This window comes from Citrobacter freundii complex sp. 2025EL-00176 (genome assembly GCF_053309355.1).
The window spans coordinates 173,015-230,685 of the sequence record NZ_JBRYHT010000004.1 but is presented as its reverse complement, the minus strand read 5'-3'; the positions used below and the strand labels follow the sequence as shown (position 1 = coordinate 230,685).

At 52.5% G+C, this 57,671-nt stretch carries 47 protein-coding genes (2 of these 47 running past the window's edge); 17 read left to right on the top strand and 30 right to left on the bottom strand.

Annotated elements, in window-relative coordinates:
• The 5 genes in view from ACVXHP_RS11675 to lapD are tightly spaced (at most 16 nt apart) and all read left to right on the top strand, a layout consistent with a single transcriptional unit that may run on beyond the window.
• Positions 1–835 carry the 3' portion of a putative bifunctional diguanylate cyclase/phosphodiesterase gene (locus ACVXHP_RS11675; protein WP_316128733.1) on the top strand. It extends 1,358 nt beyond the left edge of the window, so only the last 835 of its 2,193 coding nucleotides appear in the window; its start codon lies off the left edge, out of view; it ends in the stop codon at positions 833–835.
• Entirely contained in the window at positions 828–1,751 is a 924-nt protein-coding gene (locus ACVXHP_RS11670) for an amino acid ABC transporter substrate-binding protein (protein WP_447571503.1), read from the top strand. Before ACVXHP_RS11675 ends, ACVXHP_RS11670 begins: the two co-directional genes overlap by 8 nt.
• A 16-nt stretch (positions 1,752–1,767) precedes the next feature.
• Positions 1,768–2,628: a transporter substrate-binding domain-containing protein gene (locus tag ACVXHP_RS11665; protein WP_316128731.1), complete on the top strand. Its 861-nt coding sequence runs from the start codon at positions 1,768–1,770 to the stop codon at positions 2,626–2,628.
• 5 nt (positions 2,629–2,633) lie between these two features.
• On the top strand, positions 2,634–3,323 hold the full coding sequence (gene lapG / locus ACVXHP_RS11660) for a cysteine protease LapG (protein ID WP_447571524.1): 690 nt from the start codon (positions 2,634–2,636) through the stop codon (positions 3,321–3,323).
• Between the two features lie 9 nt (positions 3,324–3,332).
• Entirely contained in the window at positions 3,333–5,267 is a 1,935-nt protein-coding gene (gene lapD / locus ACVXHP_RS11655) for a cyclic di-GMP receptor LapD (protein ID WP_447571502.1), read from the top strand.
• A gap of 72 nt (positions 5,268–5,339) precedes the next feature.
• Here lapD and ACVXHP_RS11650 read toward each other — a convergent pair whose 3' ends face one another.
• Positions 5,340–5,621, bottom strand: coding sequence for a hypothetical protein (locus ACVXHP_RS11650; RefSeq protein WP_407056933.1), 282 nt, complete (start codon positions 5,619–5,621; stop codon positions 5,340–5,342).
• A 51-nt stretch (positions 5,622–5,672) separates the two neighbouring features.
• Entirely contained in the window at positions 5,673–14,816 is a 9,144-nt protein-coding gene (locus tag ACVXHP_RS11645; RefSeq protein WP_447571501.1) for a retention module-containing protein, read from the bottom strand.
• A gap of 332 nt (positions 14,817–15,148) precedes the next feature.
• On the opposite strand from ACVXHP_RS11645, the gene ACVXHP_RS11640 reads away from it, so the two are divergent.
• From ACVXHP_RS11640 to ACVXHP_RS11630, 3 genes are all read left to right on the top strand, one after another.
• A complete protein-coding gene (locus tag ACVXHP_RS11640; RefSeq protein WP_447571500.1) occupies positions 15,149–16,492 on the top strand; it encodes a TolC family outer membrane protein in 1,344 nt (447 codons plus the stop codon).
• 90 nt (positions 16,493–16,582) lie between these two features.
• Positions 16,583–18,775 (top strand): type I secretion system permease/ATPase, encoded by a 2,193-nt coding sequence (locus ACVXHP_RS11635; RefSeq protein ID WP_447571499.1) that lies wholly within the window; start codon positions 16,583–16,585, stop codon positions 18,773–18,775.
• The gene (locus ACVXHP_RS11630; RefSeq protein WP_316128726.1) at positions 18,762–20,135 is read left to right on the top strand and encodes an HlyD family type I secretion periplasmic adaptor subunit; all 1,374 of its coding nucleotides are present in this window, start codon (positions 18,762–18,764) and stop codon (positions 20,133–20,135) included. The genes ACVXHP_RS11635 and ACVXHP_RS11630 overlap by 14 nt, the downstream gene beginning before the upstream one ends.
• Positions 20,136–20,176: 41 nt before the next feature.
• Here ACVXHP_RS11630 and ACVXHP_RS11625 read toward each other — a convergent pair whose 3' ends face one another.
• Entirely contained in the window at positions 20,177–20,782 is a 606-nt protein-coding gene (locus ACVXHP_RS11625; RefSeq protein ID WP_200009274.1) for a helix-turn-helix domain-containing protein, read from the bottom strand.
• Between the two features lie 445 nt (positions 20,783–21,227).
• On the opposite strand from ACVXHP_RS11625, the gene ACVXHP_RS11620 reads away from it, so the two are divergent.
• The 3 genes from ACVXHP_RS11620 to ACVXHP_RS11610 all read left to right on the top strand — a co-directional run bounded on the left by ACVXHP_RS11620 (position 21,228) and on the right by ACVXHP_RS11610 (position 23,263).
• Complete coding sequence (locus tag ACVXHP_RS11620; protein WP_447571498.1) at positions 21,228–22,013, top strand: winged helix-turn-helix domain-containing protein; 786 nt, start codon at positions 21,228–21,230, stop codon at positions 22,011–22,013.
• A complete protein-coding gene (locus ACVXHP_RS11615; protein ID WP_200009276.1) occupies positions 22,013–22,525 on the top strand; it encodes a hypothetical protein in 513 nt (170 codons plus the stop codon). Before ACVXHP_RS11620 ends, ACVXHP_RS11615 begins: the two co-directional genes overlap by 1 nt.
• A 120-nt stretch (positions 22,526–22,645) precedes the next feature.
• Entirely contained in the window at positions 22,646–23,263 is a 618-nt protein-coding gene (locus tag ACVXHP_RS11610) for a Fic/DOC family protein (RefSeq protein ID WP_447571497.1), read from the top strand.
• On the opposite strand, the gene ACVXHP_RS11605 is transcribed toward ACVXHP_RS11610, so the two are convergent.
• Complete coding sequence (locus ACVXHP_RS11605; protein ID WP_004900141.1) at positions 23,260–23,430, bottom strand: hypothetical protein; 171 nt, start codon at positions 23,428–23,430, stop codon at positions 23,260–23,262. The genes ACVXHP_RS11610 and ACVXHP_RS11605 overlap by 4 nt on opposite strands.
• A gap of 295 nt (positions 23,431–23,725) precedes the next feature.
• On the opposite strand from ACVXHP_RS11605, the gene mutS reads away from it, so the two are divergent.
• The gene (gene mutS / locus ACVXHP_RS11600) at positions 23,726–26,287 is read left to right on the top strand and encodes a DNA mismatch repair protein MutS (RefSeq protein ID WP_447571496.1); all 2,562 of its coding nucleotides are present in this window, start codon (positions 23,726–23,728) and stop codon (positions 26,285–26,287) included.
• A 97-nt stretch (positions 26,288–26,384) separates the two neighbouring features.
• Here mutS and ACVXHP_RS11595 read toward each other — a convergent pair whose 3' ends face one another.
• Genes ACVXHP_RS11595 through ACVXHP_RS11585 form a run of 3 tightly spaced genes read right to left on the bottom strand, consistent with a single transcriptional unit; the run spans position 26,385 to position 28,652 of the window.
• On the bottom strand, positions 26,385–26,621 hold the full coding sequence (locus tag ACVXHP_RS11595) for a non-oxidative hydroxyarylic acid decarboxylases subunit D (protein WP_038633131.1): 237 nt from the start codon (positions 26,619–26,621) through the stop codon (positions 26,385–26,387).
• 10 nt (positions 26,622–26,631) lie between these two features.
• Positions 26,632–28,059, bottom strand: coding sequence for a non-oxidative hydroxyarylic acid decarboxylases subunit C (locus ACVXHP_RS11590; protein WP_447571495.1), 1,428 nt, complete (start codon positions 28,057–28,059; stop codon positions 26,632–26,634).
• The gene (locus ACVXHP_RS11585) at positions 28,059–28,652 is read right to left on the bottom strand and encodes a non-oxidative hydroxyarylic acid decarboxylases subunit B (protein ID WP_200009281.1); all 594 of its coding nucleotides are present in this window, start codon (positions 28,650–28,652) and stop codon (positions 28,059–28,061) included. Before ACVXHP_RS11585 ends, ACVXHP_RS11590 begins: the two co-directional genes overlap by 1 nt.
• 159 nt (positions 28,653–28,811) lie before the next feature.
• On the opposite strand from ACVXHP_RS11585, the gene ACVXHP_RS11580 reads away from it, so the two are divergent.
• Positions 28,812–29,216: a MarR family winged helix-turn-helix transcriptional regulator gene (locus ACVXHP_RS11580; RefSeq protein ID WP_447571494.1), complete on the top strand. Its 405-nt coding sequence runs from the start codon at positions 28,812–28,814 to the stop codon at positions 29,214–29,216.
• A gap of 136 nt (positions 29,217–29,352) precedes the next feature.
• On the opposite strand, the gene rpoS is transcribed toward ACVXHP_RS11580, so the two are convergent.
• The 12 genes from rpoS to cysD all read right to left on the bottom strand — a co-directional run bounded on the left by rpoS (position 29,353) and on the right by cysD (position 39,118).
• Positions 29,353–30,345, bottom strand: coding sequence for an RNA polymerase sigma factor RpoS (gene rpoS, locus ACVXHP_RS11575; RefSeq protein ID WP_000081498.1), 993 nt, complete (start codon positions 30,343–30,345; stop codon positions 29,353–29,355).
• A 62-nt stretch (positions 30,346–30,407) separates the two neighbouring features.
• Entirely contained in the window at positions 30,408–31,490 is a 1,083-nt protein-coding gene (gene nlpD, locus ACVXHP_RS11570; protein ID WP_233612780.1) for a murein hydrolase activator NlpD, read from the bottom strand.
• Between the two features lie 163 nt (positions 31,491–31,653).
• Entirely contained in the window at positions 31,654–32,280 is a 627-nt protein-coding gene (gene pcm / locus ACVXHP_RS11565; RefSeq protein ID WP_137349475.1) for a protein-L-isoaspartate O-methyltransferase, read from the bottom strand.
• A complete protein-coding gene (surE, locus tag ACVXHP_RS11560; RefSeq protein ID WP_061382353.1) occupies positions 32,274–33,035 on the bottom strand; it encodes a 5'/3'-nucleotidase SurE in 762 nt (253 codons plus the stop codon). Before surE ends, pcm begins: the two co-directional genes overlap by 7 nt.
• Positions 33,016–34,065: a tRNA pseudouridine(13) synthase TruD gene (gene truD, locus ACVXHP_RS11555; protein ID WP_200009284.1), complete on the bottom strand. Its 1,050-nt coding sequence runs from the start codon at positions 34,063–34,065 to the stop codon at positions 33,016–33,018. The genes surE and truD overlap by 20 nt, the downstream gene beginning before the upstream one ends.
• The gene (gene ispF, locus ACVXHP_RS11550; RefSeq protein ID WP_003034167.1) at positions 34,062–34,541 is read right to left on the bottom strand and encodes a 2-C-methyl-D-erythritol 2,4-cyclodiphosphate synthase; all 480 of its coding nucleotides are present in this window, start codon (positions 34,539–34,541) and stop codon (positions 34,062–34,064) included. The genes truD and ispF overlap by 4 nt, the downstream gene beginning before the upstream one ends.
• Entirely contained in the window at positions 34,541–35,251 is a 711-nt protein-coding gene (ispD, locus tag ACVXHP_RS11545) for a 2-C-methyl-D-erythritol 4-phosphate cytidylyltransferase (RefSeq protein WP_304701908.1), read from the bottom strand. Before ispD ends, ispF begins: the two co-directional genes overlap by 1 nt.
• An 18-nt stretch (positions 35,252–35,269) precedes the next feature.
• A complete protein-coding gene (gene ftsB / locus ACVXHP_RS11540) occupies positions 35,270–35,581 on the bottom strand; it encodes a cell division protein FtsB (protein WP_003034163.1) in 312 nt (103 codons plus the stop codon).
• A 215-nt stretch (positions 35,582–35,796) separates the two neighbouring features.
• The gene (locus ACVXHP_RS11535; protein WP_137361243.1) at positions 35,797–36,120 is read right to left on the bottom strand and encodes a DUF3561 family protein; all 324 of its coding nucleotides are present in this window, start codon (positions 36,118–36,120) and stop codon (positions 35,797–35,799) included.
• Between the two features lie 47 nt (positions 36,121–36,167).
• Positions 36,168–36,773 (bottom strand): adenylyl-sulfate kinase, encoded by a 606-nt coding sequence (cysC, locus tag ACVXHP_RS11530; RefSeq protein WP_447571493.1) that lies wholly within the window; start codon positions 36,771–36,773, stop codon positions 36,168–36,170.
• Positions 36,773–38,200 carry a sulfate adenylyltransferase subunit CysN gene (cysN, locus tag ACVXHP_RS11525; protein ID WP_447571492.1) on the bottom strand — a complete coding sequence of 476 codons (1,428 nt, stop codon included), beginning with the start codon at positions 38,198–38,200 and terminating at the stop codon, positions 36,773–36,775. The genes cysC and cysN overlap by 1 nt, the downstream gene beginning before the upstream one ends.
• Positions 38,201–38,209: 9 nt before the next feature.
• A complete protein-coding gene (cysD, locus tag ACVXHP_RS11520) occupies positions 38,210–39,118 on the bottom strand; it encodes a sulfate adenylyltransferase subunit CysD (RefSeq protein WP_003034152.1) in 909 nt (302 codons plus the stop codon).
• 254 nt (positions 39,119–39,372) lie between these two features.
• On the opposite strand from cysD, the gene ACVXHP_RS11515 reads away from it, so the two are divergent.
• The gene (locus tag ACVXHP_RS11515; protein WP_304701917.1) at positions 39,373–40,410 is read left to right on the top strand and encodes an aminopeptidase; all 1,038 of its coding nucleotides are present in this window, start codon (positions 39,373–39,375) and stop codon (positions 40,408–40,410) included.
• A gap of 50 nt (positions 40,411–40,460) precedes the next feature.
• Here ACVXHP_RS11515 and cysH read toward each other — a convergent pair whose 3' ends face one another.
• The 3 genes from cysH to cysJ form a co-directional block, all read right to left on the bottom strand.
• Positions 40,461–41,195, bottom strand: a complete 735-nt coding sequence (gene cysH / locus ACVXHP_RS11510; protein WP_220393543.1) for a phosphoadenosine phosphosulfate reductase — start codon at positions 41,193–41,195, stop codon at positions 40,461–40,463.
• Between the two features lie 76 nt (positions 41,196–41,271).
• Complete coding sequence (cysI, locus tag ACVXHP_RS11505) at positions 41,272–42,984, bottom strand: assimilatory sulfite reductase (NADPH) hemoprotein subunit (protein ID WP_316128712.1); 1,713 nt, start codon at positions 42,982–42,984, stop codon at positions 41,272–41,274.
• A complete protein-coding gene (gene cysJ / locus ACVXHP_RS11500; RefSeq protein WP_447571491.1) occupies positions 42,984–44,783 on the bottom strand; it encodes an NADPH-dependent assimilatory sulfite reductase flavoprotein subunit in 1,800 nt (599 codons plus the stop codon). Before cysJ ends, cysI begins: the two co-directional genes overlap by 1 nt.
• 305 nt (positions 44,784–45,088) lie before the next feature.
• Here cysJ and queD point away from each other — a divergent pair, with 305 nt between their 5' ends.
• The gene (queD, locus tag ACVXHP_RS11495; RefSeq protein WP_447571490.1) at positions 45,089–45,451 is read left to right on the top strand and encodes a 6-carboxytetrahydropterin synthase QueD; all 363 of its coding nucleotides are present in this window, start codon (positions 45,089–45,091) and stop codon (positions 45,449–45,451) included.
• 47 nt (positions 45,452–45,498) lie between these two features.
• Here queD and queE read toward each other — a convergent pair whose 3' ends face one another.
• From queE to ACVXHP_RS11480, 3 genes are all read right to left on the bottom strand, one after another.
• Entirely contained in the window at positions 45,499–46,170 is a 672-nt protein-coding gene (queE, locus tag ACVXHP_RS11490) for a 7-carboxy-7-deazaguanine synthase QueE (protein WP_040232204.1), read from the bottom strand.
• A 71-nt stretch (positions 46,171–46,241) separates the two neighbouring features.
• Positions 46,242–46,931, bottom strand: coding sequence for an N-acetylmannosamine-6-phosphate 2-epimerase (locus ACVXHP_RS11485; RefSeq protein WP_447571523.1), 690 nt, complete (start codon positions 46,929–46,931; stop codon positions 46,242–46,244).
• Positions 46,931–48,487, bottom strand: coding sequence for a maltose/glucose-specific PTS transporter subunit IIC (locus ACVXHP_RS11480; protein WP_200009311.1), 1,557 nt, complete (start codon positions 48,485–48,487; stop codon positions 46,931–46,933). Before ACVXHP_RS11480 ends, ACVXHP_RS11485 begins: the two co-directional genes overlap by 1 nt.
• Before the next feature lie 165 nt (positions 48,488–48,652).
• On the opposite strand from ACVXHP_RS11480, the gene ACVXHP_RS11475 reads away from it, so the two are divergent.
• On the top strand, positions 48,653–49,477 hold the full coding sequence (locus ACVXHP_RS11475) for a MurR/RpiR family transcriptional regulator (RefSeq protein WP_200009312.1): 825 nt from the start codon (positions 48,653–48,655) through the stop codon (positions 49,475–49,477).
• Positions 49,478–49,532: 55 nt separating this feature from the next.
• Here the strand turns inward: ACVXHP_RS11475 and eno are convergent, their stop codons facing one another.
• The 5 genes from eno to rlmD all read right to left on the bottom strand — a co-directional run bounded on the left by eno (position 49,533) and on the right by rlmD (position 57,347).
• Positions 49,533–50,831, bottom strand: coding sequence for a phosphopyruvate hydratase (gene eno, locus ACVXHP_RS11470; RefSeq protein ID WP_200009316.1), 1,299 nt, complete (start codon positions 50,829–50,831; stop codon positions 49,533–49,535).
• A gap of 86 nt (positions 50,832–50,917) precedes the next feature.
• Entirely contained in the window at positions 50,918–52,555 is a 1,638-nt protein-coding gene (gene pyrG, locus ACVXHP_RS11465; RefSeq protein WP_200009317.1) for a glutamine hydrolyzing CTP synthase, read from the bottom strand.
• Between the two features lie 224 nt (positions 52,556–52,779).
• Positions 52,780–53,571, bottom strand: a complete 792-nt coding sequence (gene mazG, locus ACVXHP_RS11460) for a nucleoside triphosphate pyrophosphohydrolase (protein WP_316129603.1) — start codon at positions 53,569–53,571, stop codon at positions 52,780–52,782.
• Between the two features lie 146 nt (positions 53,572–53,717).
• Positions 53,718–55,949, bottom strand: coding sequence for a GTP diphosphokinase (gene relA / locus ACVXHP_RS11455; RefSeq protein WP_038633199.1), 2,232 nt, complete (start codon positions 55,947–55,949; stop codon positions 53,718–53,720).
• Between the two features lie 99 nt (positions 55,950–56,048).
• A complete protein-coding gene (gene rlmD / locus ACVXHP_RS11450) occupies positions 56,049–57,347 on the bottom strand; it encodes a 23S rRNA (uracil(1939)-C(5))-methyltransferase RlmD (RefSeq protein WP_304701964.1) in 1,299 nt (432 codons plus the stop codon).
• 57 nt (positions 57,348–57,404) lie between these two features.
• Between rlmD and barA the strand changes: the two genes are divergently transcribed.
• Positions 57,405–57,671 carry the 5' portion of a two-component sensor histidine kinase BarA gene (barA, locus tag ACVXHP_RS11445; RefSeq protein WP_447571489.1) on the top strand. Its footprint extends 2,490 nt past the window's final position, so only the first 267 of its 2,757 coding nucleotides appear in the window; its start codon is at positions 57,405–57,407; its stop codon lies off the right edge, out of view.

Genomic DNA, 57,671 nt, shown 5'->3' with positions numbered 1-57,671 from the left:
TCATGGCCGCGGTTGCTTCCATTTCTTTGAAGACGGCATGGTGATGAAGCAAACCCACAGCCTGTTTATTAATCAGGAAATCATTGATGGTATTGATAACAAGGAGTTCGAGCTTCACTACCAGCCAATCATAAACCTGGCAGATGAAAGCGTGTATGGCTATGAATCGTTAATCCGCTGGAATCATCCTACCAAGGGACTGATTTACCCGGATTATTTTATAAACATAGCCGAAAGTTCCGGCCTGATTGTGCGTTTAGGCGAATGGATAATTCGTCAGTCCTGTGAGGCCGCGGCTAAATGGCCGGAGCGCACCAGAATTGCCGTCAATATATCGGCCTACCAGTTGCACAGTCCGGGGCTGGTTGATGTGATCAAAGACGCCTTACGCATCAGCCAACTCTCGGCAGAACGCCTTGAAATAGAAATCACCGAATCCGAGAAACTGGACAGATCAATCGCCTTACCCGTACTGCAAGAGATCCGCGCTATGGGCATCGAAATCGCCATGGACGATCTGGGTACCGGGTATGCGGCGCTGGATTACCTGCTGATCTATCCTTTCACCCGCATCAAGATCGCCCGCACATTGGTCGATAAGCTGCAGCAGGATAATGCCAGCCAGTATTTGATTGTGATGCTGATTCAGTTTGCCCATAAGTACAATATGTCGGTCACCGCTGAAGGCGTGGAGACCGCGCAACAGCGCGACATCCTGCGCGACATAGAGTGCCAGAATGTTCAGGGCTATTTCTTTAGCTATCCGCTTCGTGAGCGCGAGGTACTTGCCGCGTTTGCTGAAGAAGTTATTGCAGAAGGTCTGAGCAATGGCTGACCTCTTTCGCCTGGCAAAACGCCTGCTCATGATGGTTGTGCTGCTGACATTGGCTACGCCATGCATGGCAGATATGCAACTGCATACGCTGGAACAGATAGCCAGTAAGAAAACCATTACCCTTGGCTATCAGGATGATGCGTTTCCCTTCTCCTGGCAAAATGGAAATACCCCTGCGGGCTACTCCATTGATATCTGCAACAGTATCGTCAGCGCGCTCAAGACGAAGCTCCAGCTAAAAAACCTGAAAATAGAGTGGGTAAAAGCCAATTCAGCATCGCAGTTTGTGCTGATTAAAAACCACATGGCAGACATCATGTGCATACCTGCCTTTTATTCACAAAGCCGCCACAGCATTAGCGAGTTCTCTCTGCCTTTTTATTTTTCGAGCACCCGCTTTGTGATGCGTAAAACTGAAAACAACGACAACCTGGCTAAGCTTTCTGGGCATAGCGTACTGGTTAAAAGCGGTACAATTTACGTTGAGCAGTTACAAAAAGTGAATGCCGCTAATGATTTGAATATCAATATTCAACTCAACACCAATAATATTACAGCCTTCAATGAACTCAAGAATGGCGAGTATTCCGCACTGATCTCCAGCACGGTATTACTCAAAGGGATGATTGCACAAACGCCAAACCCTGAGGATTATGCGTTGTCCGATATTGCACTCAGCGCCCCGCTACCGGCAGGACTGTTGCTCCCGTTACATGATAAAGAATTTAAAGAGTTTGTTGATGGCACGTTGTCGTCTCTGATGACCAGCAACGAATTTACTGCGCTGTACAATAAATGGTTTCAGTCACCGATTCCGCCGAAATCCATTAATTTAAACATTCCCATGTCAGAAAACCTGAAAGCACTAACGGCTGCTAAAAAGAAGATCAGTTTTGATTATGAAAAATATAATTAATCGTGAGGTGACAGGGGTGAAACGTACGGTGCAATGGCTGATCCTACTGGCAGGTATCGTCATCTCCCCTGCGCTGATGGCGCAGCAAAACGCCGCAACGCTCGACCATATTCAGAACAGCAGCGTGCTAAACGTGGGCTATCGCCAGTTGCCGCCATTTTCATTTACCGACAACAATGGCAAGGTCACAGGTTATACCATTGCGGTATGTAACATGATTGCCGATAAGTTGCGCCAGTATCTTAAGCTCAACAGCTTAACTATTCATTATATTCCCGTAAACTTTGGGGAACGTTTTACCGCATTAAACACGCGTAAAATTGATATGGACTGTAGCGTAAATACCAATGCGCCGGAGCGGATGTCCAGCGTCTCATTTTCTATCGACTATTACATCGCAAAAATGCGCATCATTTCGTTGCGTAAAAATAATATCCATTCGATTGTCGATCTTAAAGGCCGCACGGTGAGCCTGCCAGGAAGTTCAAAAGATTTACTGGAGTTTAATAAAGCCAATAGAGAGCAGCATCTTAATATTTCAACAATTACTACCACCACGATAAACGGGGCGTTCTATAAGATGGCGCATAATGAAGCCGCCGCCTTATTCCTTGATGATGTTCTGGCCTGGCCGTTGATTAATCATAGCGAGCAACCGGAACTGTTCAGCGTGTCGGCACAGAGTATCGGCAATGATATGCACTATGCCATTATGATGAGGAAAAACGATCCGCAGTTCGTGACGTTTGTTAACAGCACGCTGAAAGATTTCTTCGCCTCACCGATCAACGCGCAGTTACGCAAAAAGTGGCTGTCTCCCTGGTCCTGCGAAAAGATGAAAATCCCGTCGCCAGGCAGCTGTCAGCATAATAATTGAACACTATCAGCCGCGCTTTACACCATCGCCTGCTGCGCCTGTGGAAAATCCCCGGGGTGCTGCTGTTGCTATTGACGGTCCATTCGCTGCGCGCCGCCTGGGATTTTGCCAGCATCCAGCAGAAATCCGATGCGCTTTACGGCCCCGCAAGCCCGCAAGCGCAACGGCGGATCAACGCCTGGCAGCAGTTATTTCTCCAGTTGCGTAATGCCGACGAACAAACACAATTACACGCCGTAAACCAATTTTTTAACGATAAGCTCCGTTATACCGAAGATATTGACGCCTGGCATGACGTCGATTACTGGGCAACCCCCATTGAGTCACTGCGCAAAGGCGAAGCGGATTGTGAAGACTACGCGATCGCTAAATATTTCACCCTCCGCCAGTTGGGCATCTCCGAAGACAAGCTACGCATCACTTATGTTAAGGCCCTGCGTTATAACCGGGCGCATATGGTACTAACCTGGTACCTCACGCCTGAAGCGATTCCTCTGGTACTCGACAGCCTGACCAATACAATTTCACCCGCCACGCAGCGTATGGATTTATTACCCGTCTACTCATTTAACAACCATGGCCTTTGGCTTCCGGGCAATCAGAACAATAAGCGAGTTGGGGACAGCAAGAGACTTTCTCGCTGGCAGCAAGTTTTCATCAAAATGCGGGAAGAGGGCTTCCCGATGGATAAATAGGAATCACCTGTGTCTCTTTTTAAACAGTTACTCCTGACAATCTCTCTCTTTATGATGGTTGTGTTTAGCGGCAATTTTATCGTGACGTTAGAGAGCTCTCGCGATCAGTCCAATAACCAACTCCTTTCACATGCCCAGGATGCAGCAACCGCGCTGGGCGTTTCGCTGACGCCCAACGTCAACGATCCGGCGATGATCGAGCTAATGGTTAGCTCCATTTTCGATAGCGGTTACTACAAAAAAATCCGCATTGTCGATCTGCAAAACGGCAAAACGATGTTTGAGCGCCGCGCGGCGGCGTCGATTCCCAATGTTCCCGGCTGGTTTGTTGATCTGGTGGATGTGACTCCGCAAACCGGCGAAGCGACCATTATGCGCGGCTGGCAGCAGGCCGCTCGCGTGGAAGTCACCAGCGATCCCATCTTTGCCGTACAGCGTCTGTGGGACAATACCCTGGGCAATCTGCTGTGGATGCTGTCCTGTAGTCTCGTCTGTTTAATCGCTGGCATTCTGCTGCTGCGCAAACTGCTGCGCCCGCTCAATTATCTGGCAAAACAATCAGAAGCCATTGCCCGCCGCGAGTTTCTGACGCTACAGGAACTGCCAAAAACGCCGGAATTACGCCGGGTCGTTAGCGCCATGAATTTGATGGCAGCGAAGCTTAAATCGTTATTTGAAGAGCAAGCCGTCTACAGTGAACGCCTCCACAATGAAGCCTATCTCGACAGCCAGACCGGCATTGCCAACCGCCGCGCATTCGATATGCAGTTTCAGGCGCGGCTAAGTGATGCTGATACGGCACCAGGCTACCTGATGCTGGTTCGCGTTCAGGATCTGGGCGGCCTGAATCAGCGTTTTGGCGGGCCGCATACCGATAAGCTGTTGCTCAATATCGCTAACCTGCTGAACTCGCATAAAGAAAAATATGCCTCTCTCGACAGCACCCTCGCCCGCATTCGCGGCGGCGAGTTCGCCCTGCTCTGTCCGGGCGTTACGCACGGTGAAATGCTGGACATGGGCAATTCACTGTGTCAGAAACTAACGGCCTTTTATGCCACCGGCATGTCAGACCAACAGCCGGTCGCCTATACCAGCATGGTGCCATTCAGCGCCGGGGATAACGCGCAGTCATTGCTGATCCAGGCCGATCGCCTGCTGGTGGAAGCAGAAACACATACCGACCATCAGGTGGTTCCCACCACCGAGGTGCCAGCGGCTTCCGAAGATCAGCATTTGTGGTTTGTTCGTCTCGAGCATGCGCTGGAAAACCAGCAATTCCAGCTGGTTTATCAACCCGTTGTGGATTGCCGCCAGCCCGACAAAATCCTGCATTACAAAGTGCTGTCGCGCATTATTGACGAACAGGGCAACACCATTACCGCCGGTCGTTTCCTGCCATGGATCCACCGCTTTGGCTGGAGCCATCGTCTCGATAAAGTGATGCTGAAACTGACGTTGAACCAACTGAAAACCGCACCAGGGAAATTAGCGCTGAGTATTTCAGGCAGTTCTGTCGCCAGTGCAAACGCCATTGCTGACCTGCTCAATCCGTTGCGCTACTCACCGAAATTAGCCAAACATCTGATTCTGGAGCTGGATGAAAATCAGTTACCAGGACCGCATCAGATGGCGGCATTTGTCAAAGCTGTAGGCCAGCATCGCTGCGCGCTCGGTCTGCAACACTTCGGCAGTCGCTTCAACATGATCGGTCATCTGTCGCAGTGGGGGCTTGCTTATCTGAAAATCGACAGCAGCTATATCCGTAATATTGATGAAGAGAACGATAAACGTTTGTTTATTGAAGTGTTGTACAGCGCTACGCGCAGTATTGATTTACCGCTCATTGCCGAACGTGTTGAAACGGAAGGTGAGCTTAAGGTACTGCAGGAATTAGGCATTGATGGCGCGATGGGACAATTATTAGGTGAACCCGCACCGCTTTGAAAAAGCAGACAGTCTGTATGTCGCCGGATTGCGCCTCGCTTATCCGGCTGACAAACTGACTGCCAGTTTCAGTTAAAAAATGCGGTCATCACTCCCAAGCAGTTGTTCCAGCCCTCCGAGCCCCTGACGCGCGTTCGCACGATTCATTAATTTAACCTGCGCCATCGGCGGAAGGTCGGTAATGGCAATCACGCCTTTACGGATCAGCAGGTAAATCAGATCGTCGAGTACGCGGACCATCTCCAGGTCGCTTTTTTGCAGCATCTCTAACGTCTGTTGGGTGTCATTTTCAGCGTTATTGCCAGCGCCTGCTGCCTGCGCGTGTGGTCCAGAATTCATATCAGTGTCTTTCATTTCGTATACCCTGATGCCGCCGCCCTGTTCGCACAGGGCAGCAAGCAACGGTTAGTGAGTGGAGTTGTGATCGGGCCTGGCGATCAGGTGATCCAACGAGTAGGTCGCAGAATGCAGATCGCCGCTTGCATGAGTAGACAGCGCAGTATCAATGCCATGTGCCACCTTCGCCGGACTGGCGATCTGATGATGATCGCCACCGCTTTGAATATACTTCGCAATATCCACGCCTTCGTGCAGTTCACGCGCCAGATCGCTAAGATCGACTTTATCGAGCACTGCCTTCGCCTTCTCGCCAGCGCTTAAGACGGCAGCCCCATGCCCGTGGCCGGTTGCCGCAGGGGCGTAAGAAAGTGACAACGCGCTATCGTCGAACAGGTTGTGCAACGCATGTTGCATCGCGGCATGTTGCGCAGTTGCAAGCTGATGTTTATCTGCCGAATGCCCCCCTTTGGCCGCTGCTGAATCGTCCATGGTCACATTCAGAGTTTGCGTATACGGCGTAATATTGCCGTGGTCATCATGCGCCTCGACCAATACGCTCACACGGTTATGACCTGCCCGGAAAGCTGAGGTATCAGCCTCAATGTCATAGGTCAGCCCATTACTGCCTTGATGAAGAATCGCATCGTAATGATGGCCATTTACCAGCGCTTTAATATGCTCCCCATCATGCACATCACCGGTCACGCTACCGGTAATGTGCGTGATAGCTCCCTGTGCTTCCGTACGTGAAATATGATTATCCCCGGCGACCTTATCCACGCTAAACGTGGCATCCGCATGATCGTCAACGGAATAATTGTGTGAGAGCGTCTTCGAAAACGGGTTACCCGGGGCATCATGTCCTTTGACCTCAACCGAGAACGTGGTGTTCGCTTTCATGACGTCACTGTCGACATCAACATGGTAAACCCGCTCACCATGACTTAACGTATCTACCGAACCGGTAAATTCCTTACCACCAATTTTTAATTTAATCGAATCCCATACATCCACATCGCCGCCAAGATGCCCGGTTACCCTCACGGTCGCGCCCTGGAGTTCTTGATAGTTCAGGACGTTATCCTGGGTGACGTTATCAATATCCATAGTTCCCACGGCAGTCCTGTCGATAGTGATGGTCTTATCGGTATGGATTTCGCCACGGTTGCCGGCATCGTCATGGGCGGTGACGCGAGCGGTAATCTGTTGGTCATGAATCAGGTCTATGGTGCTGGCTTCAACGCTGAATACTTTATGACCGCCGCTGTTTTTCACCTCAGCGACCAGATCTTTACCGTTCACCGTGATGGTCACTTGATCGCCAACATCCACATCCCCGGTCACATAACCGCTGATGGTGGTTTTCGCATGCTGAGTTTCCTCATTATTCAGCACATCATCGACGGACACCTTATCCAACACGATGCTGGCATCGACCTGCGTATCGATAGTGATCGTTTTGTCGTTCACAGCATGCATTGGGTTTCCTGCTGCGTCATGACCCTGCACGCTGACGTGGATAGTCGGATCGTTTTGCAGCCCGACCGTACTCACCATCGCTTTGTAGCCCAGTTGTCCGTTCATATGTGGCAGCTCAATGACTCGCGTATGTACCGTGACACCATCGACAAGAATGGTGACTTTATCACCGAGATGTACGTCGCCATCCACCGTACCACTCACCTCAACGCTACCGGCTTTCACTTCATCAGCATTGATAATATCGTCGCCGCCGACGGTGTTGATGGTCACACTGCCGCTAGCCGATGTATCAATCGAATAGCCCTGCGTGAAACTGGCTGGCTGCACGTTGCCGTGATCGTCATACCCTAAGACCGTCGCGACAATCGCGCGATCGGCCAGCAGGTCTTTGGTGTAGATATCAACGGAGTAGCAATGGTTTTTATCGACAGTCGCCGCATAAGGGTTTCCGTTAACCGTCAGCGTCACCTTATCGCCCGGGTGCACATCTCCGGACACCGACCCCGTTACTGTCATCTTAGGTTGCAGCGATTCCTGCGCATTCAGCACGTTGTCCTGCGCAATCTTATCGATAGTGACGCCAGCGTCAGCACTCAGATCGACCACGACATGACTTTTCGCAGACTCTTTCCCCACGTTTCCATGATCATCCGTCGCCGCGACCGTCGCCTCAATATCCGGGTTATTGTGCAGGTCATTGACGCTGACATCCTTCGACCAGACCCATTGACCATGTTGTAGATGAACAACGGTGGTCAACGTATTACCGTTAACCAGCAGGTTCACCACGCTACCGTCATGGATACCTTCACCGCTGACCGTGCCGCTGACGGTTACTTTGCCAGCCTGGGCTTCTTTGCCATTAATCACATCATCCCCGGCAATCTTATGCATCGTTACCTGCAGCGGATTTTCCGTGTCTACGGTGATGTTTTTCTGCGCCGAGTCTGTTGCTGTCCCCGCTGTGTTTTTCACTGTGACGGAGACATCAAACGACGGATGCGCCTGAAGCGCTGTGGTCGGCACATCAACCTCATATGCCAGTTGCCCCGGCATAGTCGGGATAGCCTTAACGTGCCCGGTGTATGGAACGTTGTTAATAGTAACAATGACGTCATCACCGACCTGAACATCGCCAGTGACCAGACCACGGATCACCGTCGTCGCCTTTTGCGCTTCATCGTGGTTGAGAACGTCATCGCCCGCCACCTTATCAACGGTAAGATGCACGGTCGGCTGATGCGGCTGCGCGGTTCCTGCACCGGTTGTCGGTGGTGTGACCACAGGCGGCGTAGTGAATCCGTAAGGGGTATTACCGATCACCGCCGTATGGTGCAACCAGGGCAAATCGATAAATTTATGCTCCGTCGCCGTGGCAGTATTGCCATGATTATCATGCGTGGTGATGGCAACCAGAATATTGCCATCATCGTCAAGATCACCTGTACCAATGTTGGCCTGGTAACCGAGCGTGCCATCAGCCAGGGTCCTAACATGTGTGGTATAGACAACTCCTTGACCGACCGTAATGGTTATCGTATCTCCCTCAATGGCATCGGGATCAACATGTCCGGATACTGAGATAAAGTCAGGTCTGTGGCCAGGAAGCAGATCATTCGCGACCGTCTGACCCGGCGGCAGACCATTAGAGGCAGTATCAATGGTGATCCCTGCATCAGCAACGGTATCAACCTGCACCGGCATATCATCGTACCCACGCGCGATGTTGCCGGCGTCATCTTTCGCCGTTACTTCAGCATGAATATTCGGATCCATAAGCAGATCTAAGGTCGAAACCCTGGTGCTGAATACATGCTGACCGTTGTGATCTTCAACCTGCGCATAGTAAATCTGATGATTAATAGTCAGTTCAACCGTATCACCAATTTTGACATCCCCTCCCACTGTTCCCGTAACGGTCGTTTGTGGATTCAGGGCCTCGTCATGGTTAATTACCGCATCGCCATCATCGGTGACGATGGGATCAATATTAACAATCGCGTCAATCTTATCGTCAATAACCACGGTACTGTGCGCATTGGCCAAGGCATAATTTCCTGCCGTGTCAGTGGTAGTGATGGTTGCGGTGATATGCGGATCGTTTTGCAGCCACTGCGTATCGACATTGATGGCGTAGCCGAGAGTTCCCAGATTCGGTAAATTCGTCACCGTCGCATCAATCAGATGACCACCGATATTCAGGTGCACCACATCATTAATCCGCGCATCCCCGCCGACCGTACCGCTGACTGTCGTCGTCGCCTGACCCAGCTCAGACTTGTTCAAAACATCGTCGCCCGTTACGGGATCGATAGTGATTGATGCCAGGGCTTGCGCATCCAGATTAACGCTATGGTTCGCCACGATATGGGCATGGTTCTGCGCGGTGTCAGTGACGTTCATGGAGACTTCAATATGCGGGCTGGCAACCAGATCGGTCGTCGCGACAGGGATATGGAAGCCCATTTTATGACCACCAAGATCTTCCACCGTGCCGGAATACGTTTGTCCGTTGATGGTCATCACCAACGGATCGCCTGGATGAACCTCACCGTTGACCGTCCCGCTCACCAACGTATAGCCATGCATCTGCTCGGCGAGATTCAGCGTGTTATCCGGCGTCACGGCATCAATGGTTATCTGCGCATCGACACGCGTATCGATAATCACCGTGGTTTGCGCATTGGCCGTCGCCGGGTTCCCTGCCCCATCGGTCGTGCTGACGGTCGCGGTCAGATGCGGATCGGCAATAAGATCGGCAGTGCTGACTTTAATGCTATAACCGAGAACCCCACCTCCGATGTCACCCACTTTCCCCGTCAGAACGTGACCATTAACGGTAAGATAAACCACATCATTAATATGTACATCGCCGCCCACTCTTCCGGTTATATCGGTAAAAGGTTTGTGGGACTCATCGCCGTTGATCATGTTGTCATTGGTGACAGGGTCAATCGTCAATATTGCTTTGGCATGTAAATCCACGACCAGGTCGTGCGTCACCTCAGCTTTGTACACATTATGGACATTATCCTCACCCACAACACGAGCAACGATATGAGGGTCTTTGACCAGATCGCGGCTCAGGACATCCAGTTTATAACCCAACGCACCGTTGTGTTCCGCAAGGTTTTGCGCGGTGGTTTCGTAGGTATGACCGTTGACGATGACCTGAACTTTAGCGCCCGCGTGTACATCACCTGAAACCGTGCCCATCACCTCAGTGAGATGTTTTGCTGCTTCTGCACCGTTCAGCTTGTCATCACCGGCCACCGTATCCACGGTGATACTTGCTCTGGCATGGTTATCAATGTGCACGTCATGCGTTGCGGTGGTAATAACCCCATTCTCCACCGTATCGTGAGAGATCACCGTGACCTTAACGGTGACATTTTTATCCTGATTCCCCTTATTATCACTGAACGCCGTTGAATCAACAGGCACTTGATAGCCCAGATGGCCGCCACCAAGGTCGATGACCTTGCCGTTAAACGTCTGGTGATTGATCTCAACGATCACCGCATCGCCAGGCTGCGCGTCCCCTCCCACCTTGCCGCTGATGAGCTGCATCGGCGTATTCAGTTCTAAATGGTTAAGTATGTTATCGTCAGTGACGTTATCAATAGTTACGGTACTGCTAGCATGGGTATCCAGCGTGACGATACGATGTTCCACCGCAACCGCTTTATTGCCCTCCACGTCATGGCTTACCAGCGTGACCATTACGTCGTTGCTGCCTTCCTGCAGTACGCCAGTTGGAACAAACACGTCGTAGCGCAGAACGCCGTGATCATCGATTACCGTGCCGCTAAAGTCCTGTCCCTGTATGCGGACGGTCACCACATCACCCGCTTTGGCATCCAGGCCTTTCGCAATCCCGCTAATCAGCGTTGGCATCCGGTTTTCAATGGTATTGACCACATCATCGGATGCCACAACACCGATCGTCACCATGTTGTTTGCAAAGTTATCAATATGAATTTTCTGGCTGTCAGTCGCGATGGCAAGGTTACCCGCCGTATCATGAGAGGTAACGGTGACGTGCACATCGACATCCGTCAGCACCTGAAGGCTATTGTTCGCAAACGCCGAAGAGTCCACATCAATGCGGTAACCCAGCTTCCCCTGACCAAGGTCAATGACCTTGCTATCGTACTGATGGCCATTAACCACCAGTAGTATCGGGTCGCCAATCTTCGCATCTTCACCCTCAACGAGACCAGTAATGTGTTGTTTAGCCGCGGAGAGTTCCTGGTAATTGATGACATTGTCCGTCGCGATGTTATCCAGCGAGATAGCGTTATGCGCATGGGTATCGAGGGTGATAACACAGTGCGAGTCGCTGAGCACCTTATTGCCCAACGCGTCATGACTGACCAGTGTTGCTACCACCGCGTTCTTACCTTCGTGCAGGGTGCCATCCGGCAGAACCACTTCATAGCGCAACTGACCGTGATCATCGATCACCTTGCCGCTAAAGTCCTGTCCTCGTACGCTGATGGTCACCGCATCGCCAACTTTGGCATCGCCCCCCGCCACGATACTAACAATAGTGGGCATGCGATTTTCGTTGGCATTCACGATATTGTCCGTCGCTACCGCGTCAATTGTGAGTGTGTTTTCTGCATAGTTATCGATATGGACTTTATGGGAATCAGTGGCGATTGCCAGGTTACCCGCAGCATCATGGGACGTGACCATCGCGGTTATTTGCACATTTGACAGTACATGGCTGCTGTTATCAGCAAAGGCCGAAGAATCCACTTCGATTCTGTAGCCCAGTTGCCCGCGACCAAAATCGATCACTTTTCCACTGTACTGATGACCATTAATTTCCAGTAAGACCGGATCGTTTACCTTCGCATCCTCACCGCCAACGAAACCGGTAATAATTTGTTTCGGTGCGGATAGCTCCTTGTAATTCAGCGTATTATCCACGGTGACATCATCTACCCGGATAGTATTATGCGCCTGCGTGTCTAACGTGATAGTGCGGTGTGCCAGAGCGTTGGCTTCATTTCCCACCGAGTCATGACTGACCAACGTCACCACTACGTCGTTTTTACCTTCCAGCAAGGCCGTCTTCGGCAACGCGACTTCGTAGCGCAACTGGCCGTTAGCATCAACGATTGTTCCGGCATAGTTTTGCCCATGTACGCTGACGGTGACCGCATCGCCCGCTTTAGCATCCCCACCGGCTTCCCCGCTAATTAGCGTTACCATACGGTTTTCAATGGCGTTCACCACATCATCGCCCGCCACTGTGTCGATGCTGACCTGATTGGTCGCAACGTTATCAATGTGCACGCTGTGAGTGCCGGTGGCGATAGCCAGGTTACCCGACGCATCGTGAGAGGTAACCATAACCGTGACATCAACGTTACCGTTAACCGGCACGCTGTTGTCGGCAAAGTCAGAGGTGTTTACCGCGATACGGTAGCCCAGGGTGTTATTGCCTAAATCGATTACCTCCCCGCGGTACTGGTGACCGTTAATCTCCAGTTGTACCGGATCGCCGGGTTTAGCATCTTCATTGCTGCCGATAGTGCCGGAAATCACCTGATTGCGTGTGTACAGCTCACTACGATTCAGGGTGTTATCGCCGTCCACATCGTTAATTGTGAGGGAGTTATGTGCCTGAGTATCTAACGTGATGCTACGGTGAGCGAGAGCAGTCGCTTCATTGCCAGCTGCATCATGGCTGACCAGCGTCACCACCACGTCGTTTTTACCTTCCAGCAGCACACCTGTCGGTAGAGCCACTACGTAACGCAGTTGACCGTTATCATCAGTGACCGTTCCGGAAAAATTCTGTCCCTGCACATTGACGGTTACGGCATCCCCCACTTTGGCATCGCCGCCTGCCACACCGCTAATCAGCGTGGTCATGCGATTTTCTATAGCGTTCACCACATCGTCCGTCGCCACTGCATCGATGCTGACCTGATTAGCCGCATGGTTATCAATGTGTACGCTGTGAGTACCGGTGGCGATAGCCAGGTTACCCGAGGCATCATGAGAGGTGACCATGACCTTTATCTCCACATTGCCATCAACCGGCGTACTGTTATTGGCAAAGTCGGAAGCGTTAACCGCAATACGGTAGCCCAGCGTATTATTGCCAAGATCAATAACCTGACCGTTGTACTGGTGACCGTTAAGCTCCAGTTGAACTGGGTCACCCTCCTTCGCGTCTTCACCGCCGACGGTTCCGGAAATCACCTGGTTGCGCGCAAACAGTTCAGCGCGGTTCAGGGTGTTATCGTCGGTCACGGTGTCAATGGTCAACGCGTTATGCGCCTGGGTATCCAGCACGATAGTACGGTGCGTCACGGCGATGGCTTTATTACCCACGTCGTCATGACTGACCAGCGTCACCTGCACCTCATTCGCGCCCTCTTTCAGGATGGCTGAAGGCACGACGATTTCATAGCGTAGCTGCCCATGGTCGTCGAAAACCGTGCCATGAAATTCTTTGCCCTGAAGGGTCAGGGTGACCGGGTCGCCCGCTTTCGCATCGCCACTGGCGACGCCAGAAATGACGGTCGGCATACGAAACTCATTGGCATTGACGACATCATCATTCGCCACCACTTCAATGGTCACGGCATTTTGCGCGGATAAATCGGTATCAACATGATGATCGGTAGAAACCGTCGTGCGATTTCCGGCATCGTCGAAAGACGTCAGCGTGGCGTGAATATTCGGGTCGTTCAGCAACCCCTGAGTCTGTACCGGAATGGTATAAATCAGTGATCCATTACCCGGATCGGTAACGATGCCAGTATATTCTTTACCATCAACCAATAAGGTAACGATATCACCTGGTTTGGCATCTCCACCGACACTCCCGTGGATCATCGTCTGCGGCTGGCGGGACTCGGCGTAGTTAATGAGGTTATCCGGCGTGACGCTTTCAACGCTAATGTTGATGTCTGGTCCGGTAATATCAATCAGCGCATGATCGACACTTTCTGCCGTTCGTCCTGTGACATCGGTCGCTATTGCCACTACGGTTACATTTCCTGGCACTAATCCGCCCAGATCGGTATTAATATTCCAGTGACCGTTATTCACCGGAACCTCAACGGTGAATGTGTTTTTTTGGCTATCGGTGAAGGTAAGCGTGACGTGATTTTGATTGCTGGTGCCGCTTAAATGGGTCTGGTGGAATTCACTTTTGTTAATAAAGCCGTCATTACCGGCAAACTCAGTAATTTGCACTTCAGGCGGGAAAACGCTCGCCGAGCCTGCCCCCTCCCCCCCAACTGGCAAGTTGATATCCCAGTTCGGGCTGCCGAGACCTTTGGTATTAAAACCCGCCGTAGGATCAACCACCTGTCCGGTCAATTCCAGCTGAACCAGGGTGTGTCCACCGCCACCGCCTTCAAGTTGTACTGGCGCGTCATTCCCCGCAGCGGTAGCTTCCAACACCTGCGTCGGGTCAGCGCCGTCGGCAATGGCTTTTTGTACGGCGGCAATATCCTGGGCATCATGCTCCGGATTATGGTTGACCTGTAGCCCGTGTTCACCCCAATGGCTGTTACGGCCAATATCCAGCGTCTTCCCGTCTGGTAAAGAGAGACTCACCGCGCCGCTGGCGCCGGTCACAATTTCCTCACCGCTATATACCCTGTCGCCTTCATGAACAAGTCGTTGTGTGCCATTAGCATCAACAACGTATACCTGCCCAATGATTGCTTTGATCACACCGAGTAATTTGCTCACCGTAACCTCACTTAATTACCATCATTATTTTTATAAAATCGTTAATATATTAACGAACAAATATCACATTCATTTAATGTAAACATTAATATCTCAATGTAGAAAAAAACACATTTTAGAGAATGCAATTACATGAGACTTGACTGGCAAATGAATATAATAAAAAATAACCAAAAATAAAACACGATGTGACAAAACATGTCTGAGAATAGCTGACCACAAGCTTCAATTAAGACAATTTACCTTTGTTAATTAATATAACGTGTTTGTAAAAATGGATGATAGCGACGACAGCAGGATGTCATAACCGTGTCATATAAGGCATTCATGTCATGAAGAAGTTTTTAGTTTTTCTGCTTTCATGCTTTTCAATATCCTCAGTAAATGCAGAAGACTTACAAAATACCGTTAAAAACGCTTTAGCTAATCATCCTGAAGTTAATGCCGCAATAAATAGCCGTTATTCTTCAGAGCAAGAACTGCGGGCCGCTCAAGGTGGCTATTTACCCTCACTCAATTTAAACGCAGAAGCCGGGCGAAAAAATGTTGATGATGCTACCACCCGTGCGGCAGGACGTAATAACGGTCTGACCCAGTCACCTAACGAAGCGACGTTGAGCCTTGAGCAAAATGTGTTTAATGGCTTTGCAACCTCCAGCGAAGTTGCGCGGCAAAAAGCGACCGTTGACTCGCGCGCCTGGAGCGTGATGAACACCCGTGAGAGTACCGCTTATGCGGTCATTCAGGCCTATTTCGACGTGCTACAACGCGAAGAGTTTGTTCGCCTTGCTGAGGACGATCTGGCGAACCACGAACGCATTTACGACCAGATAAAACTGCGTACCGATCAGGGTGTTGGGCGCTCCGGGGACTTTATGCAAGCCGAAGCGCGTCTGGCGCAGGCGCGTAATAATTTGCTGACCGAACAGACGAATCTTGAAGACGCGAAAACCACTTTTGTCAGCGTGACGGGCATGGATCCGCAAGGTTTAAGCCTGCCCGAGAGCATTGACTCTCAGCTGCCCACCTCGCTGGAAGACGCCAAAAGTCGGATGGAAAAAAACAGTCCATTACTGAGGTCCGCCAATACGGATATCGAAGCCGCACATCAGCAGTACGAGGCCTCGAAATCAACCTTCTACCCGCGCGTGGACGTTGAGCTTTCCCGCGGGATTAGTAATAACACCGACACCACCCGCGCCCATACTGAAGAGTGGGAAGCGATGGTAAAACTGCATTACAACCTGTACCAGGGCGGCAGCGACAAAGCCAATATGAACTCCCGCGCGTATCTGCATAAACAGGCGCAGGACGTACGCAATAACACGCTACGCCAGCTGAATCAGGAGCTGCGCCTGGCCTGGACGGCGTTACAAAACGCACGCGCTCAGCTTCCTTCAGCGGAAGAATATGCCGACCGTAGCGTCAAAGTGCGCACCGCTTATCAGGATCAATTCAGTCTTGGCGAACGTACGCTGTTGGATTTACTCGACAGTGAAAATGAAGTTTTTTCTTCTAAACGTCGCCTTGTTGAACTGCGTTATCTGGCGATGACCAGCGGCTACCGTATTAGCGAACGCACGGGTGAATTAATGAATATTCTAAAAATCACACCGCCGCCATCAGGGCAACCGGTAGATTCTGCAGAAGAAAATAGCTTACCGGATCTGCATTAATAATTATTAATCCAAAATAAATCTCTGACCTGCACGCTGATAATTAGCCTGCTATTCTTTAAACGTGCACGGTCAGAAATGGTTGCGAAAATGAGTGCACAAGCTGAATTATTAAATGAAGTATCCGGGAATTATGCCAGCCCTAATTCTCAACATCACGATCCCCGCAGTTATAATGACGATCCGCTATTAGATAGCTTACTCATTCTGTGTGCGTTACACGGTAAACCGGCGAGTCGTTCAACATTAAGCAGTGGGCTGCCATTAGAAAACGATCGGCTCACGCTGAATATATTTCCACGCGCGGCGGCAAGGGCCGGTTTAAAAGCGCGGGTTGTCACGCGTGCACTCGATAAAATTCCGGCCATGTCTCTGCCTGCGGTCCTGTTACTGCGTTCTGGCGGAACCGGAGTATTACTGGCATGGAACGATGACGGCAGCGCCCGCTTTATGCCCAGCGAAAGCGAAGGTGGGGAAATTTGCGTCGATGTCGCCACGCTTGAACAAAACTATGCCGGTAAAGTGATTTTTGCTCATCCGCGCCACGAATTCGATTTGCAGGCGGAAGCTTTTCTGCCACGTACCAAATCCTGGTTTAAAGACACCCTGAAGCTGTCACGTTTCCTGTACATGGATGCGGTGCTGGCTAGCCTGCTGATCAACCTGATTGCGCTCGGTACGCCGCTCTTCACCATGAACGTCTATGACCGCGTGGTGCCTAACCAGGCAACGGTCACGCTGTGGGTGTTGGCGGTCGGTATCTGCCTGGCTTTTGTTTTTGATCTGATATTGAAAATGCTGCGCGGTATCTGCCTTGATATTGCGGGCAAAAAAAGCGATCTCATCATCTCCTCAACGCTGTTTGAGCGCATTATCGGCATGGAGATGAAAGAACGTCCGGCGCGAGTGGGCAGCTTTGCGCAGAATATTCACGAGTTTCAGTCGCTGCGCGATTTCCTCTCATCACTTACGCTGACGACGATTATCGATCTGCCCTTCACCCTGCTGCTGCTGATCGTTATCGGGATTATCGGCGGAGCGCTGGCCTGGATCCCGGTCATGACGCTGCCGATTGCGTTGTTGTGCAGTTGGGCGTTACAAAAACCGGTCAACGCGGCAGTCACGAAAACCATGAGCCTCGCCAGCGAACGCCAGGCATTGCTGATTGAAACCCTGAGCAGCCTGGATGCCATCAAAGTGAACAATGCCCAGAGCGAACGCCAGTTTCAGTGGGAACAAACGCTGGGTAGCCTGAGTCGCCTGGAGCTGCGAGTGAAAACATTGTCCAGCCTGGCGAGCAACCTGACCGGCTGGTTCCAGCAAATCTCCGGGGTGGTGATGATTATCGTCGGGGTGTACATGATTATCGGCGGCAAACTGAGTATGGGGGGACTTATCGCCTGCTACATGCTCAATGGTCGGGCATTAATGCCGCTGGGTCAGTTAACCGGCCTTATCGCCCGTTATCAGCAGGCAAAGCTCACCATCAAAAATACCGAGAAAATGATGTCGCTGGCGCAGGAGCGTCGCGCGGACGAAAACCCGCTCAAACGTGAGCAGCTCCAGGGCAGCATAGAATTTCGCGATGTCGATTTCAGCTACCCGGAACAACAGAACCTGTCACTGCAAAAAATCAATCTGACCATTCAGCCCGGTGAACGAATCGGCATCATCGGACGCAGTGGTTCCGGTAAAAGTTCGCTCAGCAAATTGCTGGTCAATCTGTACCAGCCCAGCACCGGAAATATTCTGATCGACGGGATCGATTCTCGTCAGTTGGATGTGAACGATCTGCGCCACAGCATCGGCTACGTGCCGCAAGATATCCAGTTGTTCAATGGCACGCTACGCGACAATTTGCTGTGCGGGGCGCGTTATATCGATGACGAAACCATGCTGCGGGCGGCTGAGCTGGCCGGCGTCAACGATTTTGCGCGCTTGCATCCTGACGGCTATAACCTGCAGGTTGGCGAGCGTGGCTCTCGACTTTCAGGCGGACAGCGGCAGGCGGTAGCGCTTGCACGCGCGCTTTTGCTGGATCCGCCTCTTCTGTTACTGGATGAACCCACCAGTTCGATGGACAACACCAGCGAGGAGAAGATCAAACACGCGCTGCTCCCCTGCATCGCGGGCAAAACGTTATTACTGGTTACGCACCGCGCTTCCATGCTGTCGCTGGTTGACCGCCTGATTATTGTCGATAAAGGACGCATCATCGCGGATGGCCCGAAAGCGGTGGTGATGGATGCGTTGAAAAAGGGGCAGATTAATGCATCTCGCTGATTTCCTGGCTCGTGCCCGCCGCGCTATGCAGCACTATTTTCATGGCCGTGATGAAAATCAAACTGACAGTATCAATGAAGTCAGCCAGGCCATTATTGATGACTCCCCGAGAGTCATTCGACTGACGCTGTGGACGATCCTCGCACTGGTAGTGTTGTCTTTCATGTGGGCTGGCTTTGCGAAAATTGATGAAGTCACCCGCGGGGAAGGTAAAGCGATCCCTTCATCCAAACTGCAAAAAATTCAGAACCTGGAAGGTGGGATCGTCACCGAACTGTATGTGCACGAAGGGCAAATCGTTAACGCCGGAACACCATTGCTGCATCTCGATGACACGCGCTTTGCTTCTAACGTCGGCGAAACAGAAGCGGATAAACTCGGTCTGCGGGCCAAAGTTGAACGCCTGACGGCGGAAGTTGAAAACCGGGACTTTGTTATTTCCCCAGAGATTGCGAGCAAAGCGCCCGATGTCGCGCGGGGAGAAACCGAACTGTACAACAGCCGCCGGGAGCAGTTTCACAACGAAATATCCGGGCTTGAAGAACAGTTGGTGCAGAAAAAACAGGAGTTGCGCGACTTTGAATCGAAAGAAGAGCAGTTTAAGCACAGCCTCGGGTTAATACGCCAGGAAATCAAAATGTCCGAGCCGCTGCTCGCCTCGGGCGCTATTTCGAAAGTCGAGTTGCTGCGCCTGCGCCGTACCGAAGTGGAAACCGCCGGGCAGCTCAATTCGATTAGTTTGTCGCTACCCAAAGCCGCGTCAGAAATTAAAGAGATTGAAAATAAAATCGGCGAGAGTCGAGGCCGCTTCCAGAGCGATGCGCTGGCTCAACTCAACGAGGCCCGTACCAATCTGAGCAAAACCCAGGCCAGCGTAAAAGCGTTGGAAGACCGGGTGAATCGTACCATGGTCACTTCACCGGTGCGCGGTATCGTCCAGCAGGTGATGGTAAATACTATTGGCGGCGTCATCCAGCCTGGCAGCGATCTGGTAGAAATCGTTCCGTTGGACGACAAGCTGTTAATCGAAGCCAAAATACAGCCGCGCGATATTGCCTTTCTCCATCCGGGTCAGCATGCAATGGTGAAATTTACGGCCTACGATTACACCATCTATGGCGGTCTGCAAGGCGAAGTGGTGCAAATAAGTCCAGACACCGTTACCGATAAACAGGGACGAAGCTTTTATGTTGTTCGTCTACAAACGGACAAAAACTATCTGGGAACAAAAGAGCATCCGATGCTGATAATCCCTGGCATGGTCGCGAGTGTCGATATTCTCACTGGCAAGAAAACGATTCTCAGCTACCTGTTAAAACCGATTATTCGCGCTCGTGCGGAGGCGCTCAGAGAACGTTAAACGCCTGCGCTCCCTTTCGTAGGGTCAGGGAGCGCATTAATTTATAACGGAGTACAAAAACAAAGTTTTCCCCGGTTTAACGTGATTTTTCCGTCATTAACCAGTTCCTGTAAAACCTTGTGGATAGCGCTGCGCGAGATATGGTTGCGGGTCAAAATAAAGGTATACACGGATGTTTTCTCACGCACCTCGGGCTCCATCGCCCAAATATATTTTACGTGCTCAATAATCTGTTCACGAATGGTACGATGCGACTGCAACGCCTCACGCTGGAAATAACGCTGCAAGTGATGCGTTAAAATATCAAACGCCTGCTTCCATAAGTTTTTAGCGGTAAACAAGTGATCGGCATTCTGCACGCTCATTGCCCACATTTCACAGTCGGTATCGCAACGTAAATAGTGCCCGGCGACTTCAGTGCGCATTTGCGGCAAACCGAGTATGGCCGGAGCAGAAATACTCACGGTCACCAGATCATTTTCCACACGATAAACAGAGACAGTCCCTTTCTCCAGAAACAAGATATTTCCATCAACCTTCAGATCAATACGCTGGCGTTTTTTGCGTAACGACAGCCAGGCATTCTCTGACTTCTTCATTTCATCACCAACAAGCACTACAGCATTTTCAATTTCTTTCTGGAACATGGGACTCTCTACCGCAAATTATGGCTTTATCAAAATTCACTTAGCATCAAAAATAAATGTCAGCTGTTAAACAAGCTGACATTTATCCCTCTTCTACATCTGCCACCGGCATTCCCTGGTGCCGTGGACGCGTTCAGGCACATGCTGTTTTCGCGTGGTGGCGTCAGGCAGTATATTGCGCTGTCCATAAAGAATTAATGCCAATCATCTTTGTCGTCATTCTTTCATCTTTCTTCTCTTTGCAGAACAGCCAAAAAGACACAATCCATTGATTTATATGTAGTTTATTTCCATTAAAAAGTTATCATAGTTGGTATATTATGATACTAATTTGAAACACTTCGCGATTTTCGTTGTAGGATCGGGTCCATGCTGGTAGCTATTATGGCCTAAGTGGTATCATGGCTTACCAGCCACCTGGCGCATTATCAAGAGCAGAGACACTATGTCTGAGACTGGCAATGTCAGTTATCTTATTGAAAATAGAATAATATTTACGCCAGCCACACAATGTCTGGCGCGAGTAGCTCAACCCAATCAGCAGATAAAACTCAAACACTCAGCGTCATTATGTCTTTTATTACTTATTCAGCATCGCGGCCAAGTGGTTTCACAAAATGAACTGCTGGAATTCGGCTGGGGTAAAAACCATCGTCAGGTTAGTTTCAATGCCTTTTACCAAAGCATTCTCTCCCTGCGTAAAAGTTTGCTGCAACTGGATCTGGAACAACCGCTGATCACCACAATCCCCCGTAAGGGGCTGATTATACAGGAATCGTTTGATATTCAGGCGATTGAGTCGCCGGAGGATAGCTCTTGCTCAGTTGAAGTGTCAGTCGCGCCGGAGACCGTGATAGAGGAACTGTTACCTGACGCACCGCGTAGACCATTTTTCACCACTACAGAAATAATAATGGGGGCGCTTACTCTTATAATTTGTGCGCTTATATTATACCCATGGCAGGCCAGCGATGATTATTTCTCCGACTATATCACGGCCAGCAAAACGCCCACTGACTGTCAGTATTATTTTAATAATGATGCCAGTAATTTTTCCCGGCATACGGCGTTTATCGACAAAAATCCTGGGCTGTGTCAGAACAATAAATTCATTTATATTACGACCTACCCTGAGTCTAAAAAATTGTCTGTACTTGTATGTCGCTCACCGATGAAGGCCCGGCAACAAAACGCCTGTCAGTCGGTTTATTACCCTCGGTATGATAGCTAATGAATTTATATCCCCGCACGTCCCGCGTCCAGACTGGTGTTATCCTGCTGATCTGTTTTGCTGCGCTAATGGTTACTGCCGTCTATCGGTTCAATAAAAACACAGGTGAACTTCATAATCTGACCTGCCGTTCAGCCATCGAAATAGTACGTAATACCAGCTCATTTCGGGGGATTATTGATATTAAAATCGGCGGAAGTAAAGGCATTGTGAATGTTGATGGTATCATCAAAGATGCCAGAAATAATGAGCAAACCGTGCAACGCATGGTCCTGTTTACACAATCCAGTTACGGCTCAAGTCCGGTTTGGATTTCACAGAAAATCCAGATATCCAATCGCGAAACGGCCCCCGCCAGCCTCATTCAGGAACTGCTCCCCGACTTTTTCCTCACCAATACCAGCGTATCCAACGTCGATTATTTTGCGCTAAATAGCAAAACGTATCTGATTACCAAAGAAGGGATCCCCTACCTGTACTGCCAGAATTATGCGTTGCCGCAAAATGAATAATCAGTAGGCGTTCAGGTGGCTCAACCTACGGAGGAATCCAGGTGGTTGTCGATGTTAAGATAGATCGTTCTGATCGAGCCAATGCTCGTCGTCTACTCCCCATTAGCGCAGGATGTTCCCATGAGCCGATACCATGTCTCTGGCAGTGAAGGACAGTATGAGAAAAATGCCGATGAGCAAGTCCTGGCGAATAAGCTGGGGATTGCTCATTCTGGCGAGATGGACGAAGCGGAACTTGTGCTGTTAGAGAAACTCTATCACTGCATTTTTGAAGAACAATTTCCAACAGGACAGATAACCGTTGCTTTGTTGAAAAGCTGGCATCACCGCTGGCTGGGGAACATCTATGAGTGGGCCGGCCAGGAAAGGACAGTCAATATCAGCAAAGGGGGCTTTATGTTCGCGCCCTCTGCACAGTTGCCAAAACTACTACACGAATTCGACGCTAAATACCTTGCCCGATATACACCATGCTCCAACATGAGCGAAGGACAGATCATAGAGGCTATTGCTGTAACCCATGTGGAGCTGATACTCATCCATCCTTTCCGGGAAGGCAATGGGCGTTTATCACGACTGTTAGCTGATGTGATGGCGGTTCAGGGGGGATACAGGCCGCTGGATTACCAAAGCTGGGAGCAAAACAAAGCCGAATACATTTCGGCTATCCACGCAGGTATGTCAATGGACTACGGCCCAATGTGCTATTGGGTTGGCGCTGCGTTGAGACGAGATTAAACAGCAAGCCGAAGATGGGCGAACTTTTTGCGCGTCGCTTCAAGCGAAGCTTCGATCTTCTCAGAGGACTGCCCCGTCTCAACGGCGGTTGACGTTGCTACCGAGCGAACAATGTCAGCGCGAGACGGTTTAACATAATACACCTGCGTTTTCTTGTCATTGCTCATCACGATTCCTCAGTTATCGAATGTGTAATCTGTACTCATTATATCAAGGTTTCGACACGACTTCACACCATCTGTAGCCCGACGTCATCAAGGGGCCATCTTATTGTTTCTATCACTTTGGGCGAAAGTGATCTTCCCTGTTGTTTTCCTGCCATAAAGACTCCGTTATCATGCTCCCTACATAATTATGGAATGAAATGTAGGATTCCATGAAATGAAATGGATCAATGTGATACTCAATGAGAACGATAAAAATCACTAACTTATTAAAATTTAAGAATATGGACACAACTCCATGAGTACAATCGATAATCTCGACGCCCACACTCCCATGATGCAGCAGTATCTCAAGCTGAAGGCTCAGCACCCGGAAATACTGCTGTTTTACCGCATGGGCGACTTTTACGAACTTTTTTATGACGATGCGAAACGCGCGTCTCAACTGCTTGATATCTCCCTGACTAAGCGCGGCGCATCCGCAGGGGAGCCAATCCCAATGGCGGGCATTCCTCATCATGCGGTGGAAAACTACCTCGCCAAGCTGGTCAATCAGGGAGAATCCGTCGCTATATGCGAACAGATTGGCGATCCAGCCACCAGCAAAGGTCCGGTTGAGCGCAAAGTGGTACGTATTGTCACGCCAGGCACCATCAGTGATGAAGCGCTGTTACAGGAGCGCCAGGACAACCTGCTGGCCGCAGTCTGGCAAGACAGTAAAGGCTACGGCTATGCCACGTTGGACATCAGCTCCGGGCGTTTTCGCGTGAGCGAGCCTGCCGACCGCGAGACCATGGCCGCCGAACTACAGCGTACTAACCCGGCAGAACTGCTGTATGCCGAAGATTTTGCAGAAACCTCACTGATCGAGGGCCGCCGTGGCCTGCGCCGTCGTCCGCTGTGGGAATTTGAAATTGACACCGCCCGTCAGCAGTTAAATCTGCAGTTTGGCACACGAGACTTGATTGGCTTTGGCGTTGAGAACGCCCCGCGCGGGTTATGCGCTGCCGGCTGTCTGCTGCAATATGTTAAAGATACCCAGCGCACCTCGCTGCCGCATATTCGCTCCATCACTATGGAGCGTCAACAGGACAGCATCATTATGGATGCCGCCACGCGCCGCAATCTGGAGATCACCCAGAACCTGGCGGGCGGCGTTGAAAACACATTGGCTTCGGTACTCGACTGCACCGTAACACCAATGGGCAGCCGTATGCTCAAGCGCTGGCTGCATATGCCGGTCCGCGACACCAAAATCCTCACTGAGCGCCAGCAAACTATCGGCGCGCTGCAGGATACCACCAGCGAATTGCAACCTGTGCTGCGTCAGGTGGGCGATCTGGAACGCATTCTGGCGCGTCTCGCTCTGCGTACCGCGCGCCCGCGCGATCTGGCCCGTATGCGTCACGCTTTCCAGCAACTCCCTGAACTACGTGCGCAACTGGAAAACGTAGACAGCGCCCCCGTGCAGATGCTGCGTGAGAAAATGGGTGAATTTGCGGAGCTACGTGAACTGCTGGAACGCGCCGTGGTGGAAGCGCCACCGGTGCTGGTACGCGACGGCGGCGTCATCGCGCCAGGCTATAACGAAGAGCTGGACGAGTGGCGAGCGCTGGCTGATGGCGCAACCGACTACCTCGACAGACTGGAGATCCGCGAGCGTGAACGCACGGGTCTCGATACGCTGAAAGTCGGATTCAACGCCGTTCACGGATACTACATTCAGATCAGCCGTGGACAGAGCCATCTGGCGCCAATTAATTACGTGCGTCGCCAGACGTTGAAAAACGCTGAACGCTACATTATTCCAGAGCTGAAAGAGTATGAAGACAAAGTTCTGACTTCCAAAGGTAAGGCGCTGGCACTGGAAAAACAGCTATACGACGAGCTGTTCGATATGCTGCTGCCGCATCTGGCTGATTTACAACAGAGCGCCAGCGCGCTGGCGGAGCTGGACGTCCTGGTCAACCTGGCAGAACGTGCTTATACGTTGAATTACACCTGTCCGACCTTCACCGATAAACCCGGCATTCTTATTACCGAGGGTCGTCATCCGGTGGTGGAGCAGGTACTGACAGAGCCGTTTATTGCCAACCCGCTCAATCTTTCCCCACAGCGCCGAATGCTGATCATTACCGGGCCGAATATGGGGGGTAAAAGTACCTATATGCGCCAGACAGCGCTGATTGCGCTACTGGCTTATATCGGCAGCTATGTTCCGGCACAAAAAGTCGAGATAGGGCCTATCGACCGTATCTTTACTCGCGTAGGTGCGGCGGATGATCTGGCATCCGGTCGTTCCACCTTCATGGTTGAGATGACCGAAACCGCCAATATTCTGCATAATGCTACCGAGAACAGCCTGGTGCTGATGGATGAGATTGGACGCGGCACTTCAACCTACGACGGCCTGTCGCTGGCATGGGCGTGTGCGGAAAACCTGGCTAATAAAATCAAAGCATTAACATTGTTCGCCACCCACTACTTCGAACTGACTCAGTTACCGGAGAAGATGGAAGGCGTCGCGAATGTACATCTGGACGCGTTAGAGCATGGCGATACCATCGCCTTTATGCACAGCGTACAGGATGGCGCGGCGAGCAAGAGCTATGGCCTGGCGGTAGCTGCCCTGGCAGGTGTGCCGAAAGAGGTGATCAAACGCGCGCGGCAAAAACTGCGTGAACTGGAAAGCATCGCGCCGAATGTGGCCGCAACCCAGGTCGATGGTACGCAGATGTCGCTGCTGTCGGTTCCGGAAGAAACATCACCCGCCGTTGAAGCGCTGGAAAACCTTGATCCGGATTCGCTAACGCCCCGCCAGGCGCTGGAGTGGATCTATCGGTTAAAAAGTCTGGTGTAACGTCGATGTGCCGGATGGTGGCTTCGCCTTATCCGGCCTACAAGCTGGTGTAACGCCATTGTGCCGGGTATGGCTTCGCCGCACCCGGCATTTTTAATTAACGCTTATCTTCCGCCAACAGCGGCGGGATACTCGGCACCATTGGCGCGTCGTCGATATCTTTCTGCGTCATGCGAAACGCCTGCGGGTAATGCTCACGGCTGGTACGGCGTAGCGGCTCGGTATTACGCCAGGTGTACAGACAATGCTGGCACTGATATACGGTCCAGACACCTTTTACCGGCGAGTTCGCCATCACTTCAATATGTTCATCGGCACAACGTGGACAAATCATCTGCTACTCCTTATTTACGGTTGGCCAGCATGGCGGTCAGCTTTTCAGCCCAGGCTTTTGTTTCCGGTAAATCACATACCGGCTGGCTGTAATGACCACGGTTATCCGGTGCAACCGGTGTCGTGGCATCGATGATGAGCTTGTCGGTAATCCCCGCCGGGCTGGAACCCGGATCAAGTTCCAGCACCGACATATTCGGCAGTTGCACCAGGTCACCCGCCGGATTCACCTTCGAGGAGAGCGCCCACATCACCTGCGGCAGGTTGAATGGGTCAACGTCTTCATCAACCATGATCACCATCTTCACGTAACCCAGGCCGTGCGGCGTGGTCATCGCACGCAGCCCCACCGCTCGGGCAAAACCGCCGTAGCGTTTTTTGGTGGAGATAATCGCCAGCAGTCCGTGGGTGTACATGGCATTCACCGCCTGCACTTCCGGGAATTCGGCTTTCAGCTGTTGATAAAGCGGTACGCAGGTCGCCGGCCCCATCAGGTAGTCGATTTCGGTCCACGGCATACCGAGATAGAGTGATTCAAAAATCGGTTTGCTGCGATAAGAGACTTTATCGATACGCACCACAGTCATATTGCGTCCACCGGAATAGTGGCCGGTAAACTCGCCAAATGGACCTTCGATTTCACGTTTACGGCTTTCAATGACCCCTTCGAGGATCACTTCAGAGCCCCACGGCACGTCAAAACCGGTGAGCGGCGCGGTAGCGATCGGATACGGACTTTCGCGCAGCGCCCCCGCCATCTCGTATTCAGACTGATCGTATTTCAGCGGTGTGGCGCCCATCAAAGTAATGATGGGATCATTACCCAGCGTGATAGCAATCGGCAGATCTTCACCGCGCTCTTCCGCTTTATGCAGGTGCAGCGCGATATCATGCATCGGCACCGGTTGCAGGCCAAGCTTGCGCTTGCCCTTCACTTCCATCCGGTAGATGCCGACGTTCTGTTTGCCGAAGTTGTCCGGATCCAGCGGATCGCGCGATACCACACAGGCTTTATCAAGATAGAAACCGCCGTCGCCATCGTTCAGGCGAAACAGCGGCAGAATGTCGAAAAGATTAATGTCTTCGCCATCGACACTATTTTCAGCCCATGCCGGATTCGCGCGGCGTTCCGGGGCCACCGGAAATTTATCCCAGCGGCGAATAAACTCGTCGATCTGTTTTTTCACCGGCGTATTTGGCGGCAACCCCATCGAAATCGCGTGGTTTTGCCATGAGCCGATGGTGTTCATCGCCACACGGGCGTCGGTAAAACCGCGAATATTGTCAAACCACAGCGCAGGCGCGCCATCACCAATACGCCCGGTCGCGTTGGCCGCCGCGGCCAGATCCGGTTCGGCGTTTACTTCTTCACTGATTTTCAGCAATTGTCCCTGGTCGTCCAGCGCTTGCAAAAAGCTGCGCAAATCATCAAATGCCATTATTCATTCTCCTGTGCAAAATTCTGCGCCTGTCGTAATCCCTGCCAGCGACGGGCGTTGGGGTGTTCAAGACCAAACTGGTCGAGCACGCGCGCGACAATGTGCTGCGTGATGTCATCAACGGTTTGCGGGTGGTTATAAAACGCGGGCATCGGTGGGACCATCGCCACGCCCATACGGGAAAGTGCGAGCATGTTTTCGAGATGAATAGTACTGAGCGGCATTTCGCGCGGCACCAGCACCAATTTGCGTCCTTCTTTTAGCACGACGTCTGCGGCCCGCCCCACTAACCCTTCCGCATAACCTGCACGAATACCTGCCAGCGTTTTCATACTGCAGGGAATAATAATCATGCCGTCCGTACGGAACGATCCGGAGGAGATAGTCGCTGCCTGATCCGCTGGATTATGGCAATAGTCTGCCAGTGCAGATACATCGCGGACGCTGTACGGCGTTTCCAGTTCAATGGTTGTTTTGGCCCATTTCGACAGCACCAAATGGGTTTCCACATCCGGCATTTCCCGCAGCGCCTGCAGTAGCGACACGCCGAGGGGCGCGCCGGTGGCCCCCGTCATTCCTACGATCAGTCTCATTCAACCTCTTAATTTTGTTCGTGTACGAACGTTTTAGTTAAAATACTCCCACAATTCATTGCGGGCAAGGCCACCGCGCACGGATCGCTAAAACAGCAATGGTTAAAAAAGGAGGCGTAACCCGCTATGATAGAGACTGACAGCAATCCCGGAGCTCTCATGCCGTTACGCAATAAAGCATTTCACCTTTTACGTCAGCTTTTTCAGCAACATACGGCTCACTGGCAACATGAGTTACCGGATCTGACCAAACCTCAGTATGCGGTAATGCGTGCTATTGCCGAACAGCCCGGTATTGAACAGGTCGCCCTGACCGAGGCGGCAGTCTGTACCAAAGCAACGCTTGCGGAAATGCTGAGCCGGATAGAAAAGCGCGGACTGGTTAGACGGGAACACGACCCGGCGGATAAGCGTCGACGGTTTGTTTATTTGACAGCGCAAGGAGAAGCATTATTGGTCAGCGCAACCCCGGTGGGAGATCGCGTGGATGATGAGTTTCTGGGCAGACTTAGCGAGGAAGAACGCGAACAGTTTACGCGGCTTATTCGCAAGATGATGGAGTAATTCCGTCGGATGGTGGCTGCGCCTTATCCGGCCTACGCGCCGTATTTGTAGGCCCGATAAGCAAAGCGCCATCGGGCGATGAACAAAGAAAAAGGCCAGTCTCTATGAGACCGGCCTTTCTTGATAGAACTTGTGCTTACTCGCGGAATAACGCTTCGATATTCAGCCCCTGAGTCTGCAGAATTTCGCGCAGACGACGCAGGCCTTCAACCTGAATCTGACGAACACGTTCACGCGTGAGACCAATTTCGCGGCCCACATCTTCCAGTGTTGCAGCTTCGTACCCCAGTAGACCGAAACGACGTGCCAGCACTTCACGCTGTTTGGCGTTCAGTTCGAACAGCCATTTGACGATGCTCTGTTTCATATCATCGTCTTGCGTGGTGTCTTCCGGACCGTTTTCTTTTTCATCGGCCAGGATGTCCAGCAACGCTTTTTCGGAATCGCCACCCAGCGGGGTGTCTACCGAGGTAATGCGCTCGTTGAGTCGGAGCATACGGCTGACGTCATCAACCGGTTTATCCAGTTGTTCAGCAATCTCTTCTGCGCTCGGTTCGTGGTCCAGTTTATGCGACAACTCACGCGCGGTACGCAGATAGACGTTCAGCTCTTTGACAATGTGAATCGGCAGCCGGATCGTACGGGTTTGGTTCATAATCGCCCGTTCGATCGTCTGACGAATCCACCACGTTGCGTATGTTGAGAAGCGGAACCCGCGTTCCGGGTCAAACTTCTCGACGGCACGGATAAGCCCCAGATTGCCCTCTTCAATCAGGTCCAGCAATGCCAGACCACGATTGCCATAACGGCGAGCAATTTTCACCACCAGACGCAGGTTACTTTCAATCATGCGGCGGCGAGAAGCGACATCTCCACGCAGTGCGCGACGCGCAAAATAAACTTCTTCTTCGGCTGTTAACAGTGGTGAATACCCAATCTCACCAAGGTAAAGCTGAGTCGCGTCCAACACACGCTGTGTGGCCCCCTGCGATAACAGCTCTTCTTCAGCCAGGTCGTTATCACTGGGTTCCTCTTCACTCAAGGCTTTCTCATCAAAAGCCTCTACTCCGTTCTCATCAAATTCCGCATCTTCATTTAAATCATGAACTTTCAGCGTATTCTGACTCATAAAGGTGGCTCCTACCCGTGATCCCTAACGGAACTAGCAAGTGAAAGCCTGGTTCCGCCGAATTATCGCTGCGGCAAGTAACGCAGCGGGTTTACGGATTTCCCCTTGTAACGAATTTCAAAATGCAAGCGTGTTGAACTGGTTCCGGTACTACCCATGGTAGCTATTTTCTGCCCCGCCTTGATTTCTTGTTGTTCCCGGACCAGCATTGTATCGTTATGGGCGTAGGCACTCAGGTAATCATCGTTATGTTTGATGATAATAAGATTACCGTAACCACGCAGCGCGTTACCGGCGTAAACGACGCGTCCATCTGCGGTCGCGACAATAGCCTGTCCTTTGCTGCCTGCAATGTCGATCCCTTTATTGCCACCTTCGGTAGCCGCAAAGTTTTCGATCACTTTGCCGTCAGTTGGCCAGCGCCAGGTAGAGATTGGCGCGCTGGTCGACGTTGAGCTTGCAGTTGATTCGGTTGTGCTAACTGCTGGAGCCGTTACTGGCGCTGTGACCACGGTCCCAGCTGGCTTGTTGTTCGGCAACATTTTGTTAGCACTTTGTTCACCTGAATCCTCAGAATACGTAATTGTTGGTTTCGAAGCAACAGCAACGGTGGAATTTTGTGCAGGGTTGGTCACAACTCCTTGCTGTGCCGCATCCGCCTGGGTGATGGCATTCCCACCGGTAATCGGTGTACCCGACGCGTTGCCCACTTGCAGAGTTTGGCCGACATTCAGGCCATACGGGGCCGGAACGTTATTGCGCTGTGCGAGGTCACGGAAATCGTTCCCGGTAATCCAGGCAATATAGAAAAGCGTGTCGCCTTTCTTAACAGTATAGGTACTGCCACCCGTGTAGCTACCTTTCGGAATATTCCCATACTTACGGTTGTACACGATACGACCGTTTTCCATCTGTACAGGCTGTTCTGCAACAGGCTGAATTTGCGTTGGTTGCGTAGTCGGACTCTGCACCGGTTGGATCTGTGGCGTCTGTTGTACTGTCGACGTCGAGCCCATTTTTGGTGGAGGCGTAATCAGCATGCCGGAACTGGTGTTCGAGGATGCACCGCCGTCAACCGAGCTGACCGGCGCTGGTGGATTCGAGGTGTTTGAACAACCTGCCAGCCATAATGAAACCAGTGACAATGCCGCAATACGGCGAACGGTAAATTTTTGGCTTCCCGCGCTCATTTATCCCCCAGGAAAATTTGGTTAAAACCCGTAACGTAATCACCGTGCAAGGCATCGACACGATACGCTGACTAATTCCAGAATATCCAGGAAAACTCCAGGTATTCAGAGTCAGTGTCTACGCAAGCTCCCCTTTTACTAAGGGAACAAAACGTACAGCCTCCACGGTATCAATAATAAATTCGCCTCCCCGACGACGCACCCGCTTCAGGAACTGGTGCTCATCGCCCACGGGTAAGACGAGAATACCGCCTTCATCCAACTGCATCATCAGTGCTGTAGGGATCTCAGGCGGCGCTGCCGTTACAATGATAGCGTCAAACGGGGCTCGCGCTTGCCAGCCCTGCCATCCATCACCGTGACGGGTAGAAACATTATGTAAATCAAGCTGTTTCAGGCGACGGCGCGCCTGCCATTGCAGGCCTTTAATGCGCTCAACGGAACATACATGATGCACCAGATGCGCCAGAATCGCCGTTTGGTAGCCGGAGCCCGTGCCAATTTCCAGCACCCGCGATTGCGGCGTTAGCTCAAGCAGTTCAGTCATGCGTGCAACCATATAAGGCTGCGAAATCGTCTGCCCCTGACCAATCGGCAAGGCAATATTGTCCCAGGCCTTATGTTCAAACGCCTCATCAATGAATTTCTCACGCGGCACGGCGGCGAGCGCATCGAGGACTTGCTCATCTCTGATGCCCTGCGCACGTAATTGTTCAAGAAGAGTATGTACGCGTCTGCTTACCATTGCGTGTCGACTCCCACGCTGTCTAACCAGCTCGAAACCACCTCATGCGCACCGTAGGCGGTTAAATCGACATGCAGCGGCGTGATGGAAACATAGCCTTCATCGACGGCGGCAAAATCTGTATCTGGCCCGGCGTCGCATTTTTCCCCCGGCGGCCCAATCCAGTACAACGTATTGCCGCGTGGATCCTGCTGTGGGATAACCTGATCCGCCGGATGACGACTGCCGCAGCGGGTGACGCGAATACCTTTAATCTGATCCAGCGGTATATCCGGAACGTTGATATTTAAAATACGCCCGGTGCGCAGCGGTTCACGACTCAGCGCCCGTAAGATACGACAGGTTACTGCCGCAGCAGTATCGTAGTGCTTATGGCCATCAAGCGAGACAGCCAGCGCAGGGAACCCAAGGTGACGACCTTCCATTGCCGCCGCAACGGTACCGGAATAGATGACATCATCCCCGAGATTAGGACCTGCGTTAATACCAGAAACGACAATGTCCGGACGCGGACGCATTAACGCGTTCACGCCCAGATAGACGCAGTCGGTGGGGGTACCCATCTGTACGGCAATATCGCCGTTATCATAGGTAAACGTGCGAAGTGAAGATTCCAGCGTCAGCGAGTTAGACGCGCCACTGCGGTTACGATCCGGGGCAACCACCTGTACGTCAGCAAACTCACGCAGCGCTTTCGCCAGCGTTTGTATACCGGGTGCATGGACCCCATCATCGTTACTCAGCAATATACGCATAATCACCCATTGTGTTAATAAGTTCCCTTACTACACTGGTGGCGAAGCTACCTGCCGGTAGCCAGAAGCGTAACTCAACGGTTACGTCATCCCACCAGTTCCAGCTTAATTGTTGTGGATACAGCAACATAGCGCGTCGCGATGCGTCGACTTTCTCGCGCAATAACAGAGACTGCAGCGCGGTTTCATCCGCAACAGCGCCTTCTTCAAACGCCAGCGCGTCGCGCTGAGTTCCCCACTCACCGCTACCCGGTAATGCCGCTGTAATCATCAGTTCTTTATCATCGACGCGACGCTGTAATTCAGTCTGTTCTTCCTGCGTGGCGACAAACCAGCTTCCGCGTCCCGACAATTGTAGCGCATCGCCGTCAACAACTTGATTAAAGTCTGTTTTTTTCAAGCGTTCGCTAACGATCTGATTAAACAACGCGCTACGGGCCGCCGACAACCAAAAACTGCGTTTATTGCGATCGCGCACCGGCGCATCGCTTTGCGCCCAGCGCAGCGCCCCTTGCAGGTTGCTGCCGCCGATCCCAAAACGTTGAGCGCCAAAATAGTTCGGTACGCCGCGCTCGCTAATCGCCTGCAAACGCGCTTCAACGTCATTTCGCTCGCTTACTTCACGCAGCACCAGCGTAAATTCGTTGCCTTTCAGCGCCCCTAAACGCAGCTTACGCTTGTGGCGCGCGTACTCCAGCACTTTACAGCCTTCGAGCTCAAATTTGCTTAAATCAGGCATTACATTGCCCGGCACGCGTGCGCACAGCCACTGTTCGGTGACCGCATGCTTATCTTTTTGCCCGGCAAAGCTCACTTCACGGGCGTGAATTTTCAGGAACTTCGCCAGCGCGTCAGCGACAAAACGGGTATTACAGCCGTTTTTCAGAATACGCACCAAAATGTGCTCGCCTTCGCCATCAGGTTCGAAACCTAAATCTTCGACGACGACAAAGTCTTCCGGATTCGCTTTCAGAACGCCATGGCCCAGTGGTTTACCATGAAGATATGTCAGATTTTCAAACGCAGTCATTTCGTTGCCTTAATGAGTAACGCCACCGCTTCACAGGCAATCCCTTCCCCACGCCCGGTGAAACCGAGTTTTTCCGTGGTGGTTGCTTTCACGTTAACATCATCCATATGGCAGCCGAGATCTTCGGCAATAAATACACGCATTTGCGGAATGTGCGGCAGCATCTTCGGTGCCTGAGCAATAATTGTCACATCCACATTACCAAGCGTATAGCCTTTCGCCTGAATACGCCGCCAGGCTTCACGCAATAATTCGCGGCTATCTGCACCTTTAAAGGCCGGGTCGGTATCCGGGAAGAGTTTACCGATATCACCCAACGCCGCCGCGCCCAGCAAGGCATCGGTTAGCGCATGTAACGCCACATCACCATCAGAATGCGCCAACAGTCCTTTTTCATACGGGATACGCACGCCACCAATGATAATTGGGCCAACGCCGCCAAAAGCGTGTACGTCAAAACCGTGTCCGATTCGCATTATGCATTCTCCTGATGAATTGTTCGGGACAGATAAAATTCCGCCAGCGCCAGGTCTTCCGGGCGGGTGACTTTGATGTTGTCAGCGCGTCCTTCGACCAGTTGCGGATGAAAGCCGCAATATTCCAGCGCCGAGGCTTCGTCCGTAATGGTTGCGCCTTCGTTGAGCGCACGGGTCAGGCAGTCGTGCAGCAGCTCGCGAGGGAAAAACTGCGGCGTTAACGCATGCCATAAGTCGGTACGATCGACCGTATGGGCAATGTCTGTGCAGCCCGGTTCAGCGCGTTTCATCGTATCGCGTACGGGGGCGGCCAGGATCCCGCCAGTGCGGCTGGTTTCACTGATTGCCAGCAAACGCGCTAAATCATCCTGATGCAAACACGGACGCGCGGCGTCATGCACCAGTACCCAACGGGCATCTCCTGCGGCTTGCAAACCGGCAAGGACAGAATCGGCACGTTCATTGCCGCCATCCACTACGGTAATTTGCGGATGCGCGGCAAGTGGAAGTTGGGCAAAGCGGCTGTCGCCCGGGCTGATAGCGATGACGACTCGCGTCACCCGGGGATGGGCCAGTAGCGCATCAACCGAGTGTTCAAGAATGGTTTTATTGCCAATTGAGAGGTACTGCTTAGGACACTCTGTTTGCATTCGGCGGCCAAATCCGGCAGCCGGCACCACGGCGCAAACGTCCAATAAAGTGGCTGCCATGTTAGATCCCTGGACGGTTTATCGATTGTTTTGCCCTGCAGTCTGGGCGCGTTTAGACGCGTCAGGCACCAGACGATAAAAGGTTTCGCCCGGCTTAGTCATGCTGAGTTCGTTGCGCGCGCGCTCCTCAATAGCCTCTTGTCCGCCATTGAGATCGTCAATTTCGGCAAAGAGCTGATCGTTGCGCGCTTTAAGTTTCGCGTTTGTAGCCTGCTGCGCAGCAACATCATCGTTGACGCGACTATAGTCATGTATGCCGTTCTTACCGAACCACAGCGAATACTGTAGCCAGACTAATAAAGCCAGCAACAGCAGCGTAAGTTTACCCATCCTGCCCCCTGAAAAACGGCATTAACATCCCATAACTTCCGCAGATGACTTTACATCAACGGACGGGAATGCCGCGACAACGCGGGCAAATGTACCACATTTGCCCGTTGTTACGTATACCCTGTGTAAGGAGAACATAATCTCATTGTTGGTTACGGTTTGAATTATGACCAGACAGTGAACGACATCGGCGAGCGTTTAAATAGGACGTTAGCCTAGCCCAAAAGCCAAAAGAATAGCGCGCTAAACATTCCCCCCACCACCAACAGGGTGCTGGTAATGCTCAGCAGCAGCTTTCCTTTTAATAGCGAGTGCAGGGCAATACCTGCCACAATCGCCACGGGCAGCAACGCGAGGAAGAAAGGCCAGGTATAAAGGAAGAAAAACAGTGTGTTAGGGCCATACATCAGACATGGGAACCCCAGCGCCAACAGCCACGCGGCAAAACCGACCACGGCCCCCGGGAGTGACCAGGTGGTTTCGTCGTCGGCGGCGAAGGTCTCTGACTCTGTGATAGTAATGTTATGGCTGTTACGCATATCTAATCCTGTGACCGTGACTGACCGGGCATGCAAGCTCGGATGTCTCAGGATCTGATAATATCTTCCTGCCTCAGCAGGTCTAATAATTGGGGAACCAAATTTGTTACCAATTGTTCACCATCAAGATGAATCTCTGGCGATTCAGGCGCTTCGTATATTGAATCAATTCCGGTGAAATTGCGCAATTCCCCCGACCGGGCTTTTTTATACAGCCCTTTTGGATCGCGCGCTTCGCACGTTGCTAATGGCGTATCGACAAAAACCTCAATAAAACGCCCTGCGCCAACGCGCTCGCGGACCAGTTTTCGCTCCGCGCGATGGGGAGAAATAAACGCGGTTAACACCACCAGACCGGCATCCACCATCAGGTTCGCCACTTCGCCAACGCGTCGGATATTCTCTTTACGGTCGGCATCGCTAAACCCCAGATCGCTGCACAGGCCGTGACGCACGTTATCGCCATCCAGCAGATAAGTGCTGACGCCCAGCTTGTGCAGCGCTTCTTCCAGCGCGCCCGCTACCGTTGATTTACCGGAGCCAGACAGCCCGGTAAACCACAGCACAACACCACGGTGACCGTGGCGTTGCTCCCGCTGTTGCGGTGTAACAGGATGGGCATGCCAGACGACGTTTTCGTCATGCAGCGCCATTATTTGCCTCCCAGCAGATCGCGCGCACTCCAGTGTGGGAAGTGGCGACGCACCAGCGCATTCAGCTCCAGTTCAAACGCACTGAACTGAGAAGCGATGGTGTGCTCCTGAACGATAGGCTCACGCACCAGTCCCGCGCCAACGGTGACGTTAGTCAGGCGGTCAATGATAATCAACCCACCGGTAACCGGATTCTGCTGATAGGTATCCAACACCAGTGGTTCATCAAACGTCAAATTAACCAGACCAATGCCGTTCAGCGGTAGCGCGTCGACCTCACGTTGGGTCAGGTTATTAATATCGACCTGATACTGCACGGTATCCACGCGCGCACGGGTCTTCTTGCCGGCAACTTTGATGTCGTAGCTCTGCCCCGGCGACAGCGGTTGTTCCGCCATCCATACCACATCAACAGCAGCGCTTTGTACCGCTGGCAACGCTTCACCGGCATCCAGCAGCAGATCGCCGCGGCTAATATCAATCTCATCTTTCAGCACCAGAGTGATCGCTTCACCTGCATGCGCTTGCTGTAAATCACCATCAAACGTGACGATCCGCGCCACGCTCGACTCAACGCCGGAAGGTAACACCTTGACGCGTTGCCCTACCTGCACGCTACCGGAGGCCAGCGTACCGGCATAACCACGAAAATCCAGATTTGGTCGGTTCACATACTGCACCGGGAAGCGCATCGGCTGGGTATCGACAATGCGCTGGATCTCAACGGTTTCCAGCACTTCCAGCAGCGTCGGGCCGCTAAACCATGGCATGCTGGCACTTTGCGAAGCCACGTTATCACCTTCCAGCGCGGAGAGCGGCACAAAGCGGATATCCAGATTGCCCGGCAGTTGTTCAGCAAACGTGAGATAGTCTTCGCGGATGCGGTTAAATGTCTCTTCGCTAAAGCTCACCAGATCCATTTTGTTGATCGCTACCACCAGGTGCTTAATGCCAAGCAGCGTGGAAATAAAGCTGTGACGACGGGTCTGATCCAGCACGCCTTTGCGCGCATCGATTAGCAGGATCGCCAGGTCACAGGTAGACGCCCCGGTCGCCATGTTGCGGGTGTACTGTTCGTGACCGGGGGTATCCGCAATAATAAATTTGCGCTTCTCGGTGGAGAAATAACGATAAGCCACGTCGATGGTGATGCCCTGCTCACGCTCGGCTTGCAAGCCGTCGACCAATAACGCCAGATCGAGTTTTTCCCCCTGGGTGCCGTGACGTTTACTGTCGTTATGCAGCGATGAGAGCTGATCTTCATAGATCTGCCGGGTATCGTGCAGCAGGCGACCGATCAGGGTACTTTTGCCGTCATCCACGCTACCGCAGGTTAAAAAACGCAGCAGACTTTTGTGTTGTTGGGCAACCATCCAGGCTTCAACGCCGCCTTCATTAGCAATTTGTTGTGCAAGTGTCGTATTCATGGCGGCTCCTTAGAAATACCCCTGACGTTTCTTCAGCTCCATGGAGCCCGCCTGGTCGCGGTCAATCACGCGGCCCTGACGTTCACTGGTGGTTGAGACCAGCATCTCTTCAATAATTTCCGGCAACGTCTGCGCGTTAGACTCCACCGCGCCGGTCAGCGGCCAACAGCCAAGCGTGCGGAAACGCACCATGCGTTTTTTAATCACTTCGCCGGGCTGCAGATCGATTCTGTCGTCATCAATCATCATCAGCATGCCATCGCGCTCCAGCACCGGACGCTCAGCCGCCAGGTACAGCGGTACGATGTCGATATTTTCCAACCAGATGTACTGCCAGATATCCTGTTCGGTCCAGTTAGAAAGCGGGAATACACGAATGCTTTCGCCTTTGTTAATTTGTCCGTTGTAGTTGTGCCACAGCTCCGGACGCTGATTTTTCGGGTCCCAGCGATGGAAGCGATCGCGGAAGGAGTAAATGCGCTCTTTGGCGCGCGATTTCTCTTCATCACGGCGTGCGCCGCCAAACGCGGCGTCAAAACCGTATTTGTTCAGCGCCTGCTTCAGGCCTTCGGTTTTCATAATATCGGTATGCTTGGCGCTGCCGTGGACAAACGGGTTGATGCCCATCGCCACCCCTTCCGGGTTTTTATGCACCAGCAGTTCGCAGCCGTAGGCTTTCGCCGTGCGGTCACGAAACTCATACATCTCGCTAAATTTCCAACCGGTATCAACGTGCAGCAAGGGGAACGGCAGCGTACCAGGATAAAACGCTTTGCGCGCCAGATGCAGCATTACGCTGGAATCTTTGCCGATGGAATACATCATCACCGGATTAGAAAACTCGGCGGCCACCTCACGAATGATATGGATGCTTTCCGCTTCCAGTTGCCGCAGGTGGGTAAGTCGTTTTTGATCCATAACCGTTCCTATGTAATGCCATTATTTTGCTAACGATGCTCAGATAACCTGACTATAGGGAGGGCAAGGAGGCGAATGAAATTACGAATTGGAATGAGTAGTTCCTCAAAGGAATAACGATATGGTAAAGCAAATATCAAAAAGTGCTTAAGCCACCGGATTTCGGGCATTTAGGAGCAAATGAAATTGTTTTACCTCGATCACGGTTTCATACTAGCGGCTAAAAATTTCTGCTTGGTATTTAAGGACTCACTATGTTTTCCGCATTGCGCCACCTGACTACCGCCCTGGCGCTCGGCGCGTGCTTTATCCTTCCCGCACAGGCAACATCTTCGAAGCCCGGAGATATCGCAAATACCCAGGCGCGATACATCGCCACCTTCTTCCCTGGCCGCGTGACGGGTTCTCCGGCAGAAATGTTATCTGCTGATTATATACGTCAGCAATTTCAGCAAATGGGCTATAGCAGTGATATTCGGACGTTTAACAGCCGCTATATTTATACCGCCAAAGATAATCGTAAAAACTGGCATAACATAACCGGCAGCACCGTCATTGCAGCCCATGAAGGCAAAGCGCCACAGCAGATTATTATCATGGCGCACCTAGATACCTACGCTGCGCAAAGTGACGCCGACTCCGATGCCAATCTGGGTGGATTAACCCTGCAGGGTATTGACGACAACGCCGCAGGTCTGGGCGTGATGCTGGAGCTGGCAGAACGGCTCAAAGATGTTCCGACGCAGTACGGTATTCGCTTTATTGCCACCAGCGGTGAAGAGGAAGGCAAACTCGGTGCAGAGAACATCCTGAAGCGAATGAGCGCCGCCGAGAAAAAAAATACGCTGCTGGTTATCAACCTCGATAATCTGATCGTTGGCGATAAGCTCTATTTCAACAGCGGGAAAAGAACCCCGGAAGCCGTACGAAAACTAACGCGCGACCGGGCGCTGGCCATCGCGCACAGCCGCGGTATTATCGCCAGCACCAATCCAGGGCTGAACAAAGACTATCCGAAAGGAACTGGCTGCTGTAACGATGCAGAGGTCTTCGATAACGCGGGAATTGCCGTCCTTTCCGTTGAAGCGACCAACTGGAACCTGGGCAAGAAAGATGGCTATCAACAACGCGCCAAAAGTCCTTCGTTCCCCGACGGCAACAGCTGGCACGATGTGCGACTCGATAACCAACAGCATATCGATAAAGCGCTACCGGGCCGGATAGAGCACCGCAGCCGCGACGTGGTACGCATTATGCTGCCGCTGGTAAAAGAGCTGGCGAAGGCGGGGTAATTCTGAAGAAAAAGAGCCTCGGTAATGCATAAAGCTTACCGAGGCTCATATTACCCTTCGTGCAGCCCACACTCGCGCTTCAGCCCGAAGAAGCGCGTCTCTTCCTCCGCCATACCCGGCTCCCATTTGCGAGTAGTATGCGTATCGCCCACCGACAGATAGCCCTGGTCCCACAGCGGGTGGTACTTCAGCCCGTGCTTTTGCAGGTACTGATACACCGTACGGTTATCCCAGTCGATAATCGGCAGCACCTTAAACACGCCGCGCTGGATAGCCAGCACCGGCAAATGCGCACGACTGCCTGACTGCTCACGGCGCAGGCCGGCGAACCAGGTCTGCGCGTTCAGCTCTTTCAACGCCCGATTCATCGGCTCGACTTTGTTGATGTCATTGTATTTCTCAATGCCTTCAACGCCCTGCTCCCACAGTTTGCCATAGCGTGCTTCCTGCCAGGCGGCGCTCTCCTTGGCGCGGTAAACCTTGAGATTCAGCTTGAGCTTGTCCGTTAACTCATCGATAAACTGGTAGGTTTCCGGGAACAGATAGCCGGTATCGGTGAGGATCACCGGGATATCCGGGCGGATCTGATTCACCAGATGCAGACTTACCGCCGCCTGAATACCAAAGCTGGAAGAAAGCACGTATTCTCCCGGCAAATTCTCCAGTGCCCACGCCACGCGCCCTTCGGCGTCCAGTTTTTCCAGTTGGCTGTTAGTTTCAGCCAGCGCCATAACGCGTTCAACTTTTGGCAGGTCGTTCAATGCGTGTAGATCGAGTACGGACATAATTACCTCATCTTATGCCTGATGGCGCTACGCTTATCAGGTCTACAAAACCGTCGCGTCACCAGGCAAAGGGAACTTATTCCCAGAAATCACGCGCTGGATCGAGCACCGGGCGAATGATGCCCGCACGCACCGTAAAGTCGCCGAAGCCTTCACCCGCTTCACGCTCTTTCGCCCAGCGCCCAACCAGTTCGTCAACAGAATCGAGAATTTCTGATTCCGTAATATTTTCGCGGTACATCCGCGGAATACGCGTTCCCATGCGGTTGCCGCCCAGATGCACGTTGTAGCGGCCCGGCGCTTTACCCACCAGTCCCAGCTCCGCCAGCATCGCGCGGCCGCAGCCGTTCGGGCAGCCGGTCACGCGCATCACGATGTGCTCGTCAGGAATGCCGTGTTTTTCCAGAATCGCTTCCACTTTGTCCGTAAACGACGGCAGGAAGCGCTCGGCTTCCGCCATCGCCAGCGGGCAGGTCGGGAACGAGACGCAGGCCATCGAGTTTTCACGCTGCGGTTTCACCGCATTCATCAACCCGTGGTCGCGCGCCAGCTTCTCAATCTTCGCTTTCTGGCTTTCCGGCACGCTAGCGATGATCAGGTTCTGGTTGGCGGTGATGCGGAAATCGCCTTTGTGGATCTTGGCGATCTCCAGCAGACCGGTTTTCAGCGGACGGCCAGGGAAATCCAGGATTCGACCGTTTTCGATAAATAGCGTCAGGTGCCAGTTGTTGTCGATCCCTTTCACCCAACCGATACGATCGCCGCGGCCGGTAAATTCATACGGGCGGATCGGCTCAAATTTGATCCCCGCGCGACGCTCAACCTCTTCCTTAAAGGTGTCGATACCGACACGCTCCAGGGTATATTTGGTTTTCGCGTTTTTACGGTCGGTACGGTTACCCCAGTCACGCTGGGTCGTCACTACCGCTTCGGCCACAGCTAGGGTATGCTCCAGCGGCAGGAAGCCGAACTCACTGGCGGTACGGGCGTAGGTTTTCTTATTCCCGTGCTCAATAGACAGACCGCCGCCGACCAGCAGGTTAAAGCCCACCAGCTTGCCGTTTTCAGCAATCGCTACGAAGTTCATGTCGTTGGCGTGCAGATCGATATCGTTCTGCGGCGGGATCACCACCGTGGTTTTAAATTTACGCGGCAAATAAGTCGCGCCGAGGATCGGTTCTTCGTCGGTGGTCGCGACCTTCTCCTGATCGAGCCAGATCTCCGCATAGGCGCGGGTGCGCGGCAGCAGATGTTCAGAGATCTTTTTCGCCCACTCGTAGGCTTCCGCATGCAGCTCGGACTCGTACGGGTTAGAGGTGCACAGCACGTTACGGTTCATGTCGTTGGCGGTCGCCAGCGCGTCCAGCCCGACCGAGTGCAGCATCTGGTGCACCGGCTTAACGTTCTTCTTCAGAATGCCGTGGAACTGGAAGGTCTGACGGTTGGTCAGACGGATGCTGCCGTAAATCGTGTTGTCAGCGGCGAATTTGTCGATCGCCTTCCACTGGGTGGTGGTAATCACTCCGCCTGGCAGACGGCAACGCAACAGCATCGCGTGGCGCGGCTCCAGCTTCTGCTCGGCGCGTTCGGCGCGAATATCGCGGTCATCCTGCTGGTACATGCCGTGAAAACGGATCAGCAGGAAGTTGTCGCCGTGAAAACCGCCGGTCAGGCCGTCGTTGAGATCTTCCGCGATGGTGCCGCGCAGAAAGTTGCTCTCACGCTTCATGCGCTCGGCGTCAGTCAGTTTGCCTTCGACCACTAAAGGCCCTGGGTATTTTTCGCTCATTAGTAGACATCTCGCTGATAACGGCGCTCAACGCGCAGCTCACTTAAAAATTCATCCGCCGCTTCGATGTCCATTGCACCGAATTCAGCAATCACTTCCAGCAACGCCTGCTCAACGTCTTTCGCCATACGATTGGCGTCGCCGCAGACATAAATGTGCGCACCGTCATTAATCCAGCGCCATAGCTCCGCGCCCTGTTCGCGCAGTTTGTCTTGTACGTAGATTTTTTCTTTTTGATCGCGGGACCAGGCCATATCGATGCGGCTCAGCACGCCTTCTTTTACGTAGCGCTGCCACTCAACCTGGTAGAGGAAATCTTCGGTAAAGTGCGGGTTACCGAAGAACAGCCAGTTCTTGCCTTCCGCGCCGTCGGCGGCGCGCTGCTGCATAAAGGCGCGGAACGGCGCGATACCGGTGCCCGGACCAATCATAATCACCGGGGTCTGCGGGTTAGCCGGCAGGCGGAAGTTGTCGTTGTGCTCGATAAACACGCGCACTTCGCCCTCTTCTTCCACACGGTCGGCGAGGAAGCTGGACGCGCCGCCCGCGCGGGCGCGGCCTTCAATGTCGTAACGCACGACGCCGACGGTGACGTGCACTTCACTTTCGACTTCCGCCTGTGCGGAGGCGATGGAATACAGACGCGGGGTCAGCGGACGCAGCAGGCCGATTAACGCGTCGGCATCAAGCTGCGACGGGGAGAAGCGCACCATGTCGACGATAGGCGTGGTAGCCGCATACTGCTGCAGCTGGGCTTTATCGCCCACCAGCGGCAGCAGCGATTCACTGCGCGTCAGCGTGGCGTAGTTTTCCACGATATTGGCGGTGTTCACCGTCAGCTCGAAGTGCCACTGCAGCGCTTCGGCCAGCGGCAGAGTTTCACCGTTAACGGTGACGGATTCGTCGCCCTTCAGCCACAGCAGCTCAACCAGCTCTTTGACCAGCGCGGGGTCGTTCTGATACCACACGCCTAGCGCGTCGCCCGGCTGATAGCGCAGGCCGGAATCGCCAAGGTCGATTTCGATATGGCGGACGTCTTTTTCCGAATTACGCCCGGTAATTTTCTGGTTCACCGACAAGGACGCCGTCAGCGGCGCTTCTTTGGTGTAGGGGCTGGTATGTACTTCATTTACCGCACCGCTCGCTGCAACTTGTACAGACGGCGCAACAGGCGCACGCGCTTTCAGCACCTCAACCAGTCGCGCGCGCCACTGCGCGGCAGCAGCCTGATATTCCACGTCGGCATCGACGCGGTCGAGCAGACGCTCACCGCCCAGCTCGGCCAGCTTGCTGTCGAAGTCTTTCCCGGCCTGGCAAAAGAATTCATAGGAGGTATCGCCAAGGCCCAGCACCGCAAAGGCGGTATCGGTCAGCTTCGGCGCTTTTTTCGAGAACAGGAACTTATGCAGCGCAACGGCTTCTTCCGCTGGTTCGCCTTCTCCCTGAGTCGATGCCACCACAACCAGCAACTTTTCATTGGCGATTTGTTTGAATTTATAGTCGCCGGCATTGATTAGAGTGACATTGAGCTTCGCGGCAATCAGATCATCGCGCAGGGCTTCCGCTACACGACGCGCATTACCGGTTTGCGAGGCAGAGATCAGCGTAATCCCTGGCATTTCTGCGGCAGGCGCTGGTGCTGTCACATTGCCAGCTGGCTGCTGATTCAGCACGCCCCAAAAGTAACCAGAAACCCACGCAAGCTGTGCGGGAGTGAAATCGGTAGTGGCCGCCTGAAGGCGCGCCAGTTGCTCCGGGTTTAGCGGTAGCAGAGCGGAAGGTGGGGCCTGTGTCGTCATGCGTTGTCATGTTCCAGTAAGCAAAGCGGATTTCAGCAATAAAACCCAAACTGAAGATAAGGTTAACGGCGGGCATAGTAACAATTAAAGAAGGGATAGAAATAACAAATAACCAAATGAACTAACCTGTTTTAGTTATAGTTATTAACAGCAAAATCGATTTAATAAGCCCATGATATATAAAAAGTTATTAAGAATTATCTTAATGAATGGATTGTTCTGATACTCTGCGCCCTTTTAACTAATGATAAAATTTGCTCTTTACGGTACCCTACGGCGGTTTTTCGCATTCTTGAGAGTAAAAAATGTCCACCACCTTGTTTAAAGATTTCACCTTCGAAGCCGCTCACCGCCTGCCGCATGTACCGGAAGGGCATAAGTGTGGTCGCCTGCATGGTCACTCATTTATGGTGCGTCTTGAAATTACCGGTGAAGTCGATCCGCATACCGGTTGGATCATGGATTTCGCAGAGTTAAAGGCGGCGTTTAAGCCGACTTATGACAAACTTGATCACTACTATCTGAACGATATTGCTGGCTTAGAAAACCCAACCAGCGAAGTGCTGGCAAAATGGATTTGGGATCAGGTTAAACCTGTTGTCCCTCTGCTGAGCGCGGTGATGGTGAAAGAGACCTGCACAGCGGGTTGCGTGTATCGCGGCGAGTGAGTGTGACTTTGCCGGATGGCGATGCGAAGCGCCCCCGGCAAAATTTATCAGGCAATATTCAGGTATTTATGGGTCTGCATCGACAGACGCCAGTTACGCGCGATACAGGTATCAATGCATAGACGCGTCGCATCTTCTTTCTGGCTAATTGGCTGTAAAGCAATGATCCGTGGCTTGTCATCGCTCAACGTTGCCAGCAGTTCATCCAGCGCTTCAATATCGCGAACGCGGCCGACCGGATGTTTGATTTCATTCGCGCGTTCCAGCGCCTGTGACAGCACATCATAACCGCCGCGCATATTCACCTTCGGCGATACGGTCACCCAGGTATTCGGCGTACAGCGTACTTCGTGGGTACCGCTGGTTTCAATCTGGCAGCTAAAACCGTTCTTTTCCAGCAGGTCAGTCAGCGGCATCAGGTCATGAATGCAGGGCTCACCGCCGGTGATCACCACATGACGGGCGGTATAGCCCTGACGCTGAATAACAGCCAGCAGGTCTTCACTGCTCGCCGCGCCCCACTTATCGCTCTCTTTCGTTTTAGCCAGGATGCTATACAAGGAGACTTCCCGATCCTCAAGCTTATCCCAGGTGTGTTTGGTATCGCACCAGGCACAGCCAACCGGGCATCCCTGTAAACGAATAAAAATGGCGGGGACGCCGGTAAAGTAACCCTCACCTTGCAGGGTCTGGAACATCTCGTTAATCGGGTACTGCATAGCGCTCTCAATATGGGGATAAACGTTAATTATCGCAGATCCCCGCCAAAGTATCATGCCCCATCGATGCTTTACGAGTCGATCGCCGCGACAAAGCGTGCCGTTATCTGCTGCGGACGCGTGATAGCGCCCCCAACCACCACGGTGTGCGCGCCTAATGCCAGGCAATGTGCGGCGCGTTCCGGGGTATCGACATTACCTTCCGCAACGACCGGTATGTTGACCGCCGCCAACACCTCACGTAAAAAACCGCAGTCGTTTTCCGCCAGCACATGCCCGGCAGTATCCGCGGTATAGCCATAAAGCGTGGTGCCCACGCAGTCAAAACCCAACCGCTCGGCTGTTACCGCCTCGTCTACGGTGGCGATATCCGCCATTAGCAGTACGGACGGGTAGCGAGCACGGATTTGCGTGACCAGATCTTCCAGCGTTTGCCCACCTGGACGCGGGCGCGCAGTAGCATCCAGGGCGATAATCTCCGGCTCAACGCTCATCAGTTCATCCACTTCCTGCAGGGTGGCCGTAATAAACACCTCACTGTCCGGATAATCACGCTTGATAATCCCTATTACCGGCAGGGAGACGCTCTCTTTGATGGCACGAATATCGACCACGCTGTTCGCACGGATACCTACCGCACCGCCCTGCGCCGCCGCCAGCGCCATACGCGACATAATAAACGGGCTGTGCAGGGGTTCATTTTCCAGCGCCTGGCAGGAGACAATTAATTTACCTTTCAGGGAATCCAGTACTGTTTTCATCACGATAAGATCTCTTCAACTTCATTTTTAATGATGGTGACATGCGGGCCATAAATCACCTGAACACCGTTGCCGCGAATAATTACGCCACGCGCTCCGGTCGCTTTCAACGCCGCTTCATCTACCTTGCTGCTCTCTTTCACCGTCACGCGTAAGCGTGTAGCGCAACAGTCCACCTCTTCCAGATTCTCTTTGCCTCCCAGCCCGGCGATCACGGCTGCTGCGCGTTCACTTTGAGGCAGACCGGACTCCACCTGGGTTGCGTTCTCGCGCCCGGGCGTCAGCCAGTTAAAGCGGTTAATCAAATAGCGGAAGGTGAAGTAGTAAAGAAAGAACCACGGAACCCCAACCATGGGGACATACATCCAGTTAGTTTTCGCTTCCCCCTGTAGCACGCCAAAGAGGAGGAAATCGATCAGCCCACCCGAAAAGGTTTGCCCAATAGTGATATGTAAAATATGCGCCATCATAAACGCCAGCCCATCGAAGAAGGCGTGAATGACATATAGCACCGGAGCCACAAACAGGAAGGAGAACTCAATAGGCTCAGTAATGCCCGTCAGGAAAGAGGTCAGCGCCGCCGACAACAGCAGTCCGGCGACAAGCTTTCTGTTCTCTGGTTTTGCCGTGTGGTACATCGCCAGGCATGCGCCAAGCAGGCCAAACATCATGGTGATAAAGCGCCCGGACATAAAGCGCGAGGTACCGGCATAGAATTGCTGCGTATGTGGATCGGCAAGTTGGGCAAAGAAAATACGCTGGGTGCCTTCAACTAACTGGCCGTTGACGATTTCGCTCCCGCCCAGCGCCGTCGTCCAGAACGGCAAATAAAAGATATGGTGTAAACCCAGTGGGCCAAGCATACGCAAGATGAAGCCGTACAGCAGCGTCCCCAGATAGCCCGTCGCATCCACCAGACCGCCCAGTCCAAAAATGAGCTTCTGGAAATGCGGCCACACCACCGTCATGATCGCCCCCACCACAATCGCGGCAAGCGAGCTGATAATCGGTACAAAACGCGAACCGCTAAAAAAGCCCAGAAACTGAGGGAGTGAGACTTTATTGAAACGACTATGCAGCGCGCAGGTGACCAGACCAATCACTACCCCACCAAACACGCCCGTTTCCAGCGTCTGAATGCCCAGCGTCATCCCCTGACCCACAGCACCAGGATTCTCGTGCGCCAGCGTTCCGTTGAGCGTTAACAAAGCGTTGATGGTGGCATTCATCACCAGAAATGCCAGCAATGCGGCAAGGCCCGCCGTGCCTTTATCCGTTTTCGCCAGTCCCACGGCGACACCAACCGCAAAAAGCACCGACAGGTTGGCAAACACGATTGAACCTGCGCTGGTCATGATCGTGAAGATTGCCTGCAGCCAGTCGACATTCAAGAATGGGTAGGCCGTCAGCGTATTGGGATTCGACAAAGCCCCACCAATCCCTAACAACAACCCCGCTGCGGGCAATACCGCAATCGGCAGCATGAACGATTTGCCAAACCGCTGCGCCTTTTCAAACCATGCGCCTGACGAAGCGCCGCTAAATATTTGCATCATTTTTTCATCTCCCCGATTACTGATGAAAATTTTTACCATAACTTATTTTAAAAATGAAAATTATCATCAAAAACCAGGAAGCCGATCATACTTTTTTAAAATGACTGGCATCTCTCCCCTGCTTTCCGCCACACTGTCAGCAGAGAAACGCATTAAGGATTTTGCATGTCAGAAAATGAAAACCTGCTGCTGAGATTGCGCCAGAGCGTTGATGGATATAGTCGAACTCAACAGAAGCTGGGGGAGTTTGTCCTTAGCGATCCGGCAAGAGTGGTCTACCTGACGATTACCGAACTGGCGCGTGAAAGCGACACCAGCGAGGCGAGCGTCACACGTCTGTGCCGTACGCTGGGGTGTAAGGGCTATAACGAATTTAAGATGGCGCTGGCACTCGATCTCCGGCAAGGAGAGCCGGTAGAGCACAGCGGTGATGAGATTGACAATGTGGTCAATGAATCCGTGCAAGCGCTGCAGGACACGGCAAAATTACTCGACAGAACATTGCTGGAAGCAGCCGCTCTGGCGCTGCATCAGGCTCAGTCGGTACAGATTTATGGCGTAGCGGCCAGCGCTATTCTGGGGGAGTATTTACATTACAAACTCCTGCGCCTCGGCAAACCCGCGCAATTGTTTAGCGACATGCATCGTGCAGCCATGAACGCTACAACGCTAAGCAAAGACACGCTGGTAGTGGCGATATCCAGCTCAGGCTCCACCCGCGATCTGCTGCATGTGGTTAAACTGGCGCGTAAGCAAGGTGTACGCGTACTGGCGCTGAGTAATACGCCACGCAGTCCGCTGGCTTCGCTGAGTGATATTCAACTGGTCGCAGCCAAACCGGAAGGTCCATTGAGTGCCGGCGCGCTAAACGCCAAGGTGGGTGTCATGCTGTTAGTGGAACTGCTCACCACGTCGCTGATTGCGCTGGATGAAAAGTATAGCGATGTGAGCCAGCAAACGGCGAGTGCGACCCTACCGCTACTACTCTAAAGACATAAAAAAACCCGCCGCAGCGGGTTTTTACGTTAAGAATTAAAGAACAGGATTACGCCTGACCTTTGATCTCTTTACGACCGTTGTACGGAGCCTGTGCACCCAGCGCTTCTTCGATACGAATCAGCTGGTTGTACTTAGCTACGCGGTCAGAACGGCTCATAGAACCAGTTTTGATCTGGCCTGCAGCGGTACCAACAGCCAGGTCAGCGATGGTAGCGTCTTCAGTTTCGCCAGAACGGTGAGAGATGACAGCGGTGTAGCCAGCGTCTTTCGCCATTTTGATCGCAGCCAGAGTTTCGGTCAGAGAACCGATCTGGTTGAATTTGATCAGGATGGAGTTAACGATGCCTTTTTCGATGCCTTCTTTCAGGATCTTGGTGTTGGTTACGAACAGATCGTCACCAACCAGCTGGATTTTGTCGCCCAGAACTTTAGTCTGGTATGCGAAACCGTCCCAGTCAGACTCGTCCAGACCATCTTCGATGGACACGATCGGGTACTGTTTGGTCAGTTCTTCCAGGAAGTGAGTGAATTCTTCGGAGGTGAATGCTTTGTTGCCTTCGCCAGCCAGAACGTATTTACCGTCTTTGTAGAATTCAGAAGCTGCACAGTCCATCGCCAGAGTGATGTCGGTGCCCAGCTCGTAGCCAGCTGCTTTAACCGCTTCAGCGATTACAGCCAGAGCTTCAGCGTTGGAACCCAGGTTCGGCGCGTAGCCGCCTTCGTCACCAACTGCAGTGTTCATACCTTTAGCTTTCAGAACTTTAGCCAGGTTGTGGAACACTTCAGAACCCATACGTACGGCTTCTTTCAGAGTCTTAGCGCCAACCGGCTGAATCATGAACTCCTGGATGTCGACGTTGTTGTCAGCGTGCTCACCACCGTTGATGATGTTCATCATCGGAACCGGCATGGAGTATTTGCCCGGAGTACCGTTCAGTTCAGCGATGTGCGCATACAGCGGCAGACCTTTAGCAGCTGCTGCTGCTTTGGCGTTCGCCAGGGACACAGCCAGGATGGCGTTTGCACCGAAGTTGGATTTGTTTTCAGTACCGTCCAGATCGATCATGATCTTGTCGATGCCAGCCTGATCTTTAGCATCTTTACCCAGCAGAGCCTGAGCAATTGGGCCGTTAACAGCTGCAACAGCTTTCAGTACGCCTTTACCCATGAAACGGGATTTGTCGCCATCGCGCAGTTCCAGTGCTTCGCGGGAACCAGTAGAAGCACCTGACGGAGCTGCTGCCATACCAACGAAACCACCTTCCAGGTGTACTTCGGCTTCAACAGTCGGGTTACCACGGGAGTCGATGATTTCACGACCGATGATTTTAACGATTTTGGACATTAGGTTTTCCTCAGTACAAGTTAAACTAAAACTCCAGACAAACAATGCACCCGAATGGGTGCATTGCCGTTCTAACTTTTTACTTCTTACTTCGCCTGACGCTTCTGATGTTCACTGGCGGCTTTAACAAAGCCGGCAAACAGCGGGTGCCCATCACGTGGCGTGGAAGTAAATTCCGGGTGGAACTGACAGGCCACGAACCACGGATGATTCGGTACCTCGATGATCTCGACCAACTGATCATCACCGGAACGGCCTGCAACACGCAGACCAGCAGCTTCAATCTGTTTCAACAGCATATTGTTGACTTCGTAGCGGTGGCGATGGCGTTCAACGATTGTCGGCGTGCCGTACAGTTGACGGACCAGGCTTTCATCGTCCAACTGACACTGCTGCGCGCCAAGACGCATTGTGCCACCCAGATCGCTCTTCTCGGTACGGACTTCGACGTTGCCGTCTTCGTCACGCCATTCGGTAATCAGGGCCACCACCGGGTACTTACAGTCTGGCACAAATTCCGTGGAGTTGGCGTTGTCCATACCCACTACGTTACGCGCAAACTCAATCAACGCAACCTGCATACCCAGGCAAATGCCCAGATAAGGAATATTGTTCTCACGCGCAAAACGCGCCGTCGCGATTTTACCTTCAACACCACGGTAGCCGAAGCCGCCTGGGATCAGGATAGCATCCAGACCTTTCAGGATCTCAACGCCACGCGTTTCGACATCCTGCGAATCGATCAGCTTGATGTTGACGGTGACACGATTCTTCAGACCACCGTGCTTCAGCGCTTCAATCACTGACTTATAGGCATCCGGCAGTTCAATGTACTTGCCGACCATACCGATAGTCACTTCGCCTGCCGGATTGGCTTCTTCGTAGATAACCTGTTCCCATTCTGACAGATTAGCTTCCGGACAGTTCAAGCTGAATCGTTTACAAATATAATCGTCAAGGCCCTGGGATTTCAACAGGCCTGGAATTTTATAAATGGAATCGACATCTTTCATCGAAATAACCGCTTTTTCTGGCACATTGCAGAACAATGCAATTTTGGCACGTTCGTTCGCCGGAATAGCGCGATCGGAGCGGCAGACCAGAATGTCAGGCTGAATACCGATGGAGAGCAGCTCTTTAACGGAGTGCTGAGTGGGTTTCGTTTTGACTTCACCTGCCGCCGCCAGGTACGGCACCAGCGTCAGATGCATAAACAGCGTGTGCTCACGGCCGATATCCACCGCCAGCTGGCGAATCGCTTCAAGGAACGGCAGAGATTCGATATCCCCAACGGTTCCGCCGATTTCGACCAGAACAACATCATGACCTTCACCGCCTTCCAGAACGCGTTCTTTAATTGCGTTGGTGATGTGCGGGATAACCTGAACAGTAGCGCCCAGATAGTCGCCACGGCGTTCTTTACGCAGAACGTCGGAGTAGATACGACCCGTGGTGAAGTTGTTGCGGCGGCTCATTTTCGTACGGATGAAACGCTCATAGTGACCCAGGTCCAGGTCGGTTTCAGCGCCGTCTTCGGTAACGAACACTTCCCCGTGTTGGATTGGGCTCATAGTACCCGGATCGACGTTGATGTACGGATCCAGTTTCATCATGGTCACGTTGAGGCCACGGGCTTCAAGAATGGCTGCGAGGGAGGCTGCGGCAATGCCTTTTCCCAGAGAGGATACGACCCCGCCGGTCACAAAAATATAGTTCGTTGTCATGCTGGACCTGAGAAGTTAGGGTGAAACGATGGAATTACCAAGACGGGAAAGTAGTATACCCGAACATGACGAGCGCCACAAACTTTCATTATCCCTCCTCTTCACCAGGCTCACATTAACATCGGGAGTGAGAAAATAGCCCCTTTGGGGTAAATGTTTTTGACGTAAATCAAGCGCTTGTTATTTAAAAAATCACACAAAACGCCCTTGACCGACGAAATCCCTTAGAGATCAATTTCCTGCCGTTTTACCTGTTGCCAGACTTCTTCCATTGTTTCCAGATCAACACCTGTCATTTCCAGACCGCGTGCAGCCACAATTCGTTCAACTTCACGAAAACGTCGCTCAAATTTTTCGTTCGCTTTTTGTAATGCAGTCTCTGCTTTTGTCCCCAGATGACGAGCCATGTTGACTGTGGCAAACAGCAGATCGCCCATTTCCTCCTCCAGTTTAGCCTGGTCGACAACAGCCTGCTTTGCCTCAAACATAACTTCGTCGATCTCTTCATAAACCTTATCGACAACCGGTCCTAATGTTTTCCAATCGAAGCCAACATTAGAGCAGCGTTTCTGGATTTTCTGAGCGCGCATTAGCGCCGGTAAACTGCGGGGAATATCGTCAAGCGCGGAATGCTGTGCTTTCTCGGCGCGTTCTTCGCTTTTAATTTGCTCCCAGCGGGTTAGCACTTCAGTACTGTTGCTGGCAGAAACATCAGCGAATACATGCGGATGACGGCGTTCAAGCTTATCGCTGATGGCGGCGCAGATATCATTGAAATCAAAACGTCCTTCTTCCTGCGCCATCTGGGCGTAAAACACCACCTGGAACAGCAGGTCGCCGAGCTCTCCGCGCAGATCGTCGAAGTCTTCACGCGCAATCGCATCCAGTACTTCATAGGTTTCTTCGAGGGTGTAAGGGGCAATAGTGGCGAATGTCTGCTCTTTATCCCACGGACAGCCGTTTTCCGGGTCGCGCAGGCGCTGCATAATACCGAGCAGTCGATCGATTTGGTTCATATGAAAATCCTGGAAATTTGAATGACTGTAGGCCGGATAAGGCGATAGCCGACATCCGGCAACATGGCAATGCCTGATGGCAATGCCTGATGGCAACGCTAACGCGTTACCATCAGGCCTACAAGATTATCCGGCCTACAAAATAATTAATTACCGTGCAGACGACGCGCGTCGATCACATCCGGCACCTGGTTCAGCTTGCCGAGCACGCGCCCGAGCACCTGCAGGTTATAGATTTCGATGGTCATGTCGATGGTGGCCAGCTGTTGTTTGGTATCACTCCGGCTGGCAACTCCCAGCACGTTCACTTTCTCGTTGGCAAGAATGGTGGTGATATCACGCAATAAACCGCTGCGATCGTTGGCCTGTACGCGAACCACCAGCGAATATCCCGCCGAGTAGCTCTCGCCCCACACCGCATCAACAATCCGCTCCGGCGCGTGTGAACGCAGCTCTGCCAGCTGTTCGCAGTCGGCCCGGTGCACGGAAATACCGCGCCCCTGAGTGATAAACCCAACGATTTCATCGCCTGGAATCGGCTGGCAGCAGCGGGCAATGTGATGCATCAGGTTGCCAACCCCTTCCACCACGACGCGACCATCGTCTTTACGGCGACTCTGCGGCGCCTGGGTTTTCTGCTGCAGCTGTTTCAGTGCGGCAGCATCCTGCTCAGCAGCACTCGGCTTATTAAACTGCGCCTGCAGGAAGTTCACCATCTGGTTGAGACGGATGTCTCCTCCGCCAATCGCCGCCAGCAGTTCATCCAGTTCATTGAAGCTGTAGCGCGGCAGCAGATGTTTTTCCGCCTCTTTCAGGCTAATGCCCAGGTGCGCCAGCTCATCGTCGAGGATCTGGCGGCCCGCAAGAATGTTTTTGTCGCGATCCTGTTTACGGAACCAGGCGTGGATCTTAGAACGACCACGGCTGGTAGTCACATAGCCAAGGTTCGGGTTCAACCAGTCACGGCTTGGGTTTGGCTGTTTCTGGGTGATAATTTCAATTTGATCGCCCATCTGTAACTGGTAGGTAAACGGTACGATGCGCCCACCAATTTTCGCACCAATGCAACGATGTCCTACATCGCTGTGAATGTGGTAAGCAAAGTCCAGCGGCGTGGAGCCTGCAGGTAAGTCAACAACATCACCTTTTGGCGTAAAGACGTACACCCGATCATCGAAGACCTGGCTGCGCACTTCATCCAACATTTCGCCGGAATCCGCCATCTCTTCCTGCCAGGCGATCAGCTTACGCAGCCAGGCAATTCTGTCTTCGTAACCAGAACGCATGCCCGTTACGGCACCTTCTTTGTACTTCCAGTGCGCCGCCACGCCCAGTTCGGCATCTTCGTGCATCTGTTTGGTGCGGATCTGGATTTCAATGGTTTTTCCACCCGGTCCAAGTACAACCGTATGGATTGACTGATAGCCGTTGGGTTTCGGATTAGCAACGTAATCATCGAACTCATCCGGCAGATGGCGATAGTGAGTATGTACTATCCCGAGCGCGGCATAGCAGTCCTGTAGACGCTCCGCCACGATGCGCACCGCACGCACATCGAACAGTTCATCAAAGGCTAACTGCTTTTTCTGCATTTTGCGCCAGATGCTGTAGATGTGTTTCGGACGCCCATACACTTCGGCTTTGACGCCTTCCGTTTTCATCTCTGAGCGCAGATGGCCAACGAACTCTTCAATATAGTGTTCTCTGTCGATGCGACGCTCGTGCAGCAGCTTGGCAATGCGTTTGTATTCGGCCGGGTGCAGGTAGCGGAAGCAGTAATCTTCCAGCTCCCATTTTAATTGCCCGATGCCCAAACGGTTGGCCAGCGGCGCATAGATATTGGTGCACTCTTTTGCCGCCAGAACGCGTTCATCTTCCGGCGCGTCTTTCACTTCACGCAGATGCGCGATCCTCTCCGCCAGCTTGATGACCACGCAGCGGAAATCGTCCACCATTGCCAGCAGCATACGGCGAACGTTATCGACCTGCTCGGAAGAGACTGAATCGGTATGCGTGGCTTTCAACTGGCGTATCGCCGCCATGTCACGCACGCCATGGATAAGATGCACAATGGATTTCCCCACGCTTTCGCGCAGGATGTCCTCACTGACCACGTTGGCATCCGCCAGAGGAAACAGCATTGCTGCACGTAGCGTGTCGATATCCATGCTCAACATGGAGAGTATTTCTACCATCTCCACGCCACGCCACAGCAGCAGATCCGCATCAGGGTGTCCCTGTGTTTGCTGCTGGCAGTACGCCCAGGTTTCGGCTAAGCGTTCACACGACTGCTGGCTGGAGATCCCCAGACTCGCGATCCATTTCTTGGGATCAAACTCACCAGCTTTATTTATATGTGCACTTCTTACCGCAACCATTGTCCTCTCCTTTAGGGGCCAGGCCTGTCGAAGTCGACAAGCCATACCCATTGTCTTTCATGCTGCATTACAACGCGAATCCAATGGGTACAAATTTCATTACAAACGCTCAAACAGGACCATCGATTCCAGGTGTCCAGTGTGCGGGAACATATCGAGCATCGCCAGTCGCCGTATGGCATATCCCGCGTTGAGCAAAGCGTCGCTGTCACGAGCCAGCGTTGCTGGATTACAGGATACATAAACAACGCGACCAGGGCTTAATTTTATAATATGTTGCATCACACCGGCAGCCCCCGCACGAGCAGGATCGAGCAATACTTTGTCGAATCCGTTTTTCGCCCACGGCTGCTGGGTAACATCCTCCTCAAGGTTTTCATGAAAGAATGTCACGTTGTGTAATCCGTTATTCAGCGCGTTTTCCCGGGCTTTTTCGACCAGCGCCGGTACGCCTTCAACCCCCACCACGCTTGCCGCCCGCACGGCCAGCGGCAGAGTAAAATTCCCCATACCGCAGAACAGATCGAGCACACGATCTTCAGGTCGCACATCCAGCCATTCCAGCGCACGGGCGACCATTTTTTGGTTTACCCCTGCGTTGACCTGAATAAAATCACGCGGGCTGAAGCTTAACCGTAGTCCATTTGAGTCATACCAGGGCGATTCTTCTGATACTGATTCCAGTATCTCGCTTTGCGGGGCCAGAAACAAAGACAGCCCCTGAGAATGCGAAAAGCATTCCAGTTTTTCTTTATCCGCAGCACTTAATGGCGCCGTGTGGCGCAAAATCATCAACGCGCCGCTCCCTGCCTGCACCAGCTCAACATGGCCAAGATGACGTAACCCCTGCAAACTCTCCAGACACGCCCTGATGTGGGGCAACAGCGCTTCAAGTTGGGGCACTAAAATAGGGCATTGTTTGACATCAATAATGTCGCTGGTTCCGGATTTGCGAAACCCCATCTGCAATTTTTGTTCTTTTGGCCGATAGTTCAGACTCAAACGTGCGCGACGACGATAGCCCCACGGGGTATCAGCGATAACTTCCGACACTTCACATTTCATTAAACGCGCTAACGCCGCGCTTTTGCTACGCTGCTGCAACGGGATGCTGGCGTGCTGCTGCTGGCAACCGCCACAAACGCCAAAATGCGGGCAACGTGGCACTTCACGCTGCGGACTGTCGTTTAAACGTTGTTTTACTTGCGCGCGGGCGAACTGTTTTTTATCTTCGGTAATCACCACCTCTGCGCTTTCCTGGGGTAGCAATTCCGGTATAAACAACGCCTTTCCGTTATGGCGAGCGACACCCTGACCAAAAGGATCGAGGTCATTGACGGTAACGGTTATGATCTGACGCGTCGTCACGCGTCGTTTTGCAGAGTAGAATTGCGCCATCGACGAGATATTTCTCTATTTAACAGTGTGACCCTAATTGTCCCATAACGGAACTCCATGACCAACTACAGCCTGCGCGCACGCATGATGATTCTGATCCTGGCCCCGACCGTCCTGATTGGTTTGCTGCTCAGTATCTTTTTTGTTGTGCATCGCTATAACGACTTGCAGCGTCAACTGGAAGATGCTGGTGCCAGCATCATAGAGCCACTGGCGGTCTCCAGCGAATATGGCATGAACCTGCAAAACAGGGAATCCATCGGCCAGCTCATCAGCGTGCTGCATCGTCGCCATTCCGATATCGTGCGGGCGATCTCTGTCTAT

Coding starts and splice junctions, on each gene's coding strand:
- rpoS (WP_000081498.1), bottom strand. CDS start 30,345: ATGAGTCAGAATACGCTGAAAGTTCATGATTTAAATGAAGATGCGGAA.
- ispD (WP_304701908.1), bottom strand. CDS start 35,251: ATGGCAGCCACTTTATTGGACGTTTGCGCCGTGGTGCCGGCTGCCGGA.
- ACVXHP_RS11635 (WP_447571499.1), top strand. CDS start 16,583: ATGAGTGCACAAGCTGAATTATTAAATGAAGTATCCGGGAATTATGCC.
- ACVXHP_RS11670 (WP_447571503.1), top strand. CDS start 828: ATGGCTGACCTCTTTCGCCTGGCAAAACGCCTGCTCATGATGGTTGTG.
- rlmD (WP_304701964.1), bottom strand. CDS start 57,347: ATGGCGCAATTCTACTCTGCAAAACGACGCGTGACGACGCGTCAGATC.
- cysJ (WP_447571491.1), bottom strand. CDS start 44,783: ATGACGACACAGGCCCCACCTTCCGCTCTGCTACCGCTAAACCCGGAG.
- ACVXHP_RS11595 (WP_038633131.1), bottom strand. CDS start 26,621: ATGATTTGTCCACGTTGTGCCGATGAACATATTGAAGTGATGGCGAAC.
- ftsB (WP_003034163.1), bottom strand. CDS start 35,581: ATGGGTAAACTTACGCTGCTGTTGCTGGCTTTATTAGTCTGGCTACAG.
- cysH (WP_220393543.1), bottom strand. CDS start 41,195: ATGTCCGTACTCGATCTACACGCATTGAACGACCTGCCAAAAGTTGAA.
- cysI (WP_316128712.1), bottom strand. CDS start 42,984: ATGAGCGAAAAATACCCAGGGCCTTTAGTGGTCGAAGGCAAACTGACT.
- relA (WP_038633199.1), bottom strand. CDS start 55,949: ATGGTTGCGGTAAGAAGTGCACATATAAATAAAGCTGGTGAGTTTGAT.
- mutS (WP_447571496.1), top strand. CDS start 23,726: ATGAGTACAATCGATAATCTCGACGCCCACACTCCCATGATGCAGCAG.
- ACVXHP_RS11580 (WP_447571494.1), top strand. CDS start 28,812: ATGCCGTTACGCAATAAAGCATTTCACCTTTTACGTCAGCTTTTTCAG.
- ACVXHP_RS11640 (WP_447571500.1), top strand. CDS start 15,149: ATGAAGAAGTTTTTAGTTTTTCTGCTTTCATGCTTTTCAATATCCTCA.
- ACVXHP_RS11480 (WP_200009311.1), bottom strand. CDS start 48,487: ATGATGCAAATATTTAGCGGCGCTTCGTCAGGCGCATGGTTTGAAAAG.
- ACVXHP_RS11590 (WP_447571495.1), bottom strand. CDS start 28,059: ATGGCATTTGATGATTTGCGCAGCTTTTTGCAAGCGCTGGACGACCAG.
- queD (WP_447571490.1), top strand. CDS start 45,089: ATGTCCACCACCTTGTTTAAAGATTTCACCTTCGAAGCCGCTCACCGC.
- truD (WP_200009284.1), bottom strand. CDS start 34,065: ATGACTGCGTTTGAAAATCTGACATATCTTCATGGTAAACCACTGGGC.
- pyrG (WP_200009317.1), bottom strand. CDS start 52,555: ATGACAACGAACTATATTTTTGTGACCGGCGGGGTCGTATCCTCTCTG.
- queE (WP_040232204.1), bottom strand. CDS start 46,170: ATGCAGTACCCGATTAACGAGATGTTCCAGACCCTGCAAGGTGAGGGT.
- ACVXHP_RS11475 (WP_200009312.1), top strand. CDS start 48,653: ATGTCAGAAAATGAAAACCTGCTGCTGAGATTGCGCCAGAGCGTTGAT.
- ACVXHP_RS11535 (WP_137361243.1), bottom strand. CDS start 36,120: ATGCGTAACAGCCATAACATTACTATCACAGAGTCAGAGACCTTCGCC.
- ACVXHP_RS11515 (WP_304701917.1), top strand. CDS start 39,373: ATGTTTTCCGCATTGCGCCACCTGACTACCGCCCTGGCGCTCGGCGCG.
- cysD (WP_003034152.1), bottom strand. CDS start 39,118: ATGGATCAAAAACGACTTACCCACCTGCGGCAACTGGAAGCGGAAAGC.
- eno (WP_200009316.1), bottom strand. CDS start 50,831: ATGTCCAAAATCGTTAAAATCATCGGTCGTGAAATCATCGACTCCCGT.
- ACVXHP_RS11620 (WP_447571498.1), top strand. CDS start 21,228: ATGTCTGAGACTGGCAATGTCAGTTATCTTATTGAAAATAGAATAATA.
- ACVXHP_RS11615 (WP_200009276.1), top strand. CDS start 22,013: ATGAATTTATATCCCCGCACGTCCCGCGTCCAGACTGGTGTTATCCTG.
- ispF (WP_003034167.1), bottom strand. CDS start 34,541: ATGCGAATCGGACACGGTTTTGACGTACACGCTTTTGGCGGCGTTGGC.
- mazG (WP_316129603.1), bottom strand. CDS start 53,571: ATGAACCAAATCGATCGACTGCTCGGTATTATGCAGCGCCTGCGCGAC.
- surE (WP_061382353.1), bottom strand. CDS start 33,035: ATGCGTATATTGCTGAGTAACGATGATGGGGTCCATGCACCCGGTATA.
- ACVXHP_RS11610 (WP_447571497.1), top strand. CDS start 22,646: ATGAGCCGATACCATGTCTCTGGCAGTGAAGGACAGTATGAGAAAAAT.
- cysN (WP_447571492.1), bottom strand. CDS start 38,200: ATGAATACGACACTTGCACAACAAATTGCTAATGAAGGCGGCGTTGAA.
- cysC (WP_447571493.1), bottom strand. CDS start 36,773: ATGGCGCTGCATGACGAAAACGTCGTCTGGCATGCCCATCCTGTTACA.
- pcm (WP_137349475.1), bottom strand. CDS start 32,280: ATGGTAAGCAGACGCGTACATACTCTTCTTGAACAATTACGTGCGCAG.
- ACVXHP_RS11585 (WP_200009281.1), bottom strand. CDS start 28,652: ATGAGACTGATCGTAGGAATGACGGGGGCCACCGGCGCGCCCCTCGGC.
- ACVXHP_RS11630 (WP_316128726.1), top strand. CDS start 18,762: ATGCATCTCGCTGATTTCCTGGCTCGTGCCCGCCGCGCTATGCAGCAC.
- ACVXHP_RS11605 (WP_004900141.1), bottom strand. CDS start 23,430: ATGAGCAATGACAAGAAAACGCAGGTGTATTATGTTAAACCGTCTCGC.
- ACVXHP_RS11625 (WP_200009274.1), bottom strand. CDS start 20,782: ATGTTCCAGAAAGAAATTGAAAATGCTGTAGTGCTTGTTGGTGATGAA.
- ACVXHP_RS11485 (WP_447571523.1), bottom strand. CDS start 46,931: ATGAAAACAGTACTGGATTCCCTGAAAGGTAAATTAATTGTCTCCTGC.
- ACVXHP_RS11650 (WP_407056933.1), bottom strand. CDS start 5,621: ATGAAAGACACTGATATGAATTCTGGACCACACGCGCAGGCAGCAGGC.